This is a genomic window from Halomicrobium sp. HArcht3-1, assembly GCF_058933345.1.
Window position 1 is genome coordinate 443,227 of record NZ_JBZYDM010000001.1, and the last position, 54,728, is coordinate 497,954.

Consider the following 54,728-nt stretch of genomic DNA (forward strand, 5'->3'; position numbering starts at 1 on the left):
CAAGTGGAAACTGAGCCGAGTACGACAGAAACAGTAGTACAACCAACAACAACGACTTCATCTCCCAAATCGTTTCTTCCGGTGGAAGGCCAAGGATGGAAGCTGCTCAACACCTCCGAGTATGATTGGTGGCCACTTGGAGGTTCAGGAGGGATTATTGGCAAGTATGATGGTCCAGATGGGGAACTATACAAGTTCCTAATCATGCGCGATGAAAAAAATGCAGGAGGCTCAGCGAGACAGTTTGCTTGTGCCGGCTGGCAGATAGCGTTTTCATATCAAGGCTGGGCAATCGCAGCGTCAACAGGCACTATTCAAAAAACATGGACACCAGAGGCGCCGCCAACAATGGAATCTTCACCAGCACCTGATAAGGTTGATAGAGTATACGAATTACTTCTTCGCTCACCAAAGCTACCAGAAGATGTCGTTCCTAAAGAAACAGCCTGTCCATATGATTAAGTTGCTCCACGATATTAGACAGTTCATCTGGGACACCCGTGATATGTATATCCAATAGCCAGAGGAGGTAAATATCAATATTATTACTTGATCGTCTCAAGATATAAAATAATAACAGAGCGCTCATCCGTAGCACAGTTTTAGACGGGTGCTACTCCGGGACGACGGGCGGAACCGGGTTCTGCCGATCAGGAAGTTACTCTGATCGAACTGCCCAGGTACTTCGAGAGCACTTCACTGACCGAATCGGCGTTGAACGCCGCCAGATCGGCCGCGATAGCACTTTTCAGCGCGTCGAGGTACCTCTCGTCGGTCTGGAGTTCGCGAAACGTGATCTCGTCGACGGCGACGCCAAGGGCGTCCTCGGTCTCGCGGCGCATGTGTGCAGGATCGTTCAGTTCGCCCCGCCAGCAGTTGTCCCTGAAAAAGAGCCAGCCGTCTTCGCCGGGCGTGGCGGCCGTCTTGTACAGCACGGTCTCGAAGGTGTCTGGCTCCGCCCGCAGATCCGACGCGTCTGGTTCGAGGCGCACGGTCGCCCGGAACACGTACTCGGCCGTCCCCGCTCCGTCGACCGATTCCCCACCGCCGGCGTCGTCGCTCATCTCACTCGTAGATATCGTCGAAGCGCTCGGCCAGTTCGATGTCGTTTTCGGTGATCCCACCGGCGTCGTGGGTCGTCAGGCGCACTTCGACCTCGCGCCAGCCGATCGTCATCTCGGGGTGGTGAAACGCCTCCTGTGCCAGCCCGCCCGCTGCGGCGGCGAACCCACACCCATCGAGGTAGGCGTCGAACTCGTAGGTCCGGACGATCTCGTCGCCCTCGCGCTCCCACTCGTCGGGTAGCTGTGCCGCGATCTCGTCGTCGGAAAGCAGGTCTGCCATGCTCGACCAGTCGGCGGGAGCGGGCAAAACTGTTGGGCCGAGCGGTCGGGATCGCTGACGGATGACTCCGCAGTCAACACACCGAAAGCCCTCGTCACGCTCGGGCGGTCTGCGCGGGATATCCTCGCTTCGCTCGGATACTGGCCCGCGCAGACCGCCCGACCGAGACTCGCCCTTTCATCCACCAGGGTAGAGACTGCTCACCGATCTACGTGCCTGGCGGATGAAAGGGCGAGGCGCTCTCGCGTACTCCGTGGTCGTCTGAGCGCCCACTATCCGAACGGAGTGAGGATATGTCGCTCAGCGACCGCGAGAGCGCCGAGGGCTTTCGGTGTCTGCCACTCGGCGCGAGCGTTTGCTACTCAGAAAACGACTGCGAGAACTGCTAGTCGTCGCTCAGTTGATCGAGTACCGAGGCGGGAATCTCCTCGCGCATCCCTTCGGGGATGTCGTCGACGGACATGCCCTCGGCGAAGGCTGGCGGACCGCCGGCGGTCGCCTCCGGTCCGAAGTCGGGATCGAACAGCTGGAGGGCGGTGTTGATCGTCGACCAGTCGTCTTCCTGTGCGGCGTCGCGCAGACTCTGGGTCGGTGCCGCGAGCAGTTGCGAGACGATGGCGTCGGCCATCGACTCGACGACGGCCTGTTGCTCGTCGTCGAGGTCGAGTTTGGAGAAGGCAGTCTGGAGTTCGCTGGCCTTGATGTGGTCGGCGCTCTCGTACATCGCCGAGATGACCTGATCGGCGCGCTTTCGCTTGTACTGGTTCAGAAGACGGTCGAACTCGGCGTCGACCATCTCCTCGACGGCCTCGGCGGCCTCGCGCCGCTGGGCGCGGGTCTCGTCGGTCAGCGACTCCAGCGTGTCCATGTCACAGACGGTCACGTCCGGGAGCGTGTCGGCGCTGGGGGGCACGTCGCGTGGCTGTGCGATGTCGATGACGAACGTCTCGCCCGCCGTCGCGAGCGTGCCGGTGTCGAACACCTGCTCGGTGCTGCCCGTCGCCGTGACGACGACGCGGGCCTCGTCGACGATCGTATCGATGGCATCCAGCGAGACGGCGGTCGCCTCGACGGGCACTTCGTCGGCGACGTACTCGGCGTTGGGGATCGTCCGGTTGGCGATGACCAGCCGATCCACGGCGTCTGACAGCGATTTGGCTGCGAGCGTTCCCATGTCGCCCGCCCCGACGACGAGTCCGGTCTCGCCGTCGAGATCACACTCGTCGGTCGCGAGACCGACCGCGGCCGAGGCGATCGAGACCGAGCCTTCGTTGATCGCCGTCTCCGTGCGTGCGCGCTCGCCGACGTGGATCGCCTTGGTGATGCCGTCCTCGAAGACGGTGCCGATGCCGCCGACGGCACGGGCGTCCTCGTAGGCCCGGCGGACCTGCCCGAGAATCTGGTCTTCGCCGAGTACGATCGATTCCAGCCCCGCCGCGACGCGCAAGAGGTGGCGAAGACTCTCCTCGTGACCCATCTCGACGACGGCGTCGTCTGGAACGCCCTCGGTAAACAGCGAGAGTGCGTCCGTCTCGCCGTTCTCCGTGACGACGTACCCCTCGACCCGGTTACACGTCTGGAGAACGAAGGCTTCGTCGACGACCGGGTCCGTCAGCAGTGTCTCGACGGCGTACCGTTGGCTATCCGCCGCTGCGGCCTCTCGGTCCTCGACGCTCGCGTGTTCGTGTGCCACGCTGACGCCGGAGATGACGCCCGTCCCTGCTCTCACGATAGATCACCAGTATGCTCGTCGATCACGTCAGTCGCTACTTGGGATACCTTACTACTGGGACTATCTAAAGCCTTCCAAACACGGCTCGATCTGACGGCTGTTCTGACAGCAGAGCGACGTTTTTTCGGCGGCACACCCTCTTTTTTCAGGGTCCGGCGCAGTTCCGCAGTCACCTCGGCCAGTTCACCGACGCCGGCGTAGTCCTCCTCGAAGCGCTCGCGCAGGTACTTCGACAGCGCTGGACTCGTCCCACCGGTGGCGACGGCGAGGGTGACCGGGCCGTCCCGGACGGTCGCGGGGACCACGACACTGTCGGGGTCGCGCTCGCCTGCCATGTCCGTGCGGTTGATCAGCGCGCCGTGGTCACGGGCCGCTTCGGCGACGGCCGCGTTCAGGTCGGCGTCGTCGGTCGCCGCCACCACGAGCGCCGGGTTGGTCCGGTCGATCCACTCGCGTGCGCCCGCCTCGTCGGGCGCTTCACGGACCCGCTCGGCGTCCCCGAAATCGGTGTCGGCGAAGTCGGGACTGACGACGACGACCTCGGCTTCGCTGGCGAACCGGCGGGCTTTGCGCGCGCCCACCGGCCCGCCGCCGAAGACGAGGACGGTCGCACCGCTGAAGTCGTGCAACAGCGGGATCATTCAGTCGTTCGTCGCCTCCCCGGCGTCGATCACGTTCGCCTCCGCCCGCTCGTCCATCCGAATCCCGGTCTTCTTCAGGATCTCTGAGGAAAACAGCGTGTCCCAGTCGCCCTCGTCCACGTCCCAGTACTCGGCCATGCGCTCGCGGACCTGCTCGACCCGGCGGTCGCTCTCATCCTCGCTGCGACCGTGGGTCATCGCGAAGACGTTGTACTCCCAGACGCCGTCGTGGCGCGGGCGCTCGTAGCAGTGGGTGACGAAGTCGAAACTCGCCACAGCAGGCCCGACATCCTCGACCACGTCGTCCGGGACGTTCCAGACGGTCATGCCGTTCTCCGAGTAGCCAAGCGCGTAGTGGTTCGGGACGACCCCGACACGGCGGACCTTCCCCTCCGCGTCGAATCGCTTGATCGTCTCGACGACCCACGCTGTCGATTTCCCGATTGCCTCGGCCACATCGGCGTACGGCGTCTCACTGATCGGCAGGCCGCCCTGAATTTCCATCACTAGATCGAGTTCGTCGGGCGTCAGCCCCTCGCGGTCCGTCGGCGTCACGTCCGGCCCCAGATCCGAGAGGTCGATACTGCCGTCTTCGAGGGGGCCTTCGACGGGGAACTTCGCCTCGACGCGGAACTCCTGCTGTTTGGGGAGATTGTACGTCTCCTGTCCGGTCGCGTCCTCGATCTCACCGAGCACCTCGGGGATTCGATCCTCGTCGGCGACCGAGAGGACGAACCACATGTTCAGATGTGGGTGCTCGCGCCGGTAGTTGTGGGCCACCTCGCGGAAGTCGTTGACCTGCTCGGCGACCTCGTCGAACCGATCCTCGGGGGCGTGCATCGCGACCAGCGTCGCCATCCCGCCGATGGCTTCGGCGTTGATCAGCGCACCGAACCGGGAGAGCGTGCCGTCGTCGTCCATCCGCTCGATGCGCTCGACCAGTTCGGTCTCGCTCACGTCGATGCCGCGGTCGCGCAGCGCCTCGGCGGCCGGTCCGAAGGGCCGCTCGGTGACGGGAAACCCACCCTGATACGCGTTGGCGATCGCGCGGTCCACGGGTCCCAGATCCTCGCTCATTATCGATGCTCGGGTCCGGGCCGGTATAAGCCCCGCGGCAGAACTGCCCGTTGGCTACGGCTCTCGGCCAGCCACGATAACGTGACCCATGCCGGCCGCGGTCAGAAGGGTCCCGACCACAACGCCGACGAGGTTCATCCGCCCGACACACTGCCAGTACCGGTCCTGTGCAACGCCCGGTCCCGCGTAGATCCGGTTTCCCCACACCGCGAGCGCGTGACTCGCGTTCGATGGGACGCTGCCGGTCGCCTCGGCGAGGTGGTACGTGTGCTGGAGCGTATCGAACAGGAGTACGTACCTGTCGAGGTCGTCCGGGCCACCGCCCCGGCAGCCAAAGCCAACGGCGAACACGCCCCTGATGTAGAAGACAGCGAATCCAGCGGCGACGGGCGCCAGCCCGATTTGCGTGGCTCGTGACCCGCGCCAGCGCCCGAGCAGGAGCACGAGCGGGAGACCGAACAGAATGGCGTGCATGAGGTCACTCGTCCCGCCGACTGGCGTCGCAAACTGGACGACGACCAGCACCGCGTAGGAGAGGGCGACCGCCGGAACGGCGAGCACTGTGAGCGCACTGTGCGTTTTCCAGCCCATCCGTTGTTCGTCCAGACTGCCTCGAAGCGCGCATCGGTCCGTAAAGTGTCTGTTGTTTTCCAGCTGCTGACAGGTGTGGAGAGCGCGATAACCGCCACCCCGACAGCAGTCCGATCGAACGTGCTGTCTCACCGAACGGTCTTTTGCCATCGCCGCCGTAGTCGGAACGATGATCTCCACGGCCGAACTCGCCGTACGACTGCTCACCGTGCTGTTCGTCGTCGTCGGCGTCCCGCTGTGGTTCGTCCTCATGTTCCGGGCGCTCGACTACATCGCTCTGGACGGCCTGATCGAGGAGTACCGACAGGGCCAAACCAGTCCGCTACGCGACCGTGGGCAACTCGACGCGTACTTCGCCGCCAACGAGGACGCCGCCAAGACCTGCCCCCACTGTGGCGCAGCCAACGGCGAGAACTACACCTTCTGTCACACCTGCCAAACGAAGCTGGAGTCGTAGTGTCGGGAAACCGAGCGGCTGGTGAGAACTGCAAGACACCGAAAGCCCTCGGCGCGCTAGCCCGATCTGTGACAGATATTCTCCCTTCGGTCGAATAGTGCCGACACAGATCGGGCTACCACACCTCGCCCTTTCATCCGCCAGGGTGTAGTTTGCTGATCTATCCACGAGCCTGGCGGATGAAAGGGCGAGACCGTCTGGACGAACCCCGGCGAGGTAAGCACTGGAGCGAACGCAGTGAGCGAAGGGCGCAGCGAGCCGCGGGAGTCCAGACGGTCGAGGGCTTTCGATGTCGTCGTTACGACCGTCACGCGTTATCCAAACACGCGAGCTAGATCAGCACTGAAGATTTATTCCCCAGAATCACTTCCCCGTAGCCAATGCAGTGGGACAACGAGCCGAGTGATTGGACGGACGAGAACGGCCGGATCACGATGTCGGTGCCGGGCGAGACCGACGCGTGGCGACACACGAAACACGACTTCGTGCAGGACGACGTTCCCTTCTACCACCGCGAGGTGTCGGGCGATTTCACCGCGACGGTCCGCTTTGCCGGCGACTACGGCACGCTGTACGATCAGGCCGGACTGATGGTCCGAGAAGACGCCGAAACGTGGCTGAAGTGTGGCGTCGAACTGCTCGACGGGCAGCAACACGCCAGTGCAGTCGTCACGCGTGAGGTCTCCGATTGGTCGGTCGTTCCCCTCGACGATTCACCCGAGTGGCTCTGGATTCGGGTCGAGCGCACTGGTGCAACCGTCGAGGTGTCCTGCTCGACAGACGGCGAAGAGTGGACGGTGTTTCGACAGGCGACTCTCACAGAAAGCAATCCGCTACAGGTCGGCGTCATGGGTGCAGCACCGCAGGGCGACGGCTTCGAAGCACGGTTCGAACAGTTCAGCGTCGAGTAACTGGGCGACTGGAGTGAGGCGACCGGATTACTCCGAGCCGAGCACACCGGTCACGTCGTACCCGCGGTCGCGCAGTTCCGAGAGGATGCCCTCCTGATCGGCGCTGGCCTCGTAGTAGATCACGATATCGAAACTGCCGTCGCGGAGCAACTGCTGGCACTCCCAGACGAACTCCTCGTCGTCGATGGTCAGTCCCTGATGCTGATTCGAGGAGAAGTCGCTGTCGTCGTTGCCCGAGTAGACGTAGGTGTCTTTGGGGTCGTGGCCGGCGTACTCGGCGATGACGTTGCCGGCTTCCAGCGTCGTCTCCATCATCTCGATGTCGTCCTGACCGTCGAGGTCGGTGTGGATGATCGTTCCGTTCAGTTCGATGTCGCCGGGTTCGAGCAGTGCCTTCGTACGGCGGTAGAGGTCCTCGTCGAGCGAGTCGGCGTCCATACGACATACTCGTTAGCAGGGATTAATACGACTCACGGTTCGTCGGCCGACGGCCGGCGTTGCGACTGCTCGTCGGTGTTGCTGGCGGCGGTCGCAACCGCCGCTACTCGTACCGAATCGGAGACTGCGACGTTCTGCTTACAGTCGCGTCAGATTCTCGGCACGCGGACCCTTGTCCGCCTGCACGATATCGAACTCGACTTCCTGCCCCTCTTCGAGGTCAGGGCCGCCGACGTCTTCCATGTGGAAGAAGACGTCCTCGTCAGCGTCCTCCGTTTCGATGAAACCGTAACCGCCGGTGTCGTTGAAGAAGTCTACAGTACCTTTCGCCATTGTGATCACAGCCGGGTGAGGTTTTCTGCACGCGGACCCTTGTCCGCCTGCACGATATCGAACTCGACTTCCTGCCCCTCTTCGAGGTCAGGGCCGCCGATGTCTTCCATGTGGAAGAACACGTCTTCGTCAGCGTCGTCTGTATCGATGAAACCGTAACCGCCAGTGTCGTTGAAGAAGTCAACCGTACCGGTCGCCATTGCACCTTCCAAGAGGGGAGTATGGTATTAAAACCCACCGGTAATTGTGACCTCTCGGTGGCAACTGATACTGTAGTAAGCCCCGAACTCGGGGTACAAGGTGGCCTTACCGCGGGGTGAGCGGGAACCGGAACACAAAACTCATGTCGGGCCACTTTGATCAGTGAAACGATGCTACGGCGGGCACGAGCACTGGCACAGTCGGCTTACGAACGACTCCTTGAGCGCGAACTCTCCGACGCACCCAGTCACGTCGCCGTCATTCAGGACGGTAATCGCCGGTACGCCCGCAAACAGGGCGAAGCAAAAACTGAGGGGTACCGTGAAGGTGCAGAGACGACGGAAGCGCTCCTGCGCTGGTGTGAGACGCTCGCTGTCGAGGAGGTCACACTCTATGCTTTCTCGACCGAGAACTTCGACCGCCCGCCCGAAGAACGCGAACACATCTTCGACCTCGTCGAGCGAAAACTCAGAGCCTTCGCCGACGCCGACCGTGTTCACAACAACGAGGTCCAGATTCGCGCCATCGGCGAGACCGAGATGCTCCCGGAGCGCGTTCGCGACGCCATCGACTACGCCGAGGACAAGACTGCGACGTACGATCAGTTGCATCTCAACGTCGCACTGGCCTACGGCGGTCGTGCGGAGCTACTTGGTGCCACGCGGGACATCGCCCGCTCGGTCCAGTCGGGCGACCTCGACCCGGATTCGGTCGACGTCGAGACCATCGAAGATCGGCTGTACGAGGGACCGACCCGCGACGTGGACCTGATCGTCAGGACCGGCGGCGACGAGCGCACCTCGAACTTCCTGCCGTGGCACGCCAACGGCAACGAGGCCGCCGTCTACTTCTGTGCGCCCTACTGGCCCGAGTTCCGCAAGATCGACTTCCTGCGAGCGATCCGAACCTACCAGAACCGGGCCGAATCGTGGCGTCGGACCCGCGCCCGACGGGCGCTGACGCTCGTGCGTGCGCTCGGTCCCGAAACCCCGCAGGCCCGGCGCGTCCTCGGTCGGTTCAAGGACACGCTCACCCGACAGGAACGACAGGCCGTCGAAGAGGACGTTGAACCGCTCGCGGACTGAACGACCACCTTTTTCGGCGTCGGGTTCGAGTCGCGCCTTCAGCGCGTTCGAACCGCTCGCGCAAAAACGTCTTCAGAGATCTTTGATCTCTGATGGGCTCGCAAGAGCGACGCTCTTGCGAACGTGGGCGAAAAAGGCCGGAATCGCCGACGGCGATTCCGGTGTTGTGCGTGAGCCTGCGAACGCACCGCTCGTCAGAGCTTGCTCTGACGGTGAACCGGGCGACCTGCCGGGTCCTTCGGACCGCTCGGTCGCCCGGATACTGTTCAGTCGGTACAGCCGACGAATCTTGCTGATCGAAACACCGATATTCTACTTCACCCGCCCTCTTGGACTTCGAAGATCTCGTCTGCGGTGAGGCCATGGGCTTCTTCGTGAACCTTCTTTCCCGCTTCTTTATCTGGGCCTTCAAAGAGGCAGAAGACGGCACCCTCGTCGTCGTCCACCCAGTAATTCAGATATTTTACGCCATGTTTCTCCTGGGCTTCAATATCTTTCTTGTGAGCTTCTACGACGTCCTCAACGCTTGCGTCGACATCTCTATGAACGTCCATAAACAGTGGCATGATACAACTCAACGAAGGAGCGTCGTGGGGTTAGTTATTGAGGGGCATCTCTGAGTAGGACATAAAATATCGAGAGGCGATACGTCCGTCTCGACCGGTCGGAGACTGTGCTGTTGGTGCCGAGTGGACACGGTCTTCAGACTATCCAGCCGCTGGATAGGTGTGCCTTATTCAGAAGCATTCCCCGATCAGAATATCTGTCTGAGTGATTAGATACTGAGCAACACGCATCCCTACCGAGCGACTGGTTCAAGCCTCTCTGCTTGGAACAAACTCTCGCGTGGATCAGTCTCTGACAGACTCCGGCCGAACTACCGAGAAACTCACACGGCTCGTCTTTCGGTGTTTGGCCCCTTCGATTCGCTCACCGTCCGAACTACCTTCACTGCTCGCTCTGCTCGCAGTGACGTAATTCGGCCTATCGGCCGAATTTCCGAAACGCTCGCTCCACTCCCGTTTCGGCGTTTGGTCTACCGACCAAACCGCCGCTGGCGTTCCTGATAGTCCCGCAACGCCCGGAGATAGTCCCGTTTGGCGAAGTTCTGCCAGTTCACGTCCGTGAAGTACAGTTCGGAGTACACCGACTGCCAGATCATGAAATCGGAGAGCCGTTCGGCACCGGTCTTGATGACGAGGTCGGGAGCCGTCGGGAAGACGAGTTGCTCCTCGACGACGGACTCGTCGATATCGTCGGGATCGAGGTCGCCGTCGTCGACCGACTGAGCGATCGACTGGACGGCGATGGCGAACTCGTGTTTGCCGCCGAGACCGATCGAGATGCCGATCGGTGCGTCGGTCGGTTCGTCGTCGTCGGGGGCCCGAACGGCGACTTTGCGGGGTGCTCGGAGCGTCGTGAGTTCGGTTTCGATCGTCGGGACGACCCCCTCGTCGAGGACGCTGACGTAGACGACGATCCGCTCGGCCCCGAACTGGACGGCCAGATCGAGGAACCGTTCGAGCGTCTCGTAGGCACCTTCGACGAGCAGGTCCTGTTCCGTGATGACCAGCGCGACCGTTTCCGGGAGGGTGGCGTCGCTCAACTGGAGGCGGGCGGCGAGATAGCGGTCGTACACCGTCACGTCGGGTCGTACAGCGCCGATCGGCCTAATTCTGTCGTCTCGACGGCCTGCCCTCGTGGTCAGCAAGTTCGGAAAGGGTAAGTGCCTCTCCACGGAACGGGCGTGACGTGACATCACCTGTCCGGCGGGCTGTGGGGTTCGCGCTGGTCGGGACGCTGGCGCTCGTCGTGCCCGTCGCCGACGGTCTCCAGCCGCTCTGGCTCGCGACCGTCGCGGCCATCGCACCCTTCATCGCCGTGGCGACACTCGCATTGACGGTCGTCGACAGCGGGCCGCTGTTCGAGTTGTTCGCCAGACCGGGTGATCGCGACGAAAACACGCTGTACGGGCTTGCTGGGTTCGCACTCGCGATCGCGGGGCTGGCACTGCTTGCGGTCCAGTTCGGGTTACCGATCCCGGTGTTCGCCGCCAGCGTGTTTATCCTCGCGTACGGGAACCTCGGGGCACGCCTCGTCGAGCGCGTCAGCACCGACCGTGCGCTCGTGACCGCTGGCTTCGTGACCGGGGGCTTCCTCGGTGCGACGGCCGGGAGCGCTATCACCGCGATGGTCGTCGGGACGCCGATGACGGGCGATTTCGTCGCGCTCCTCGCGTTCTACGCCATCAGCGGTGCGTTGCTCGGGGCCTTGCTTCGGGCCGTGCTGTTCGAGCGCGACGATCCGCTGGTCCTGCTGTCGATCGGACTCGTGCTGTGGCTCTTCTCTGACCTGCCCCTGCAGGACGTGACGGCGACTCGCATCGCGCTCGCACTCGCGGTGACAGTCGTCCTGGGCTACGTCTCCTACGCTCTCGAAACGGCCTCGCTGCCGGGGATGCTCACCGGCGTCTTTCTCGGTCTCCTGACCATCGTGCTTGGTGATTTCCGGTGGTTCGCCATGCTGATCACCTTCTTCGGACTCGGCGGACTGTCGGCGAAGTTCCGGTACGAGGAGAAACAGGACCGCGGGATCGCGGAGGCAAACGACGGCGCACGCGGGAGCGGGAACGTCCTCGCGAACTCCATCGTCGCGCTGATCGCGGTTCTGGGCTGGGCCGCCATGCAGAACCAGTCCGTGATCGACCCGATGGTCTTGCTGTACGTCTTCGCCGGCGCCGTCGCCGCCGCGATGAGCGACACCTTCTCCAGTGAGTTCGGCGGTCTCTACGACAATCCGCGTCTGATCACGACGTTCGAGCGCGTCGAACCGGGGACCGACGGCGGCGTCACCTGGCAGGGCGCGGTCGCCGGGCTGGTCGGCTCGGGGCTGATCGCCGGCATCGCCGGAGGCCTGTTCCCTGCGGTCGACGTGGCCGGGACGCTGTTGATCCTCGGAGCGGGCTTCGCCGGGATGCTCGCCGACAGCGTCCTCGGGGCGACCATCGAGGGCGAGACCATCGGCAATCAGACGATCAATCTGCTCGCGACACTCGTCGCGGCGCTGGTCGGTGGCGGTCTCGCCGGTCTCGTCCTGCTATGATCCGCGAGGGCCGACCCGAGGACTGGCCCCGACTGCGCCGGATTCAGGCGGCGACACTGTCGGACCCGTGGCCCGAACTGCTGGAACTCTCGTTAGGTGAGCCGTCGCTCGTACTCGTCCTCGAAACCGACGAGCCGATCGGCTACGCGCTGGTCGTGCCGGATGGCTCGGTCGGCTACGTCGCGGAGTTCGCTGTCGCACCGGCACAGCAGGGGCAGGGTAAGGGGACGGCGCTGATGCAGGCGCTGCTCGAACGGCTCCGGGACGAGGGCATCGCGACCGTCAGACTCACTGCACGGGCCGACGACGAGCGCGTCCACGCCTTCTATCACAGCCTCGGCTTTTCGATCGTCGAGGAGATACCGGACCACTACGACGACGGCGACGGACTACTCTTCGAGCGGGAACTGTCCCCGGAGGAGTGATCGCTACAACTGATCGATCGTCCGCACGCGGACCGCCGTCGGCTGTTTGACGAACTCGCCTGTTTGCTCGGCGATCACCTCGCGCACGCCACGCTGGGCGGCCACGTCGAGGAGGCGCTGGGAGAGCGCCCCGTCGAGGACGAGCGCCACCGGGACGGGGTCGGCGTCGGACACGAGGTCAAACGCCGCGTCGCTTGGTCCCTCGGTCAGGATCGTCGCATCGGCGTCGAGCAAGCGAACGGTCCCGGTGTTGCCGGTGATGACGTCCTGTGCGTGGGCGGCGACGGTCGCGGGAGCGTCCGCGTCGTCGCTCGCGGTGGACGCGCCCGCGTCGTCGGCCGTTTCGGGATCGACAGTCGCGTCGGACTCGCCGGCCGTCTCGACCGATTCACCGGTGTCCGTGTCCGAGACTGTCGTTGTACTGGTGGTGTCGTCGTCCGGCGGTGTCGATGCCGCTGTCTCGACGGCCGTCCCGCCGGAGGCAAGCGCCCGCTGGGCCGGTTCGTCCGCCGGGCTCTCTCCCGTGCCCGGTCCGACTTCCTCGACTGCTTCGTAGGCCACCTTGTCACGGAGCGCAGCCAGCAGTTGCGAGCGTCCGAGGTCCTCGACGCTCGATCCGTCAGGCGCGAAGGCGACGTAGTCGACGGCACCGACCTGCGCGAGTTCTTTCAGAATGAGTTCGCCGCCGCGGTCGCCATCGAGGAAGGCCGTCACCGTCCGCTCCGTGCTCAGGTCCGCGACCGCGTCGGGTACGTCGGTCCCCTCGACGGCGACGGCGTTCTTGATACCATACTGGAGCAACTGGAGCACGTCGGCGCGCCCTTCGACGACGATGATGGCGTCGCTGTCGGCGACGCGCGGGCCGGCGGGCAGTCCCTCGTACTCGGTGATGTCCTCGACGCGCAGGCGCTGTCGCACCTCCTCGACGATGTCGTGGGAGGTGATCGCCTCGGCTTCGAAGTCGGCAAGCAGTTCGGTCGCCCGGTCGACGACCTCGCGGCGCTTGGCGCTGCGAACGTCTTCGAGTTCGGTAACGGTGACGCTGGCCCGGCAGGGACCGACCCGTTCGATCGTCTCCAGCGACGCTGCGAGGATGGCCGTTTCGACGCGGTCCAGGCCGCTGGCGATGGTAATCTCGCCGTAGGACTGTCCGCTTTCGGAAGTCACGTCGACGTCGATCCGTCCGACTTTCGACCCTTCCTGTAGCTCCCTGAGATCGAGTTCGTCGCCGAGCAATCCCTCGGTCTGGCCGAACACCGCGCCGACCACGTCGTTGCGCTCGACGACACCTCTGGCCGTAAAGTCCGCGTGGATGAGATACTTAGTAGAGTCCTGCATTCTGGGTCCCAGTGACGGGGGTTCGCCCCGTGTTCGTGTCAGAAACAGGTTGGGTTGGCCGACTCAAATACTTGCCGACCGGGGCGAGTGTTGGACCGGGCCCGCTCGTCCTGTCGGCTGTGTATCAGACCGTCCGGTCGAGCACCGCCCCACCGTGGGAGAGCGCTTCGATCGGGTCTGCGGGTTCGTCGTTCTCGTAGACCGCCCACTCGGCGTCGATGTCGTGGGCAGCCTCGGCGACCGCCGGGATGTCCAGATCACCGTCGCCAAGCGCGGGCACGTCGTCACTGTCGAGATGGACGTCCTTGAAGTGGACGTGCGAGATGCGGTCGGCGTACTCGGTGAGGAGTTCGACCGGGTCGACGCCGCCGTACAGCGCCCAGCCAGCGTCGACTTCGAACATGAGGTCGTCGCTGGCCCGCTCTGCGAGCACGTCGAAGGCGATGCCCGCGTCGGTCTCGACGAACTCCTGGTCGTGGTTGTGGTAGTGCAGTTGTAGCCCGTGTTCGGCGACTGCTTCGGCCAGTTCCGAGAGCCGGGATGCGGTCGCTTCGACTGCCGCGACGCTCTCGAAGTGTTCCGGGTCCAGCCACGGGACGACGATGTCGTCGTAGCCGAGCGTCTCCGCCGCCTCGATCACGCTGTCGAGGTCGTCTTCGAGTGCATCGATACCGACGTGGGCCGACGCGGCGACCAGTCCCGCCTCGTCGAGGGCTGCTCGTACGTCTGGCGCGGGTTCCTCGTTGACTCGATAGGCGAACTCGACGCCGTCGAACGGGGTCTCGCCGACTCGCTTGATGATCTCGGTGATCGACTCGTCGATCTCTCGGACCGAGTACAGCTGAATTGCCGTCTGCATGGCGCGGCCTTTGTGACCGTCGTTCAAATAGTTGCGCCCGCGTGTCGGCTCTTCTCGACGTATCTTTCGCTGACACTCTGCTGGGCCATTCACGCGTGTCTCCGGTCGTATGAACGGTATTTTTCTTCAGTCTGTGGTTTTGAAGCGGAGTCACACATATACTTCGGGAGTCGTAACACTGGACAACGATGACGACACGATCGAAACGACCCGGTCGCCTCGCAGGTGTCGGGTGGGCGGTCGCTGCCGCCGTGTTGGTGGCCGCGTCCATCCCGTGGTTCCTCTGGCGGGACAGTACCGTCGTCGCCGGCCTGCCGCTGTGGCTCTGGTGGCACATCGGCTGGCTCTGTCTGGCCTCGCTTTGCTTTCTGGCCTTTGCCCGCTACGGCTGGGGCGTCGGTATCGAGACCGGCGCAGTGATCGGCGACGTGCCCGCGGACGACCCGGCGGAGGGGCGGACGGATGACTGAAATCGCGATCCAGCTTGGTATCGTCGGCGGCTACATGATCGCCGCGGCGGCCATCGGGCTGGTCGCCTACCGCCTGACCGACCGCACCGCCGAGGACTACTACCTCGCCAGCCGAACCTTTGGGACAGTCGTTCTGCTGTTTACGACCTTCGCGACGCTGCTGTCGGCGTTTACCTTCTTCGGCGGCCCGAACCTCACCTACTCGGCCGGTCCCGAGTGGATTCTCGTCATGGGCGTGATGGACGGGATCATCTTCGCGGTGCTGTGGTACGTGCTGGGGTACAAGCAGTGGCTCGTCGGCCAGCACCACGGCTACGTCACGCTGGGTGAGATGCTCGGGGATCGCTTCGGATCACCCGTTCTGCGTGGTCTCGTCGCGGTGATCAGCCTCTTCTGGCTGTTTCCCTACGTGATGCTCCAGCAGAAGGGTGCGGGACAGGCCATCGTCGGGCTGACCGGCGGCGCGGTCCCGTTCTGGGTCGGGGCCGGCGGGATCACGCTGTTCATGATCGTCTACGTCGCGGTCTCGGGGATGCGCGGCGTCGCGTGGACCGACACCCTGCAGGGCTTGCTGATGCTCGGGCTGGTCTGGGCTGCCGTCGCGTGGGTACTCAGTGCGGTCGGCGGGCCGGCGGCCGCGACCGCGCGACTGGCCGAGACCAACCCCGAGTTCCTCGCGCTCGGGGGCGGACTGTACACCCACGAGTACGTCATCTCGACGGCCATCTCTATCGCCTTCGGCGTGACGATGTTCCCCCAGATCAATCAACGGTTCTTCGTCGCCCGCTCCGAGCGCGTCCTCAAGCGGACCCTCGCGCTCTGGCCCGTCCTCGTCGTCCTCCTCTTCGTTCCGGCGTTCATGCTGGGCGCGTGGGCCGCGGGGCTGGGCGTCACCGTCCCCGAGAACGGCAACGTCGTTCCCGCAATCCTGAACGAGTACACTGCCGGGTGGTTCACCGCCGCCGTCGTCGCCGGGGCGATGGCCGCGATGATGTCCTCCAGCGACTCGATGCTGCTCTCCGGGGCGTCCTATCTCACGCGGGACCTCTACCGACCCCTGACTGACCTTGCCGACGCCGACGACAGCGGCCAGCCACGGGGACCGCTGCTGGCACGCCTTCGCTCGCGGCTCCGCACCGTCGCGATCGCCCTCGGTCGTCTGCTCGCATCGAAACAGGACCGCGAGGCGCTGGTCGCACGCACCGGCGTCGTCGTCTTCGCGACGATATCGTTCGTCGCCAGCCTGTATGCCCCCGGTACGCTCGTCCAGATCGGCGACACCGCCTTCGGCGGGTTCGCACAGCTTGCGCTCCCGGTGCTGGTCGCACTCTACTGGGCGCGGACGACCCGTTGGGGGATGTACGCCGGCATCGGTGGCGCACAGCTGTTCTACCTCGCGAGCGTCTTCCTTCCGATGGTACCCGGCAGCTACCTCGGTGGCTGGTCCGCGAGCGTCGTCGGCATGCTGCTGGGACTGGTGCTGACGGTCGGTGTCTCGCTCGCGACCGACGCCGCGCCGGGCGAAGACGTGAGCCTGTACACGGTCTCGGCCATCGAGGGCGATTGATCGCCGCGAGCGTGGCACCTAAGAGCGTACGGTGCTTTCTTCCTGTATGGATCTGGAGAAAAACGTCGGCGGCCGTGACCGACTCGCGAGAGCAGCCCTCGCAGTCGTCCTCACGATCGCCGCGATTCGCTCGCTTCGCAACGGCAAACGACTCCGCGGTCTGCTTGCCGGAATCGGCGCTCTCGCCTTCGGGTTCAACGCGACCACGAAGTACTGTGGCGTCAACGACGCGCTCAGCATCGACACCACCGGCGACGAGGTGACCGTCGAGTTCGAGGACACCGACACTGAGACCCAGACGACGGACTCCGAGACCGGGACGACGACGGCAGACAGCGCACTGTCGACCGCCAGCCGGGGACGCGCACTCGTCTGTTCGGCCTGTGGCGAGCCGATCGTTCCGGGCCAGAGCCGCGGCCCGAACGAGCACGACGAGATCGTTCACGACGACTGCGCCTAGCGTTCCCGGCGTGACAACGCGGGAGGACGCCCGAAACTGGCCTTTTTTATCGACACCACTCCACCCTCTCTGTATGCAGACACACATCGTGCCGGTCGGGTTCGACTACGACCGGCTGATCGCGCCGCTCGTGCGCGAGCAACTGGACGTGGACCACGTCATTCTGCTCGAAGGTGCCGTGGGCAGCGAGGCAAACGTCGAGTACTCTCAGAATCTCGCCCAGAAACTGGAGAAAGACTACCAGAATCTGCTGGGCGCGACCACCGAACGGTTCGTCATCGAGGACGTGTACGACTACGACGCCGCCTTCGAGCAGGCCTTCGCACTCATCAACGCCGAACTCGACGAGGGCAACGAGGTGTGGGTCAACATCTCCGCGATGCCGCGCACCGTCTCCTTTGCCTTCGCGACGGCGTCCCATTCGATCATGGTCGAACGCGAAGGTGACCGGGATCGCATCCACACCTACTACACCGTTCCCGAGAAGTACCTCGAAACCGAACTCGCCGAGGAACTGCGCCAGCACAACGACCTGCTGGAGGACCTGCGCGAGGAAGTGACCGGCGAACTGGGCGAGCGCGTCGACCAGCACCTCGACTCGGCGCGGGACCTGCTGGCGGAGTTCGACGAGCGCGGGACCACCATCGGAGCCAAGGAGATCAACGGCAGCCACGTCGTCGAACTGCCCGTCGCCTCCTTCTCGAACGTCAAACCCTTCGAGGAAGTGATTCTCTTTACGCTGGGCGAGCACGGCGAGTTCGAATCGGTCTCGGAACTGGCCCAGGCGCTGGCCCGCGAACTCGGCGAGGAGTACACCGACAGCTTCCGGTCGAAAGTGATCTACAACGTCGACCGGCTCGGTCCCGGTGGGAAGGGCTACATCGAACAGGAGGAACACGGGAAGTCCTACCGGACGCGCCTGTCGCGGATCGGGCAACTGTGGGTCCGGGCGCACGCCGACCGCGAGCACGACCTGTCCTAGACTGCTTTGACGCGTCGACTCCAAGCCACGCACATGCCGACCGTCGAATACGCCGGTGAGACCATCGACTGTGCGACCGGTGCGATCCTTCGGGACGTGTTACTCGATGCGGGTCTGACACCACACAACGACGGCGCGACACGACTGAACTGCCGGGGTCACGGCACCTGTGGGACCTGTGCGGTCGCCGTCGATGGGCCGGTCAGTGACCCGACCCGGATCGAGCACTGGCGACTGGATTTTCCACCACACGACCGCGACGCGTCGCTTCGATTGGCCTGTCAGACGCGTGTCGAGGGTGACCTGACTGTTCGGAAGTATCCGGGGTTCTGGGGCCAGCACGTCGACCGGTCTCCCCGCTCGACCGACGAGTAAACCGAAGTCGGTAAGGCCCCCACTGGACTACGTCGGGATAGATGCTGCGTCGAGTATCCACCTCGCTCGTTCTCGTACCAGTAGTAGGGGCCTCTTTGCCCCACTAACACAACCCACTCGACGCTTGCACCGCTTTCCGACCATTGCAGACGCAGCCACACGCCGACAGAATCTATGAGTGACACACAGGACGCAACCGACGAATCGCCAGCAGACCAGCAGGGGATCGACGGCGAGTACGATCCCGACACCGTCGAACCACGGTGGCAAGACCACTGGGTCGAAGCAGAGACCTACGCCTACGACGCGCCGGCACCCGACGAGACCGTCGACCCGGACACCCGCTACAGCATCGACACGCCCCCGCCGACCGTCTCGGGCAATCTCCACATGGGCCATCTCTATCAGTTTACGCTCCAGGACTTCGTGGCCCGCTACCACCGAATGGCCGACGACACGGTGTACTTCCCCTTCGGCTACGACGACAACGGCATCGCCAGCGAGCGCCTGACCGAGCGCGAACTGGACATTCGCCATCAGGACTTCGAGCGCCGAGTCTTCCAGGAGAAATGCCGCGATGTCTGTCAGGACTACGAGGCCGAATTCACGGAGGACGTGCAGTCGCTGGCGATCTCCGTCGACTGGTCGAATACGTACAAGACGATCGAACCACGCGTCCAGCGCATCTCACAGCTCTCCTTTATCGACCTCTACGAGCAGGGCCGGGAGTATCGTCAGCGCGCGCCGACGATCTGGTGTCCCGACTGCGAGACCGCTATCTCACAGGTCGAGCAGGAAGACGAGGACAAACACACCAAATTCAACGACATCGCGTTCGATCTGGTGGAAGACGCCGACGGCCCGGTCGACGACGAGACGTTCACTATCTCGACGACCCGCCCCGAACTGCTGCCCGCCTGCGTCTCGGTGTTCGTCCATCCCGACGACGAGGACAACGAGCACCTCGTCGGCGGCACCGCGCGCGTTCCCCTCTTCGAGCAGGAAGTCCCGATCATCGCCGACGAGCGCGTCGACATGGAGACCGGCAGCGGGATCGTCATGTGCTGTACCTTCGGCGACCAGAACGACATCGAGTGGTACCAGGCCCACGACCTGCCGCTGCGTCTCGCAATCGACGAGTCCGCGACCATGACCGAGGTCGCCGGCGACTACGAGGGCATGAGTACGGTCGAGGCCCGCGAGGCCATCATCGAGGATCTGGCCGAGGAGGGGTCCCTGCTCGAATCGCGAGACCACGACCACACGGTGCAGGTCCACGAGCGCTGTGGCGTCGAGGTCGAGTATCTCGTCACCGAGCAGTGGTACGTGAAGATGCTCGACAAGACCGACGAGTATCTGCAGGCGGGCCGGGAGATGGACTGGTTCCCCGACAAGATGTACAGCCGCTACGAGCACTGGATCGAGGGCTTAGAGTGGGACTGGTGTATCTCCCGCCAGCGTGACTCGGGTATTCCGATCCCCGTCTGGTACTGTGAGGACTGTGGCGAACCGATCTTCGCGAACAAGGCAGACCTGCCGGTCGATCCCCTGTCGGACGACCCGCCGGTCGACGCCTGCCCCGAGTGCGGCCACGACGACCTGCGCCCCGAGCAGGACGTGTTCGACACGTGGGCGACCTCGTCGCTGACCCCACTCGTCAATGCAGGCTGGGATTACAACGCCGAAACCGAGGAGTTCGAGATGGACAACCCCGAACTCTACTCCTTCGACCTGCGCCCGCAGGGCCACGACATCATCTCCTTTTGGCTGTTCCACACCGTCGTCAAGTGCTACGAGCACACCGGCGAGGTCCCCTTCGACAACGTCATGATCAACGGCATGGTCCTGGACGAGAACCGCGAGGCGATGTCCAAGTCCAAGGGCAACGTCATCCCGCCCTCGGAGGTCCTCGAAGAGTTCCCCGTCGACGCCACCCGCTACTGGGCCGCCGGAACCTCCATCGGTGACGACTTCCCGTACAAGGAAGGCGACCTCGAAGCCGGCGAGCGCCTGCTCCAGAAGCTCTGGAACGCCTCTCGGCTGGTCGATCAGCTCACTCCCGACCCGGCCGCAGTCGACGAAGCCGCGGCCGACGACCTCGCGCCCATCGACGAGTGGTTCCTCGCGGAACTGGACGCGACCGTGGCCTCGATCACCGAGCGCTTCGAGGCCTACGAGTTCTCGAAGGCCCGGAACGAACTCCGGTCGTTCTTCTGGTCGACGTTCTGTGACGACTATCTGGAGATCGCGAAACAGCGACTGTCCGGCGGCGAGAACGCCTCGACGGAGTTCGCACTGACCTACGCCCACCGCACGTTCCTGAAGCTGTTCGCGCCGTTCCTCCCCCACATCACGGAGGAGCTGTGGGACACCATGTACGAAAGTGGATCGTCGATCCACACGACCGACTGGCCGACCGAAGGTGGCTTCGAGGCCGATCTGGAAGCCGGCGAGACGGCCATGGAGGTCATCTCGGCGCTACGAACGTACAAGACCGAGAACGGCCTGCCGCTGAACGCCGACCTCGACAGGGTCCAGGTGTACGGCCATGTCGAAGGGCTGGCCGACGCCGTCGCCGAAGCGATGCACGTCGCGGACCTCGAACTGCTCGCCGACGCGCCCGAGATCACGACCGAGATCAGCGACATCGATCTCGACTACTCGGTCGTCGGCCCGGAGTACGGCAATCAGGTCGGCGACATCGAGGCCGGTATCGCACAGGGCGACTACGAGATCGAGGACGGGAAGCTCCACGTCGCCGATCTTACGCTCGACGCGGAGATGTTCGAGGTCGAGGAAGCCCGAACCTACTCGGGTGACGGCGAGATGATCGAGACCGAGCACGCGGTCGTCATCGTCGGCTGACGGCCACCACGCTCGCGAGACTGTCGTTATCTCTCCTCGACACAAGGCTTATTCACCAGCTTGACCGAGAGAGAGTAGACACAGGCGTTGTGGTAGAGCGCCGAATGCCTCCGAATCGGAGTCGTCGACGGCCGACCCCTTTTGATTGTGGAGTGCCTGTCAGGGTGAACCGTGAGACAGCGAATCAGATACGTGGGTGTCGTGTTGGCAGCGGTCGGAGTAGTCGTGGGTCTGTCCCCGACCCTTGGATTCGCAACGCTCACGGCCGACCGTGGGCTTTCGGTCGCGACTGCCGACGACGGATCGGCGCTGATCGCACTCGAAACGACGGGCGCGACGGTCGACGACACCGATGGGACGGTCGTCGCGACGTTGCGGAACAACGTCGACGCACCGATGACGACGACGTACAGCCTCTCGGTCGATACCAGTACACTCACGGCCGAGACGAGCGGTGGGAGCGAGACCATCGCGGCCGGCGGCGGACGCGCGTTGTCGGTGTCCTGTACGTCGGCCAGTGGGGCGAGTGGCACCGCACAGTTGCAAGTGACGGTCTCGACGGCGACCAGTCAGAACGTGTCGGTCCAGAACGCCATCCTCGCGGTCGACGTGGCCTACGACTGTCCGACCGGCGGTCCACCCGGGAACGGGACGGCGTTCGACGACCGCGACGGTGACGGGCAGTACGACCTCGGCGAGACGGTCTACACCGCCACCCAGTTGGCGGACTTCGACAACGAGAGCGTCGACCTCGTCGTCACCGGTGGGGGCGTGATCGAGTTCCACACCACCGGCGCGTCGATCACGGCCAAGACGATCACGGTGCGGGACACGACGTTCGACGCCGACAATGACCTCACGCTCGAAGCCACCGGCGGCACCGTCACGCTCGACGGCGCAACCCTCGACTCACAGACCGGAGCGGTCACCGTCGAGGGCGAGTCGATCACCGCACAGTCCTCGACGATCGAATCCAACAACGCCATTTCGCTTGTGGCCGACTCGGGCACGGTCGAGATCAGCGGCTCGCTCCTCGACAGTCGCACCAACGAGATCACGGTCGAGGGTGATGCCATCGTCGCCGAAGACGCGTCGTTCACGTCGAACAACGAGATCACGCTCGAAGCCAGCACCGCAGCGGTTCGGGTCAGCCGAAGCACCTTCGACAGCGGGACCAACGAGATCACGCTCACCGGTGCCACGGTGGTCGCCGACGATGCGACGTTCACGTCGAACAACGCGATCACGATCGAGTCCGACTCCGGGCCGGCGAACCTCGAAGGGGCGACCGTAGACAGTGACAGCAACAGGATTTCAGTCACGGCACCGTCGATCCTCGCGGACGGCGCGACGTTCCGGGCGAACACCGAGATCGAACTGACCGCCGAATCGGGCGACATAGATGCAAGCGATGCACTCGTCGAGACCAGCGGCGACATCACGCTCACTGCCGATTCGGGAGCCGTCGACGTGAGCGCCACCAGTCTGACCGCACGCTACGGCGACATCGTCGTGACCGCCGGGACGACGATCGATGCGACCGCCACCAGTTTCGAGAACAACCCCGGCATCACGCTGGTCGCGGGCGGTGACGTGACGCTCACGAACGCCGACGTACAGATCACGACCGGCTGGGGGAGCGCCGAGGTGGACTTCGACACTGCGAGTGCGACGCTCGCGGTCGGCGGCCTGAGCGTCGTTGACGGCGACGATACGCTCGTCTACAGTCCGTCCGGCGTGACCGTCACCGGTACGCCCAGTAGCGGGAGTGTCGCGTCGAACTGAGACGGACGGTTGTAGCGATGTACCGGTGAGCGTCTCCCTCGTGGCGACGCTTACACTGGCGACTGTTGACGACAGTGACAGTTTGTACGCAGGATATGCGGTTTCAATAATGGAGAGATTCGGGTACATTTAATAATGTGGAGTGTCTCGTGCGACCTATCCACAAGGAGTTGTGGGGGATACACAAATGGACGAAGAATACGGGAAATCGACACGGAGAACAGTACTCAAATCATCTGTGGTCGCGGCAGCCACTGCGGTCGGCATGGGCAGTCTGACAGGGTCGGCAGCAGCGGCGGAAACCGGCGTCTACTCGCCGTATATCGGCACGTGGACCGACGGTGTGAGCAAGGCGCTCGAACGGGACGTGGAACACGTCGTGTTCGGTCCCGCGGGCGATGGCACTGACGACGGTGAGGTCAATCCTGGCTGGCTCGCTCAGTGTAACACCGGATCGTGCTCGCAGGACCCGCTGGACAAGTACCTCGACGACATCCAGCAACTGCAGGACAACGGGATCAGCGTGGGGCTGATGGTCGGTGGCTGGAAAGGGCGCGTCATCGCCCGCGATGCCGACAGCGTCGAGGAACTCAAGCAGGGCTACGAGACGGTTCTCGATACGCTCGGAATCTCACACATCGACATCGACGACGAGAACGCCGACGACGCCGGTCGACCGGACAACCTCAACATGATGCGGGCAAAGGCGCTCGCGCAGTTGCAGGACGAACGGCCGGACCTGACGGTCGGTTACACCGTCGCGGCGAACACGCAGGGGATGAACTCGAACCCCGGTTCGCACTCGCCGGGCGAGATGTGGATGGAAGAGATCGCACAGACCGATCTGGAGCTCGACTACGTCCAGCTGATGGTGATGCACCTGGGGTCGGACCCGACCAAGCAGACCTTCGAGTCGGCAGTCGACTCGACGGCGGACTTCCTGTCGGGCGTCTACTCCAACAAGTCGATGGACGAGATCTACGGCATGATCGGCGTGGTTCCGCGGTACGTGGAACTGTCCGAGTCGACGGCCAACGCATTGCTGGACATCGCCCAACAGAAAGGGCTGTACAGTATCGCGCCGTGGCGACTCGGTGAGGAGAACGGCCAGTTCACCGAGATCTTCAGTGCGTTCCACGGCAGTGGCGGCGACGACGGTACCGACACGCCGACCGACACCCCGAGCGATACGCCCACTGACACCCCGAGCGATACGCCGACGGACACGCCGGGCAGCGACTATCCGCAGTGGGACTCGTCGGTCGCATACTCCAGCGGTGACCGCGTGACCTTCGACGGCGCTGTCTGGGAAGCCAAGTGGTGGACCAAAGGCGACGAACCGGGCAGCGGCGGCGCGTACGGGCCGTGGGAGCAGGTCGAGGGCGACACGCCGACGGACACGCCGACCGACACGCCCACCGACACGCCCACCGACACGCCGACGGACACGCCGGGCAGCGACTATCCGCAGTGGGACTCGTCGGTCGCCTACACTGGCGGCGACCGCGTGACCTTCGACGGCGCGGTCTGGGAGGCTAACTGGTGGACCAAGGGTGACGAACCGGGCAGCGGCGGTGAGTACGGCCCCTGGGATCAGGTGAACTGACCGAGCGCCAGACAGGCACGACTGGATCGTCGTTCGATTAGCCAGCACAATTTTTCACCCGCCGATCGATTCGTAGCAGATTTGCCGCCGTTTGGGATTTCGAGCACCCGATCGAGGCGGTTCACGCAGACCGGAGATCCGACGGTTCGATCGGTGACGCGGACGCCCAGTAGTCTGTGAACGTCTCGTCGGCCCACTCGCGGACCGCGGCGTCGTCGGTGTCGACCGAGGCCTGCAAGATGCCGTTCTCGTCGCGCACGAGCAGGTGGACGGCGTCGTCCGCGACCGTCACCGCGAGTGGGATCTCGTCTTCGCAGAGTCTGATCTCGACGCCGTCGGTCGCGATCAGATCGAGCAGTCGCTCGCGCAGTGCCGAGTCGGCAGCCAGTGCTTCGATGGCACTCCGCGAGAAGACGCCGTGAAACGACTGTTCGCCCGCGGCAGTGCGCTCCTGGACGACGGTGAGGCTCTGTTCGTTGAACGCATGTGAGAAGACCCGGACATCGTCGGCACCGCCCAGCAGGTCGAGGACACGCTGGACGGGTGCGTTCGGACGCGTCTGGGACGGTGTGGTGATTCTCGCGTCGGCGAGACGTTGCAGGTCGAACGTCATCGCGTCGGTCGGGAGATACGCGACGATCGGTCGCAGATCGCGCTCGGTATCGAGGATCGACAACAGATCGGTAAAGCCGCCAGCGACCAGTTCGCCCGTCGCCGTCGCGACGTAGCCCCCGCGCTCTTTTCGGACCCACGCCCGTTCCTCGAAGTCCCCGAGGATGCGACCCAGCGTGGCCTGTGACGCGCCGGTCTCGTCGGCCAGATCACGGCGCGTGTATCGGCGGTGGGCGAGCAATCGGAGCACCTCGACGCGATTGGGTGAGAGCGCGAGAAACTCGATATCCGAAAGCGGCCCCTCCATGGGCACACTCGTGACGCTCGCGGCATAGGGCTTTCGCACCGTGAAAGTATTGCACAGTGTGCAACGCCGCCACGTCGTCCCCGTGGCTGCACGCCGCGTCACGTTTTCTGGACGACTTGATACGGGTCTGGACCCTTTCTTCGAGTATGACCCCGATTCCCGTTCCGACGGAACGCATCGACATCTCCGCACGCATCTACCGACTCATCAGGGTGATCGAGGAGTGAGAGGATCCCGACGGACGCTCGCACTGTTCGCCGTCGCCAGCCTCCTCTTCGGTGGCACCTTCGTCGCAGCGAAGGCGGGCCTTTCCTACTTCCCGCCGCTGCTGTTCGTCGCCCTGCGGTTCGACGTGGCAGCCGTGGTGCTGATCGGCTACGTCGTCGCGACGCGGTCCCGCGAGCAGTTGCTCCCTCGCACGCGTGCGGACGCAGTCGGCATCTTCGCCACCGGTGTCCTCGCGATCGGGCTGACCAACGCCCTGCTGTTCGTCGGTCAGCAACACGCCACCAGCGCCGTCGGTGCGATCGTCTTCAGCCTGAACCCGATCCTGACGCCGGTGTTCGCCGCCGTCCTGCTGGCCGACGAGCGCCTCTCCGCCCGCGGCGCTGCAGGGATGGTGCTTGGCCTGCTCGGCGTCGGTCTCGTCGTCAGTCCCGATCCGGCGAACCTGCTGGCCGGCGGCGTCGGCAAGGCGATCCTCTTTGCCGGCGCGGTCAGTGGCGCACTCGGGAGCGTCCTCATCCGCTGGGCCGACGGCGACCTCCACAGCAGCGTCCGTACGGCCTGGGGGCTGCCGTTCGGTGCTGCGCTCGCACACGCCCTGTCGTGGGCCAGCGGCGAGTCTGCCGCGGCGATCACCTGGCACGGCGAGGCACTGCTGGCGCTCGGGTACGTCGCCGTCGGTGCCGGTGCCGTCGCCTACATCGCCTACTTCGACCTGCTCGACACTGCGGGCGCGATCCGGGCGAACCTCGTGTTCTACGTCGTCCCGGTCGTGGCGACGCTGGGCGGATGGGCACTGCTCGCCGAGTCGATCGCACCGACCGCGATCGCCGGCTTCCTGACGATCTTCGCCGGCTTCGCAGTGCTCGGTAGCGAATCGGTCGACCTCCCCGCCGTCGTGGCGACGCTACGCGAGCGCGGGCCGGACGGTGACAGTCTCACCAGCCACGACGATGCGCCCGGATACGGCTCCGACTGATCCGTCGACGCTCTCCACTGTTTCTCACTGACGCTGTCGTTCGACGTAGCGACCGATCGGCGATTCCGAGAGAATCGCCGACAGCGACCGTCGGTCGTCGCCGTCATCAGCCAGTAGCGTCGCTAGATCGTCGGGTAATGCCGACCGGACTTCCGTCTCGGTCGCCGGCATGTCGGCGACGGTGTCGGCACCGATCTCGTCTGCAGACTCGTCGATCGACTCCCGGAGGTCGCTGTGAAACCGTCCGTCCATCATGTCGGAGGGTATCGAAGTCGTGTATTTAGGTCCGTCTGTTCGGGCGTTAGGATGCCCCTCGCTTGACCTTCTCGACGCGGGTCGCAAGCGCCAGAAAGACCGCGATGAAGGTCAGCACGACCGCCCAGCCAGCAGCCAGATCGTGGGCCGGGAGCGTGTGATCCAGCCCACCGGCGACGACCTCCGCCCGGAGCACGGTGTGGTGGGGACCGCCGAGTACCGAGACGAAGTAGTCGACCACGTCGTTGCCACCGTACCAGAACAGGGCGAGCGCGACCGCCGGGACCGAAAAGGACGAGTACCGGTGGATGAGGAACGCCTCGACGGCCATCGCCAGATGGCTCAGGATGAGGAACCAGTAGAGCCACGGCGCGATGCCGCCGGCCCCGTTGATCACGAGCTGGACGTAGGGCGTCCACAGGCCGAGCTTCAGGCAGCCGAAGAAGGCGAGCATGTGGAGCCAGTCGGCGTCGTAGTCGAGTCGCCACGCCACCAGCGACAGCCCGATGAACATGGTCGCGACCGGCGAGTCGGGGATCAGCGGATAGGCAAGCAGTGGCGCAGCCCCCAGTTGTCCCTCCACGAGCGGCGGTGCGAGTTCCAGCGGCCGGCCCGCGTAGTACCAGAACCCAAAGAGCGTCCCGACGAGGTTGACCAGTGCGATGGGCCACGCCAGCCGAAGCCCGAGGTCTTCGAGCCAGTCGGGCAGGGGGGCGACGTAGCGCGGGAGTCCGTCGGTCGGTGGGAGCGCGGTCTGGAGGTAGCGACCGACAAACTGTTCGAACCGTCGCCCGACACCGTCGTGACCAGCCATGTCTGTTGCCAGCGGCGGCCGAGAAATAACGGTAGCGGTTGGGCGGATTCACGCCGCCCGGCCCACAGTACGTCCTGTGACGGGCACCCGCCTGTCCCCGAAAGCGACCCGTTAAGTGAGTCCAATCCTAAGCTCGGCGTAATGTCCGAGACGGATCTCGAAGACCTCAAACGGGGGACCGAACTGGTCAAGCGCGGCTTCGCGAAGATGCAGAAGGGCGGCGTCATCATGGACGTCGTGAACCGCGAGCAGGCCCGGATCGCCGAGGACGTGGGCGCTGTCGCGGTGATGAACCTCGAAGCCGTCCCGGCCGACATCCGCAAGCGCGGCGGCGTCTCGCGGATGGCCGATCCCGCTTCCTTGCAGGAGATCATCGACGAGGTGTCGATCCCGGTGATGGGCAAGGCCCGCATCGGCCACACCAAGGAAGCCCAGATCCTCGAAGCAGCGGGGGCCGACATGGTCGACGAGAGCGAGGTACTGACGCCCGCCGACGACCGCTACCACATCGACAAGCGGGACTTCACTGCGCCGTTCGTCTGTGGCGCGCGCAACCTCGGCGAGGCGCTCCGCCGGATCGACGAGGGCGCGGCGATGATCCGCACCAAAGGCGAGGCCGGCACCGGTGACGTGAATCAGGCCGTCCACCACCAGCGCAACATCAAGGGTGCGATCCGACAGCTCGAAGGGATGAACTGGGAAGAGCGCGAGAAGTGGGCCCGCGAGCACGAAGCGCCCGCCAAGCTGGTCCACGAGACCGCCGAAATGGGCCGCTTGCCCGTTGTCAACTTCGCCGCTGGCGGTATCGCGACGCCCGCCGACGCCGCGCTCATGATGCACCACGAGTGTGACGGCATCTTCGTCGGCTCCGGCATCTTCGGCGCAGAGGACCCCGAAGCGATGGGCACGGCCGTCGTCGAAGCGGTCAACAACTGGGACGATCCCGAGCGACTGGTCGAGATCGCCTCCGACATCGGCGGCGGCATGAAAGGCGACGCCAACGTCGACCTGCCCGAAGAAGAAAAGATGCAGGGCCGCGGCGTCTGAGATGGGCGAGCCTTCGAGCGAAGCGAGCAATCTCGGGACGTTCGAACGGAGCGTGTAGCGACCCGTGAGCGCCGACGCTCCCGCGGGCGCGGGGTCCGACGATTCGCGCGACACCGGGAGCGACACCGACGGATCGGCGGTCGATCTCTCATCGATTCTCACCGACGACCATCCGATTTTGCTGTTCGATGGCGTCTGTAACCTCTGTAACGGTGCCGTCCGGTTTATCATCCGCTTCGACGCGGTCGGCCAGTTTCGCTTCGCACCGCTCCAGTCCGAGGTCGGACAGGCGCTGCTCTCTCACTACGACCTGCCGACCGACGAGTTCGACTCGTTCGTCCTGATCGACGACGGCGACGTGCACACGAAGTCGACGGCCGCCCTGCGAGTGGCGCGCCACCTCGACGGCCCGTGGCCGCTGCTGTACCCCGCAATCTTCGTTCCCGAGCGCGTTCGTGATCGCGTGTACGACCTCGTGGCGACGTATCGCTATCGCGTGTTCGGTCGCAAGGACGAGTGTCCGGTCCCGGAGCCGGAGATCCGCGACCGGTTCGCCGACCAGCGACTGGATTGAGACGGGGTATTGTCGGTCTTTATCGGATCGACCGCACGCCATCGTTCGGTCGCCCGGTTCACTCGACCGAACGGAGTGGGCGGTGTTCAGATAAGCAACCTCGGTCTCCGAGCGGCAGACGCCGAAAGCCCTCGCGCAGTTATGGTCCCGGGACCGCCGCTGCGCGCCGTGGGTGCTTGCGGGGTCCGGGTTCCCGTAACTGCGCTCGCTCTTTCACCCACCAGGGTTTAGACGGCTAAACAGCCGACTCCTGGTGGATGAAAGGGCGAGGCTCGGTAACCAGATCTGCGGCGGCACTATTCGACCAGAGGGAGAATATCCGCCACAGATCTGGCTAGCGAGTCGAGGGCTTTCGGTGCCTTGGACTGTCCGTACTTGATCTCTTATCTGAACACTACCACGGAGTGAGGTCGAGCCTTTTTCGCCACTGTCAGAGCAAGCTCTGACAAGCTCTGTTTCGCTTCGCTCAACAGAACCCTGTTTTTGCTCAAGCGGTTCGAGCGCGCTCGAAGAGCGCGACTCGAACCCGTCGAGCAAAAAGATGGTAGTGCAGAACCCTCAAGCCGCTGTGGGACAGTCGAACGAACATGCAGGGGACGGCGAACACGTCGGCGACGACAGCCACGAACACGTCCGCGGGGACGAACGCCTCGGCGGTGTTCGAACAGGGTCGGACGCTCATCGAGGAACTGACGACGACACAGGGCCGGGCGGCGATGACTGGCGTCCTCGTCGTCGTCGCGCTTCTCGCGGCGCTCGTCGTCACGCCGTTCCTCGTCCGACAGACCCGTCGCATCGTCGATTCGCGGCTGTTCGGCGGGCGTGTCGCCGATGGCATCGAACTGTTCGGCGAGTACATCCCGACGACGATATCGGAGATCGTCCTGCGTATGGTGCAACTGTCGGTCGTGATCGTCGCGGGACTGGCGCTGATGGTCGTCTGGGGACTGGTCGACGTGGCCGTCGCGACCGGACAGTTCCTCCTCGGCGCGATCCCGCACGTTCTCAAGGGCGCGCTCACGCTGGTGCTCCTCGTGCTGGCGTACGTCGGCTCCGATCAACTCCAGCACGCGATCAGCCGCTTCAGCAAGGGCGCCGACCGGGTCACCCAGCACCAGGAGGAAGTGATGCTCCGGGTCGGCCAGCTCGTCCTGTTCGTCGCCGTCGGCTCGGCGATCCTCACGCTGTGGAACTTCGACCTCAGCGGGCTGCTGGTCGGGGCCGGGTTCCTCGGGATCGTGGTCGGGCTGGCCGCACGCCAGACGCTCGGCTCGCTGATCGCTGGCTTCGTCCTGATGTTCTCCCGGCCCTTCACCGTCGGCGACTGGATCGCGGTCGGCGATCAAGAGGGGATCGTCACCGACATCACGATCCTGAACACGCGGTTGCAGAACTTCGACGGCGAGACCGTCGTCCTCCCCAACGACAAGGTCAGCGACCAGTCGCTTACGAATCGGAGTTCGAACGGCCGACTGCGCCTGCGGACCGACGTGGGCATCGACTACGAGGCCGACCCGGACCGTGCCGAACAGGTCGCCCTCGAAGCCATCGAAGCCGTCGACATCGTCGAGGACGCGCCGGCACCGAAGGTCATCCCGAAGGCCTTCGGAGACTCCTCGATCGTGCTGGAACTGCGCTACTGGATCGAACACCCCAGCCCGCCCCGGAAGTGGCGCGCGGTCTCCGGGGTCGTCAGCGGCGTCAAGTCGGCCTTCGACGAGGCGGACATCACGATTCCGTACCCACAGCGAGAACTCTCGGCGCGCGAGGGAACGGCTGTGACGAACGATCCGGAGGCGATTGCCGACGTGCCGGCCGATGGTGCTGGGCCGGGCGACGACAGGTGACCGTCGCGTCGTCAGGCGACGCCACCGAGTACCGTCCCGACGGTATAGGCGACGACTGCGGCCGCCATCCCGACGACGAACATCTCGCTCCCGTTGTGGTACCACCGTCGGGCCGTCACCAGACTGCGACTCGCGCCGACTGCGAAGAAGGCACAGCCGGTAAACACAGTCGAGAGTGGAAAGCGCGGGGCGAGATCGAAGATGTACGGGAGCAGCGGTGCCCAGCCGGCGACCACGAACGCGAGAAACGTCACGAACGCGGTCCGTCGGGGAGACTTCTCTGTCGTCGTCTCGGTGTCGGGCTGATCCCGGCGCGTGCGCTGGTAGTCCAGTTCCGACCGGCGGCTGAGGTAGTTGCTCATCCCCATCGAGAAGCCGTCGGCAAAGAGGTTGGCCGCGCCCAGCACGAGGACGATAGCTGGGTCGAGCGCCGCCCCTGCGACGCCGGAGACGACGGCGAAGGTCGTGACGATGCCGTCGTTGGCCCCGTAGATCACTTCCGCGAGGTACCGGCCGGACGAGTCCACGTCGTCACCGAGTAGCTGTTCAAGCATCCGTTCTCACACACGAGCGTCGTGACAGAGCGGCGTAGTACTGAGCCACAGCGTTCAGTCGAGCAGTTCCGAGAGGAGCAGTCCCGCGCCCGCGAGCCACGTCCCTGCAAGGAGACCGAGTACGGCGACGTGTGCCAGCCAACCGACGCCAGTAGGTGATCCGACCGGGCCACTCGTCGCGACGAATAGCTGATCGAGACCGATAGCGAGCGACGGCGCGGACAGGACGACCACGATGCTGGCCCCGACCGCCAGCGGAAGCGCCAGCGCCGTGAGGAACACGCCGGCCCGGACGGCGAGTCCGCTGACAGTGGCGACTCGTGGCTCGCCCGAGCCGACAGCGTGGTCGGACTGTCTGCGTGCCATGATTTGACATAACACGCCCGTGCTGTATAAAGACCCCTCAAAATAGCGGGATCTCCACGCGGCGCTACACCCACTCGCGCAGCGGCGGGACGAGTTCGAGGGTCGCAGCGGCGATGTAGCAGCCGACCACGACGAGTACGGCACCGATGGCGATGCTGGTGGTGGAATTGGAGAGCAGGCCACGGCCACCCGCGACGACGAGGACAGTCGCCACACCGAGCAACAGTACCGTCCCGATCACGTCGAGCAGTGCGTCCTTCGTCGCGGTTCTGACGACGCGATACAGTGCGTCGGGGTCGAAACCGAGTTCGTTCACCTCGTCAGCCTGTCGCCAGGACTGATCGTCGTCCGTCTCGGGGACCATGATCGGCCGTTTCCGTCGGGAGGGACAAAATTCGTCCGGTCAGAACACGGTCGCGCCGTCACCGATCCGGGTCTGGTACACCTGCGCGTCGACGCCGACGTCGGCGAAGGACTCGATCATCGCAGCGCCGATCGATCGCTGGTCGCGTTCGTGACAGGCCGCGATGACGGTCGGGCCGGCACCGCTGATCGTGACGCCGGTCGCACCCGCCTGCAGTGCGGCCTCGCGAACGGCTGCGTAGCCGTCGATCAGTTCGGCGCGGGCGGGCGTCACCACCGAATCGTACATCCCCTCGCCGACGAGTTCCGGGTCGTCGCGGTGCATGCCGGTCGTCAGGGTCGCGGCGTTGCCGACGGTCTCGACCAACTGTTCGACGCGGGCGTGTTCCGGGACGACCCGGCGCGCGTCGCGGGTCGAGACGACGATGTCGGGCAGGCACGCGACCAGCGGGATGTCCGCGTCGACCTGCGTGACGCCGTCGTCGGTGGCGATGGTAAAGCCGCCCATGATCGACGGCGCGACGTTGTCGTCGTGGGCATCGCCGGAGACGACGGCCTCGCCTTTGGCGGCGATGGGGACGAGTTCCTCGCGGGAGTGGCCCCGGTCGTAGAGGCGGTTGAGACCGACGGCCGCGGCGGCGGCACTGGCAGCGGAAGACCCCAGTCCCGAAGCGGGTCGGATTCCCTTGTCGATCTCGATGTGGGCCGGTGCGTCGAGTGCCTCGGCGACCGCCCCGACCGTGTTCTTCTCGGGATCTTCCGGGATGAACTGACTGCCGGCCCCGGTCACCTCGATGGTGGTCGTGTCGGCCTTCGAGACGCGAACGACGTCCGCCGGGCGTTCGAGCGCGACGCCGAACACGTCGAACCCACTCCCGAGATTGGCACTCGTCGCCGGTGCCCGGACGGTCAACATGCTACCGAGTATCCCCACTGCAGGCAAAAAGGTAGCGGACTGGCGTCCACGCGACACCGAGCGCGTCGACGAGTCCCGTTGTCCGATCCGAGTCACAAATATGAGAACATGCCGCAAACGATTAATGTCGGAACTGGTATTATCGGTACGAGACTGGGAATGGGTACGGCTATGTTGTGGGGCGTCGTGGCCGCCTGCCTCCTCGGGGGGCTGATCGGCACAGCCATGGCGTTGCTCGCGTGGCGTCACCGCGACCGACCAGCGATGTCTGCCTTCGGCTGGCTGATGCTCGTCAGTGCTGGCTGGGCGTTCCTGTCGGCGGCCCGTATGACGGCGACAGAGCCGTCGACGGTGTACGTACTGGAGGTGTTGATCCGTGGCGTTTCGAGCAGCACTGCCCCGCTGTTGGTCGTGTTCGTTCTTTCGTACACGGGCAACGAGGAGTATCTCTCTCGCTCGGTCGCGGGTGTGCTATTGCTCGTTCCTGCGGTCTACGTCGCACTCACCCTGACACCGTCGCTACACGGGCTGACGAGTGGCATGGACGCGATACGGTTCGTCTCACACCAGAACGTCACCATCGGCGTCCTCGATGGTGACGTGACCGCTGCTGTCGTCACCACTCACAGCTACTTCCTCTTGATCGTCGCCTACGCGCTGTTGTTTCGGTTCTTGCTACGATCCCGAGCGGTCTATCGGCGACAGGCAGCGATCATCGCGCTGGGTACACTCGTCCCGGTGTTCGTCGACATCGGGACGATGATCGCTGCGACGAACCATCCCGGTGTGGAGCTGACGCCGGCGTCGCTGAGCATCTCTGGACTGGTCCTCGGATGGGGGCTGTTTCGGTACGACTTCCTCGACGTGACGCCGCTGGCGAGCGATCTACTGGTGGCCGAACTCCCGGACCCGGTGTTCGTTCTCGACGAGGACGACCGTATCCTCGATCACAACCGCACCGCGGCTGTCGTCTTCGACGAACCGTCGTTGAGCGAGCGCACCGTCCAGGAGGTCGCGCCGGGACTGACCGACTGTTGCAACGGCAACTCCGTGTACAGTCGCGCGCTCCCGAACGAGGACGAGATCACGTACTTCGATCCCCGTGAGACGCCGATCGAGGACCAACACGGCATCGAACGGGGTCGGCTGATCGTCCTCCGGGACGTGACGGGCCAGCAGCGCCGACAGGACCGCCTCGAAGCATTGCAGGCCGCCACCCAGCAGTTCATCACGGCGGGGTCGGCCGACCGTATCGCCGACCTCTCGGTGACGTTCGCCGACCGCGTGCTCGATCAGGAAGCCGCCGCTGTCTATCTCTACGACGAGAGCACCGACGCACTCCACGCCAGTGCGGCCAGTGACTCCTTGCGAGCGGCGTGTTCCGAGGACGCGATGGTCGTCGAGGCCGAGGATCGGCCGATATACGAGTCCTACCGAACCGGGTCGCTCGTGATCGAGAACGTCGCCGAGGACTACCCCGAGGCCCCGTTCCCCCATCGCATGCTCGTGCCGATCGGCGACCACGGCGTGTTACTGATCGGCTCACGCGATCCGTCCCCGTTCGTCACTGAGGACGAGCAGTTCGCGACGATCCTCGCCCGGACGACGCAGGTCGCGCTCTCTCAGGTCGAGCGCGAGAGTGAACTCCGCCAGAGTCGCAGAGCGATCGAACGGCGCAACGAGCAGGTCGCCTTCTTCGACGGTGTACTCCGGCACACACTACGGAATGCGTTGCTGGTCATCGAAGGGCGGGCCGACCACCTCCGCGAACACGTCGACGACCCCCGGGAGCGCCACCTCGACCGAATCATCCAGTGGTGCGAAGACCTCTCGGAACTCAGCGAGGAGATCGAGGCGATCAACGACACCGTCCGGGCGACGGAAGCCAGACAACTCGATACGGTCGATCTCGGGCGCGTCATCCGAGACTGTACGGCGTCGGTCGCCGACAGCGATCCGAGCGTCTCGGTCGATCTGACGGCTGAAGACGACCTCAAGGTCCGTGCCAACGGTCTCGTCGAAAAGGTCGTCGACAGTGTCGTTTCGAACGCGATCATCCACAACGACGCCCCCGAACCCCGCGTCGAGATCAGCGCCCGCCGGATCGCAGACCGGGTACAGGTCCGCGTCGCAGACAACGGACCGGGGATGACCGACGAGATGAAAGAGACAGTCTTCGAGCGCAACGTCGGCACCAGCCAGACCAGTCACGGCTTCGGTCTCTACTTCGTCTCGGTGATGATGAACCTCTACGGTGGCACCGTCTGGATCGAGGACAACGGGACGGCCGACGACGGCGAGCAACGGGGCGCGGTCGCGGTACTGGAGTTCCAGCAGGCCGAGACGCAACACACATCCCAGTCGGCCGAAAACGAATTTACATGATCGGCGTCGTCGGCGGCGGTATCGCGGGCCTCGCGGCCGCGTATCGACTCCAGCAACACGGCCACGAGGTACAGGTGTTCGAAGCGAGCGACCAGGTCGGGGGTCTCGCTGCGGTGTACGAGACCGACGGCGACCCCATCGAGAAGTTCTATCACCACCTCTCGAAATCGGAACAGACCATCGTCGAACTGGCCGAGGAGCTGGGGCTAGGCGAGGATCTGGAGTGGCGCATCGGTGAGAACGCCTACTACGTCGACGGCATCGTCCACCCGATGGACAAGCCGTGGGAGATCCTTGCGTACCCACATCTGGGGCTGTACGACACCTTCCGGCTGGGGATGCTCACGCTCGATATCGACGTGCGCGGCGGCGTCCCGAAGTTCGACAGCTACGAGCGACTGGAGGACTTCGAGGACGTGCCGATCAAGGAGTTCGTCCTCGACCACACGACCGAGAACGTGTACGAGTCCTTTTTCGAACCGCTGCTGGAAGCGAAGTTCGGTGAGCGCGCCGAGGACATCAGTGCAGCGTGGCTGCTGGGCCGGATCAAGTTCCGTGGCGAGCGCGACATCCTCAAGGGCGAGATTCTGGGCTATCTCGACGGTGGCTTCGGTCAGTTGCTCGACGCGCTGGTCGAGGCGGTCGGCCGCGATAACATCACGACGGGCGCACCCGTGGAAGACCTGACGACCGCCGACGGCGCGGTCGACTCGCTGACCGTCCAGACGGCCGACGGAACGACGACCCACGATGTCGACGCCGCCATCGTCGCCGCGATGCCGACCGTCCTCGAAGCACTGACAGGCTACGAGTGTGCAATCGACTTCCAGGGGACGATCTGTTCGGTCATCGGCATGGACGAGCCACTGACCGACACCTACTGGCTCAACATCGCCGACGACGCCCCCTTCGGCGCGCTGATCGACCACACCAATTTCGTCCCCGCCGAGCGGTACGGCGGCGAACACCTGCTGTACGTCGCTAAATACGTCCAGAGCACGGACGACCCATACTGGCAACAGGACGACGAGGAGATCCGCGAGACGTGGCTTGCCGGCATCGAGGACCTCTTCCCGGACTTCGACCGCGACAGCGTCAACTGGGTCAAGACTGCCCGGAACCCCCGGACAGCACCGATCTACGAACGGGGCTACCTCGATATGGTCGTCCCGTACGATCTGGGCGAGGAAGTCGCCGACGGCGTCTACTACGCCGGGATGGCCTCCCGCGCCCAGTACCCCGAGCGCAGCCTCAACGGCGGGATCGTGGCCGGCTACGAGTGTGCCGACCTGATCCACGACGGTCGGTGAACCCGACGCTCTAACCCGCGTTTGAGTCTCCTGAAGACACTTTTGTACGTGTGCTGTAGCAGTCGTCATGCGACGACGTGCCCTCCTCGGATCGCTCGCAGCGACACTGACGGCGACTACTGGCTGTCTCGGCGACGGCCAGCCGGCAGACGGCAGACCGCGGACAGACTCGGACACGGGGACCGACACGCGGTCGGCGACGGACACACCGACCGACTCGGCGACGCCCGGCGAGACCGAATCACCCGGTGGTACGGTGACCGAGACGCCGACACCACCGACGGCGACCGACCAGTTCGCCGACTTCGAGTGCCCATCCTTCGAAGACACGGACCGAACGGTCTGCTACCACGAGGCCGATTCGGACGCGCCGCTCGTGTTGACCGCCGAACCAGAAGTGTTCGATCCAGATACGAGCGACGACACCGTCGAGGCGCTGGAGTTCGTCCTCTACAATCGCTCGGATGCGAGCGTCGGTTTCAATCCCTACGACTGGGGCGTCGAGCACCACGAGGACGGCGAGTGGACCCACGTCGCCCCCGAGATCATCCCCGAGCCGTGGACGACGGTGGCGTCCGGCGAGACGTTTACGTGGGCGCTTCCGACCACCACGCATCCGTCGCCCGGGGACGATGACCGCCAGCTTGTCGACGTGGCACTCGATCCCGGTGTCTACGCGTTCCACGTGTCCGTCATGACCGGGTCCGACAGCCGAACTGAACTGATCGCGCTGTTCGAAGTCGAGACGGCGATCGGTTCGCAGGGTGACGAGACGACAACCGAGACCGGAACCTAGTCGTCGACGCCCGGTGCCTCGCTCGGATCGACATCCTCCGGCTCTTCCTGCCCGCCGACGACGAGTTCACCGTCGGGCGTCTCGACGTAGGCGTCGTCGGCGAAGCCACCGACGGCGTGGGGGTGCTCGGGATCGTCCAGTTTCTCGGGCGTCGAGGGGGCCTCTGCGATCCCGTCGACCGGCCGGAAGTCGCCCAGCGGATCGTCGATGGTGATGCCGTAGGACTCGAAGAACTGCTCGTAGCGATCGTAGTGGGCCTCCAGTTCGTCGCTGGGGAACTCCATCATCTCCGTCCAGCCGTGGTTGTAGAAGTCGAAGTTCGCCTGGACGTGTGTGATCTCTCGGGCCTCGGCCTCCGGGAAGCCGGCCTCTAGCGCGGCGACGTAGGTGTCCATCGTCGCGTCGAAGAAGTCGTCGAGGTGGGCACGTCGTTCGTCCGCGCGGGCCTCGTCGGCCTTGCCCGCGAAGACGTTCGTGTGCAGGTCCACCAGCCGGTCGTTCACCTTCTCGCCGATGACGGGGAGTGTGAGCGCTTGCTTGGCTGCGAAGTGCTTGACGTTCTGGCGGAGCTTCATCGATTCTCTGTTGGGCGGGACGGCCTTCAACCCCGCGATTCCCCCCACTCTCGCCGGTCCGTCAATATTTGCCAACGGACGCGGAGATAGCAATCCACATTAAGCCCGATATCCAACTTCCCGTTTATGAGCACGTCGCACGTGATTATTGGTGACGGTATCGCGGGGTCCTCAGCCGCCGAGTCGATCCGCGAGGCCGATCCCGACGCGGAGATCACCGTCATCACGGACGAGGGGGAAGCACTGTACAACCGTATCCTGATAAAGGAGTTCGCCAAGGGGAAACTCCCCGAGGCCCCCATCTCGATTCACGAACCCGAATGGTACGACGAACGTGACATCGACCTCCAATTGAACACACACGTCACCGAGGTCGACCCAGACGCCCACGAGGTCCACACCCACGAGGGCGACACCTACGAGTACGACAAGCTGCTGGTCGCCACCGGCGGGACGCCGGCACAGCTGCCGGTCGACAACGCCGACGCCGAGGGCATCCACCACTTCTGGACGTTCCAGGACGCACGCAACATCAAGGAACACGCCGAACAGACCGACGAGGGGCTCATCGTCGGCGCGGGTCTGCTCGGGATCGACCTCGCCGCGATCTGTGGCGCACAGGGCATCGACGGGAAGTTCCTCATGCGTGGCAACCGCTGGTGGCGCTACGCACTCAGCCTCGACGGTGCCGAGATCATCCACGACGCGATGCGCGACGTTGGCGTCGAACCGGTGCTCGAATCCGGTGTCGACCACTTCGAAGTCGACGACGACGGCCACGTCGAGGCCGCCGTCGACCCCGACGGCAACCGCTATGAAGGTGACTTTGCCGGCGTCGCCATCGGTCTGGACTTCAACACGGAGTTCCTCGACGGCTCCGGCCTCGAAATCGACGACGGCATCGTCGTCGACGAGTACATGCAGACCAACGTCGAGGACATCTACGCTGCGGGCGACATCACGCAGTTCTACGACACCATCCTCGACGAACGAGCCCAGAACGGTGCCTGGGGCTCGGCCAAGGAACAGGGTTCGATCGCCGGGCAGAACATGGTCGCAGACGACGAAAAGGAGGCCTTCCGCTGGGTGTCGACGTACTCGATCACGCACTTTGACTTCCCGTTCCTCTCCTTTGGTCACCCGACGCTGGGTGACGACGAGTGTGAACGCAAGTACTCCGACACCGAGTGGCGCCGCCTCACGTTCAAAGACGGCAAGCTGATCGGTGGCGTGCTCATCGGTGACCTGTCCCAGCAGTCGACGTTCAAGAAGCTGATCCGCGAGGAGCGCGAGGTCGCAGACAAGAAAGACCTGTTGCTAGAGGAAGACGTCGACCTCGAAAAGCTCGAAGAACTCGCACCCGCACAGGCCGAGTAACGTCGCTGCTCGCCGCCGGGCTTTTGTGTCACTGGATCGAAACCCCGAGCGTATGCTCCGCAGACTCGTCCGCTGGCTGGCCGGTATCCCCGAGCGAGACGGCGACGACGAGGACGACGGCGGCCACGCAGGCTCACTCCTCGATGCCTCCGTGAACTTCGCTCACGGGGACAAGGGCGGTCGAGACGCGGTCCGAGCGATGCAGGAAGTCGACGACCGAGCATCGCGATTGGAAGACGTGGACGACCGCAAGCGGTAACGGGCTGGTGAACCGACGGCCTTTTTTCCACTGACAGCGGACTTTCGGGCATGGTTGGCGGCAGCGGCGATATGACACTCGCGATCGAACTCGCGGCGCTCAAGGAACTCGCGCAGCCAGACGCCGTCTTCAACGACGCGCGCCAGTGGGCCGAGTACGTCGGCGTCATCTCCGAGAAACCCACCTACGTCGTCACGAACTTCTGTCGGAAACATCGGATCAGACAGGACTTCTTCTCCGGCCCGCGCGGGCGCGAGGAGAGTCTCGGGAACGTCAAGGCGCAGTTCGACACCGACCGCCACGTCTTCGTTGGCACCACCGATGAGGACGAGCAACTGGCCGAGGACGTGGGCTGGGAGTATCTTACGGTCGAACAGGCCGCCGAGGCGGCCGACTGGGAACTGGGCGACCCCGAATCTCCCGACGCCGTCGAAGCCGAAGAACAGCGCGACGACTGGCCCTGAGACGACATCGCTCGTTTTAACCACACGACCCCGCTAGTGTGGACAATGACAGAATCCGGCGTCCCCGGCGGCCGCACGGAGGTGCTCGAACTCCCCTGTGGACAGCAGCGCAGCGTCCACGAACTCGACATGGGCCTGCGAGAGTTCGAGTGTCAGTGTGGCGCGACCCACGCCGTCGTGATGGACATGCACCCGCTCTCTCGGTTCGTCCCCGAGTTCCTCGTCGATATTCTCGAAGAGACCGTCGAACCCGCAGAGGAGGACTACGAACGGTTCACGACGGCCCACGTCATGGGGATCGTGATGGAAGAGGTGCCCGACGACATCGCCGTCGCCGACACGTCCGAGGACGGCAACGTCGGCTACGCGCTGGTGTGGGTCACGGACTTCGACTCGCGGGAACTCCACGAGATCGTCGTCGAACTGATCGTCGAACTGATGGACCACGCCGTCAGTCACGCCGAGGACGACGCCGTCGCCGAGCAGTTCGAACAGGAGATGCTGGAGTTCGACGTGGGCGAGTTCGTCGAGCAGTATCGCGCCCAGCGAGAGTTCGAGACCGAACACGACTCACCGATCTGACCGTACTGGCGACCGTTTCTATATAGATCTGCCTGCAAAAATGTATGCGCTCTGACGGTCGCGTATGACAGTCTGTCACGTCCACGACACGGCTTCCGTCCAGTGGTTTTCCTGAAATCGCCGTCTGACGGCTGTCTGACGGTGTTTAATGGTGTGTCACGGCGTGTGTATGCACATGCGCATACGGCACGGCGAGTTCGAGCGAATCCGAACCGTGCTCGAAGACGCCGAACCAGACGAGCCGTTGACGGCGCGTGAGATTTTGCGGGTCCTCGAAGAGCACGGCGAAGAGTTCGATAGCGCCCACCGGGTCGCGACGGTACTCGGCCGGCGCGCCCAGACCGGCGAGGTCGAGGTCATCCACGACCAGCCCTACCGCTATCGGTTCGCCGAACACAACAACTGATCACGTCTCTCTTTGCGCGGCCGCCGTATTCCGGTAGGTCTGCGAGCGCAGGCGCGCACGCGAGCGTGGACATATCGGTACCCTTAGGCGGGTCCAGTCTGTGTCGTCATACAACTCGCGGTGGCAGGTGTCCTGCGAGCCGCTCCCATGCGACACCACCACATTACGACATTCGAAATTCGCTTTCGATCTTCGTACCTTATCGCCGGGCTTATTACGATGTGCGGACTCTCCTCGCACAATGACAGCAAACGAGGACCGTACGATTCTGCTCATCGGGAGCGGCCCGATTCAGATCGGACAGGCAGCCGAGTTCGACTACTCCGGCGCACAGGCGTGCCGTGCCCTGCAGGAAGAAGGCGCACGGGTCGTTCTGGTGAACTCGAACCCGGCGACGATCATGACCGATCCGGAGATGGCCGACAAGGTGTACCTCGAACCGATCAACACCGAGGCGATTTCCGAGATCATCCGCAAGGAGAACCCCGACGGCGTCATCGCCGGGCTGGGCGGCCAGACCGGCCTGAACGTCACCGCAGAGCTCGCAGAGGAGGGCGTCCTCGAAGAGCACGACGTGGAGATCATGGGGACGCCCCTGGACACCATCTACGCCACCGAGGACCGCGACCTGTTCAAACAGCGCATGGAGGACATCGGCGAGCCGGTGCCGTCTTCGACGACGATCACGCTCGACGAGGGCGAGACCGTCACCGAACTGACTGAAGAGAGCCTCCGCGAGCGCGTCGAGGACGCCGTCGACGAGGTCGGCGGCCTCCCGGTCATCGCGCGCACGACGTACACGCTGGGTGGCTCCGGCTCCGGCGTCGTCAACGAGATGAGCGAACTCATCGAGCGCGTCCGCAAGGGGCTGCGCCTCTCGCGCAACAGCGAGGTCCTCATCACCGAATCTATCTCTGGCTGGGTAGAACTGGAGTACGAGGTGATGCGTGACGCCGACGACTCGTGTATCATCATCTGCAACATGGAGAATATCGACCCGATGGGCATCCACACGGGCGAGTCGACGGTCGTCACGCCCTCGCAGGTCATCCCCGACGAGGGCCACCAGGCGATGCGCGACTCCGCGCTGAAGGTGATCCGCGAACTCGGGATCGAGGGCGGCTGTAACATCCAACACGCCTGGCGCGACGACGGCACCCCCGGCGGCGAGTACCGCGTCGTCGAGGTCAACCCCCGCGTCTCACGTTCCTCTGCACTCGCCTCGAAAGCGACTGGCTACCCGATCGCCCGCGTGACCGCGAAGGTCGCGATGGGCAAGCGCCTCCACGAGATCGAAAACGAGATCACCGGCGAGACGACCGCCGCGTTCGAGCCAGCGATCGACTACGTCGTGACGAAGGTCCCGCGCTGGCCGATCGACAAGTTCCGTGACGTGGAGTTCGAACTGTCGACGGCGATGAAATCGACCGGCGAGGCGATGGCGATCGGCCGGACCTTCCCCGAGTCGATGCTGAAAGCGCTCCGTTCGAGCGAGTACAACCCCGCCGTCGATTGGGGCGAGGTCGACGACGACGAACTCGAAGCAGAGTACCTCGTTCGCCCGACACCCGACCGCCCCTATGCCATCTTCGAGGCGTTCGCACGCGGCTACACGGTCGACGAGATCGTCGAACTGACCGACATCGAGCGCTGGTACGTCGAGCGCTTCCAGCAGATCGAGGAGGCCGCGGAAGCGGCACAGAACGGCGACTTCCCGACGGCCGCCGAAGCCGGTTTCACCGACCAGGAGATCACCGCGATGGCCGGGGGCGAGTTCAACGACACGCACGCCTCCTGGGTGCCCGAAGGGGACCTCGCCGAGAAGGACAAGGAGATCGAAGCGGCCACGGACGGTGCCGGTGTGACAGTCGACGACGTGGAATCGGAGACCGTCCACCGCGACTTCAAGCTCGTCGACACCTGTGCCGGCGAGTTCGAGGCGACGACGCCGTACTACTACTCGACGCGTGACCCCATCTCGGGGATCGACCGCAACGAACTCCAGATCGACCCCGATGTCGAGAGCGTCGTCGTGGTCGGCGGTGGCCCGATCCGTATCGGGCAGGGTGTGGAGTTCGACTACTGTTCGGTCCACGCCGTCCGAGCGCTACGCGAGCAGGGGATCGACGCCCACGTCGTCAACAATAACCCCGAGACCGTCTCGACGGACTACGACACCTCGGACGGCCTGTTCTTCGAACCGGTCACGGCCGAGGAGGTCGCAGACGTGATCGAAGCCACGAACGCCGACGGCGTGATGGTCCAGTTCGGCGGCCAGACCTCCGTCGACATCGGCCACCCGCTCGAACAGGAACTGGAGCGCCGCGACCTCGACTGTGAGATCATGGGCACCTCCGTCGACGCGATGGACCTCGCCGAGGACCGCGACCGCTTCAACAAGCTGATGGACGATCTGGGGATCGCACAGGCCGAAGGTGGCTCTGCGACCAGCGAGGAAGAGGCGCTGGAACTGGCCCACGACATCGGCTACCCCGTCCTCGTGCGCCCGAGCTACGTGCTCGGTGGCCGTGCGATGGACGTGGTCTACAACGACGACGACCTCGAAACCTACATCGAGGAAGCGGTTCGTGTCTCCCCGGACAAGCCGATCCTCGTGGACGAGTTCCTCGCCGACGCCGTCGAACTGGACGTGGACGCCGTCGCCGACGGTGACGACGTGCTCATCGGCGGCGTGATGGAACACGTCGAGACCGCCGGTGTCCACTCCGGTGACTCCGCGTGTATGATCCCGCCACGGTCCCCGGAGATCAAGGACGTGATGCCCCGCATCCGTGAGGTCGTCGAGGACATCGCGGCCGCCCTCGAAACCGAGGGGCTGCTCAACGTCCAGCTTGCGGTGCGTGACGGCGAGGTGTACGTCCTCGAAGCAAATCCCCGTTCCTCGCGGACCGTGCCGTTCATCGCGAAGACGACGGGCGTCCCGCTGGCGAAGATCGCGGCGAAGGTCATGGCCGGCGCGACGCTCGACGAACTCGACTACGAAGAGCAGATCCCGGATCAGGTCTCGGTCAAGGAAGTCGTGCTGCCGTTCGACCGCCTGCCGGGTTCGGACCCGCGCCTCGGCCCGGAGATGAAGTCCACGGGCGAGGTCATGGGTACCGCTGGCTCTTTCGGCAAGGCCTACCAGAAAGCCCAGATGTGTGTCGACAAGCCGATTCCGCTCGACGGGACGGCGCTGGTCGACATGCCGATCATCGGCTTCGAGGAGCACTTCGACGTGCTCGACTTCGACGACTTCGAGGACACCGACGCCATCATCGAGGCGATTCAGGCCGGCGAGATCGATATGGTGCTCTCGCGTGACCGCGACGTGCTCGAAGCCTGCGTCGAGGAGACTGTCACCTACTTCTCGACGCTCGAATCCGGCGAGGCCGCACTCGAAGCGATCAACGCCGCCGACCAGCCACTCAACGTACAGGACATCGCCTCTCGCCCGAAGACCCAGCGCGAGTGGGGCGACCAGTAGGCGAGCGGCGACGGTCCGCTCTCGGTTCGGTTTCTCGTTCGTCGTGTGACGCTGTTTTCGACGTTGTTACAGCCGCGTCGCTGCTGGGACGATTTTCCCGGCAGTGATCCGCGCTCGGTTCACAGTCTGTTCGAAGCCGACCGCCGGCGGCCGGGCCGTCACCGCTCACGTCGTTATTTGCCGGCCGTGAGGGCCTGTGGAATCGGACCAGCCGGGCGGGCGACGGCTTGCTGTGCTGCGTTGTCGCGGACGAACAGCGTCGTCGTCTCTGCGCCGGTTCGGAAGTCGTAGGGCGTCCCGGTGTATCCGTCCAGCCGGGATTCGAGGTACGTCGCGTTCTCGCCGCGAGCGACGATCACGGTCGGCTTGGTCTGATCGAGGTTGCCGAGTTCCCCGCGGTCGGCGGCACACGTCGCTTCGAGGTCGTGCTTGGCGATGTACCACTGGAGTGGCAACAGTTGTCCGAGATCACCACAGGCCGGCTCCTGTGGACTCTCGACGCCCGTGTTGACCAGCGGGCTGCCGTAGATCAGCACGTCGGGCCTGTCGTCCGTGTCGGCCTCGGCAGCGACCTCCATGACAGGACGGTAGTCGTCGGTCGGCTGGGCGTACTGGACGAGGTTGTTGTCCTCGGCCGCGGGCGATCCGTAGACGAGACCGCCGGCGGTCAGCACCGTGCTGACGACGATCAGCAGGCCGATCAGTCCCGCGGCGTAGCTCGCGACCGCGTCGCCGTCCTCGTAGGCGTCCCGTCCGGATCGGTAGACGTACGCGAGACCGACCGCCGCAGGGATCGCCAGCGGGACGAGCGCGTTGACGGTGATCCACGCGCCGTAGATGTCGGTCCCGAGTGGGTAGCCAAGCACCGAGACCAGTCCCCAGTAGCTCGCAAAGAGGACGACCGGGCGACGGCTGACGCTGCCCCAGCGTTCGAGGAGGAAGCCACCGACGGCGAGCATGGACAGCGGTGCGGCGGCGATCCACAGCGTTTCGAGGAATCGCCCGAGGAAGCAGGCGTAGCTGTCGATGATGTTGTCTTTGTGACAGCCCGGCTCCGACGTGCCGCCGAACCAGTACTCGAAGCCTGCCGAGAGGTCGGCGATTGCCGCGTCGACGACGGTCGGGACGGCCGTCGGATGGCCCAGCGCGTACCAGAAGCCGACGCCGTCGGCGGGGTTGCGCGGTGCGAAAAAGAAGAACGTAATCAGTGCAAAGCAAAGCACCGCACCGACCGCGTGGCCGGCGTAGCGGCCGATCCCGACGGCACCGAGGCGTCGGCCGGTCTCGACCAGCCACGACCAGTAGCGCCCGAGCACGCTCGAACCTGACTCGTCGCCCCGCTCGGCAAAGAGGATCTGATCGAGGACCAGTCCGCCCGCACCGACCCAGACGACGGCGTAGACGACGGCGTTTTCCTTGGCCGCCAGCGCGAGGGCGAACATCGCGGTGACGCCGTAGACGTACCGCACGTCCCGCGTGTCGTAGGCTCGGACGGCAAGCCCGAAGCCGACGAAGACGAAGCCGGCGACCAGCAGCGTACTCCGCAGGAATCGCGAGTAGTAGAGCAAGACTGGGTTGAGCGCCAGCACGAGCGCCAGCGCGACGACCTCGCTGTCGCGAAGGTGTTCTCGGAAGAGCAGCGCCGCCAGCGGCAACAGTCCCCCGAACAGTGCCAGTGGCAGGCGCATCACGGCGTCACCCGTTCCCAAAAAGTGGAACAGGACGGCGTCGACGTACTGGACCAGCGGTCCGTGGACGATGTACCGATAGTGGATCGACCCGGTCTCTACGTACTCCAGTGCGTAGTAGGCGACCCGCCCCTCGTCGAAGTGTGCGATGCGACCACCCAGACCGATGAGTCGAGCCAGCAGTGCGACAACTGACACGACGACCACCCCCGTCAGTACGGGATCGTCGCGTGCGCGACCCCGCCAGTCGATGTCAAACAGCGACATTACGAGACGAGAGCAATCCCATCATTAAAGGTGTCACTATCTCTCATACGCAGTTTGTACCGATAGTGAACAGTCCACCGTGGTCGAGTGGGAGCGTGACGCGTGGCGTTGGTGGGCCGGGCAAGAATCGTCGGCGATCCGCGGCGCTACTCCTCGACGAGCGCGAGCACGTCGTCGAAGAAGTCGAGCGAGTCGTTCGGGCCGGGGTTCGCTTCGGGGTGGTACTGGCGTGTGATGATGTCCAGTTCGTCGTTCTCCAGTCCTTCGGGCGTGTCGTCGTTGACGTTGACCTGTGTCACGTCGAGTTTCTCGCCGGGGTCGGCGACGGTGTAGCCGTGGTTCTGGGTGGTCATGACGACCTGCCCGGAGCGGAGGTCACGAACCGGCTGATTGACCCCGCGGTGGCCGAACTCCATCTTCTCGGTCTCGCCGCCGAGTGCGTTGGCGACGACCTGCTGGCCCAGACAGATGCCCGCGAGTGGCACGTCGCCGACCTTCTGGGCGACGAGTTCGCCGGCTTCCTCGAAGTTGACGGGGTCGCCGGGACCGTTCGAGATAAAGAGGATATCGGGGTCGAGGTCGTCGACTTCGTCCTGGGTCACGTCGTGGGGCAGGACGTGGACGACGGCGTCACGCTCGACGAGCGAGGAGATGATCGATCCCTTTGCACCACAGTCGACGAGCGCGACCGCGGGGCCGTCGCCGTCGGCGTTGTGGGTCTCGCGCTCGGCGACGCTGACCTGCTCGCCGATCTCGGTGTGATCCGACATGTGCTTGCACTGGGCGAGCTGTTCGAGGGCTTCCGCCTCGCTTGCGTCCGGGCCGGCCGAGATACCGCACTTCATCGCCCCTTCGTCACGAATCTCCGTGACGATGTCGCGGGTGTCGAGGTGGTCGACGGCCGGCACGCCCTCGGATTCGAGCCACTCGGCCACGTCGTCGGTCATCTCGCGGGCGACGGCGGCGCGAGGGTGGACCCGGTCGGACTCGAAGCGTTCCTCGCGGACGCCGTAGTTGCCGATCAGCGGGTAGGAGAACGTCAGCACCTGTTCCTCGTAGGATGGATCGGTCAGACTCTCTTCGTAGCCCGTATATGCAGTCGTGAATACCAGTTCGCCACGAGCGGTTCCTGGGGCGCGTGTGCGTGCCTCCACGACACGCTCACCTTCCAGCGCGACGTATGCGTCAGCCATTACGAGATACGTACATAGCTCGGGCTGATAAGGGTTGCTTTCGAAGTCGAGTTACGATTTTCGTAATCCTCAAGTACAGCGGTAGCGAATCTTCGCATCTCAATGGACGACCTCGACCGCGAGATCATGGGCATCCTCCGGCGGGACTCTCGGACTCCCTACACGGAGATCGCCGATCAGGTCGGCACCTCCGAGGGGACGGTGCGAAACCGCGTCGAGCGCCTGATCGACGACGGCATCATCGAACGCTTTACTATCGCTACACAGACGGGGAACGTCAAAGCGATGATCGAGGTCGGCGTCGACGTCAACGTCGACACCCACGCCGTCACCGACCACATGGCCGAGTGGCCGGAGGTCGATTTCGTCTGGCAGGTCTCCGGTGAGGACGACATCGTGCTCGTGGTCGACTGTGCCGACACCGGGGGCGTCAACGAACTCATCACGCAGGCACGGGAGCTAGACGAGGTCGTGAGCACGAAGACGAGATTGATTCTCGACGAGCGCCTCGGATAGCGAGGCCGACCGACGGGAGGCCTCGAACAATGCGAACGGGGAGCAGAGCGACCCGTGAGCGACAGCGAAGCGAGGCGCTGATTGGAGAATCAATCGAGCAGAGGCTGATTCTCGACGAGCGCCTCGGATAGCGAGGCCGACCGACGGGAGGCCTCGAACAATGCGAACGGGGAGCAGAGCGACCCGTGAGCGACAGCGAAGCGAGGCGCTGATTGGAGAATCCGTCGAACAGAGGCTAATCTTGGACGAACGGCTTGGGTAGAGTGGCCGGATCTGGACACGGTCACGTTCGTTCTTGAGAGACGACTGGGGCCAGACCGGTAACAAATCGTCTCGGCATCGGCCGTCTACACGACGGCATGCTCAGCCAGCAGCAATACCTCACGAGACTACTGGCGCGATACGCCGAGGTCGCTCAGCAAGTGATCGAACTGGTCGTCGTGGCCGTGACGCTGTACGCGCTTGGCTGGCTATTGCTGCGGACGGTCGGCAAGCGACTCCTCGGGCGCTCACAACTCGATCCGACGGTGATGAGTGCCGTATCGAGTGGCTTCCATTTGCTCGTCATCGCGGTCGCGCTGCTCGTCGGTCTCGACGTCGCGGGCTTTGGCGGGCAACTCTCGGGATCGACGGTGCTGGTCGCCGGGATCACGCTGGCGATCGGACTGGCCGCACAGGACGCGCTGTCGAACTTCGTCTCCGGCGCGTTCATCGTGCAGGACCCGGATCTGAACGTCGGCGACACGATCCAGTGGAACGGCACGGAGGGGCTGATCCGCGACATCGACCTCCGGGTGACGCGCGTCCAGACGACCGAGAACGAGACGGTCCTCGTTCCGAACAACGAACTCACCAACAGCGTCGTCACCAACGTCACCGGCGACGATCCGCAGGCGGTCGCCTGTGTGTTCACCATCGACTACGACGCCGACCTTCGGGGGGCCGTCGAGACGATCGAAGCCGTCGCCTCGGGGATCGAACGAGTCCGGTCGGTCCCATCCCCGTCCGTCAGGGTGACTGACCTCGGCGACACCGGAGTCGTCCTGACGGCCCACCTCTGGCTGGATCGGCGCGATCGGAGCCAGCGCGCCGACATAACGTCTACGTTCCTCGAACGCGTCCACGCACGCTGTGAGACGGCCGGGATCGACCTCAGCGGGACCTCCCAGCACGACATCTCCGGCTCCATCCAGTTCGACGGGCTGGCCGACGAGACGCTCCGCTCCTGATCGGACCAGCCAATCGAAGAACCAAAGAGTGCCTGCTGAGAGCGACTGGTATGAGCGATGCAGTCGAAGGGGGTAAGGCGGACTCTCCCGATGAATCAGGCATGGACGATGTGGACCACGAGAACGCCCTTCAGGACGTGATCGCCGTCGACGAGAACGACGAACCGCAGGACACGGTCAATCGACTCGACGCCCACACCGGCGACGGCATTCGCCACCGGGCCTTTACCGCCCTGCTGTTCGACGAGGACGGCAACGTCCTGCTGGCCCAGCGTGCCCACAACAAGCGCCTCTGGGACACCCACTGGGACGGCACCGTCGCGTCCCACCCCGTCGAGGGCCAGACACAAGAGGCGGCGACACGCGAGCGCCTCGAAGAGGAACTGGGCATCACCCCCGACCAGTACGACGACCTCGAGGTGACCGACCGCTTCGAGTACAAGCGTTACTACGAGAACGCCGGCGTCGAGTGGGAGGTCTGTGCGGTCCTGCAGGCGACGCTGACCGACACCTCACTTGATCGGGACCCCGAGGAGGTCGGCGGCCTGATGTGGGTGCCCTACGAGGATCTACAGGAGAACCCGAAGTTCTATCGCCAACTGCGCCTGTGTCCGTGGTTCGAGATCGCGATGCGGCGAGACAGCGAGACGCGCGACGAGTGAAACGAGGAGCGAGTCTCGTTATTGCGAGCGGGGAGGCACGACCCGCGAGCGGCGAGGGGCGTTGCGAGCGACGCGAGTAACGGTCTCCTCGGAAAACGCAACCGAGAGCGATAACGCCGCCGTACGCTCACACGTCTCTGTGAACGAAAACTACGCCTCGTAGCTGTGGCCGTCGCTCTGTGGCGGCGCGCCCATCCCGAGCAGGCGACACTCCTCGTCGGCGTCGTCGGCGACGTGTGCGCGATGTGGGCTGCCCGGTTCGGCGACGAAGAACTGGCCGGGGTCGACGGTGTACGTTCGCTCGGGCGTCTCGACGCTCAGTTGTCCTTCGCGGACGTAGAACACTTCTTCCTGTTCGTCGTGGTAGTGCAAGCCCGACAGCGGGATCGACTCGCCGGGTTCGACGCGGTAGGTCCGCAGGCCGAGGTGATCGAGGTCGGCGGCCTCGCTGACGTACCGCATCTCCGACGGACGATCGGGTTCCGGGTCGAGGTCGGCGGGATCGACGACGTGGTATCCCATGGGTTCACGACATCGAGGGTGAACAAAACTCTGCTGACTCGCCGTCAGTCGGTCAGGTGGGGTGTCGCGTCGCCGAGGCTCGCCGACCCGTCGACCCGCGGCAATCGCACGGTGACGGTCGTCCCGTCCTCGACGGAAAAGTCGATCGTCCCGCCGTAGCTGCGGACGATCCACGCGACGAGCCAGAGACCGACGCCGGAGCCGTGACGCAGATCGGTCTCCTCGCCGCTGGTGACGGCGTCGATCTCCTGTGTGCCGATCCCGGGGCCGTCGTCGATCACGTCGATCCTGACCCGTCGGTCGGCGGCGTCGTCAGTGACCCGGACCGTGACCGACGGCGCGTCCCCGCCGTGCTCGACTGCGTTGGTCACCAGTTCCTCGAGGGCGTCCCACAGCGACGGCCCCGCCTCGACGCGGACACCCTCGGGACAGTCGACGGTGATCTCGGCCGCCGGGGCACGGGCCTGCGCGTCGCTGACCACCGCCGCCAGTTCCTCGCGAAGGTCGATCTCGGCCCGGCGGTCGTCCTCCAGTGTGTCGGTGACCCGCCCGATCTTGTCGCTGGTCGCGACCAGATCGTCGACGGTCTCGGTGATCCGGTCGATCCGGTGGCGTTGGTCGTCGGGGACGGACGGGCCGAGTAGCTCCGCGTTTCCACGGACGAGGTTCAGGTCGTTGCGGAGGTTGTGCCGGAGCAGCCGATTGAGCACGTCCAGTCGTTGCTCGCGCTGGCGACGCTCGGTCACCTCGTGGCAACTCACGAGCAGGCCGGAGACGACACCGTAGGCGCGATACAGCGGCGAGACGCGAACGTCGTAGTATCGGACCTCGCCGTCGTGTTCCAGCGGCAGGTCGAACCGGTCCTGCTGTGGTTTCTCGGGCAGCGCGGCCGCGAGTTCGGGACGCAGATCGGTGAGCGACTCGCCGGGCAGGTCCTCGTGGGGCAGGTCGAACAGCGTCGCCGCCGCACGGTTGGCGTCGACGATCCGGCGCTCGTCGTCGAGGATCAACACGCGGTCGTCCAGTTCGGCGAGGACGGCCTCACGACCCAGTTCCCGCGTCACCGGCGACACGTCGAGCAGATCCCGCTGGAGGATGCCCGCCGAGAGGACCACACCGGCGGCGACGTACCCCAGACTCGTCGGATCGAACCCGGAGGGAAGCAGACCGAACACGAAAAGCGAGTGGACGATCATCGGGACGGCGATGGCCCCAAGCAGCGCGGTGCTCTGCCAGCGATGCACTCGATTCGAGCGCACGAGCACGCGTACCAGTAACGCGCCACCGGCGGCGACCACGGTGAGCGAGTAGGCCAGATGGCCCCAGAAGGCGACCCCGTAGGTCGGCGCGAACACGCTCGTCATCCCCAGCGTCGCCGTCCCCGTCGCCTGCCAGACGAGCGGGTGACCGTCGGCCGTCACGACGAGGACGGTAAAGACCAGTGGCTCCACTAGCAGCGCCGCCAGCCGTCGTCGCGTCAGCCAGGACTCCCTGCCAGTGTACTCTAGGACGGTGACGAGCCACGCCAGCGGGATCACTGTCGACAACACCAGTTCTGCCTGTGCGAGCGTTCGGATCGGGCCGATGCCCGCGGCAGCCAGTTCCAGTCCCTCGACCATCGACCAGAGACTCGCCGTGATGACGAACACCGCGAGCGGTGGCGCGCCCGGCCTGTCACGGTGGAGCCAGACGAGAAAGGCGACGATCATGCCGACGACGGCCGCGGCCAGCACGAGCGAGAGGAAGATCGGCTCCGAACTGGTAACGAGCGGTGTCGACTGCTCCCCGTCCACGAAGACAAGCGGTCGAGGATGCAGTCGCTCCATTCGACCTACCGATAGACCGCTTTCGATGATAAGCATTGGCGTGTCGTTACCGCCGGCTCCGCCCGCGCTCACGACGTGTCTGCGCGTGCTCTGATCGCCGACCAGACGGCGACGGTACCGAGCAGGAAGGCGGGGACGAGCGGCAGGACGAGATAGGCGTCCCGGAGCGTGAGACCGAGCGACTCGACGAGCGACTGGGCCGCTGGCAGTCCCAGCAACGCGAGAGGGACGACGAGGAAGGCAAAGACGATGGTCGCGACGAGTGTCCACCCCCGCCAGTCGAACTCGCGCTCGCCGTCGTCGGCACTCGGTGGTTCGCCGCTCGGTCGGTGGACGTAGCCCGTCTCGTCGCTGTCGTTGGTGTCACTCATAGATACCAGCCTCGTACTCGCTGTCGGGAACGACGACGACTTTGCCAAAGCCCTCGCGGGTCTCCAGTAGTTCGTGGCCGCGTGCCGACTCGCTCATCGGCAGCGTGTCCCGCAGCAGGACTTCGAAGGTGCCGTCCCAGACGCGAGCGAGCACGTCGTCGAACTCGCCCGGCCCGGCCATCGTCGAACCGATCACCGAGAGCTGATTGCCGAAGATTCGGTTGACGTTCGTCTCGGGTGTCGCCCCGCTCGTCGCGCCACAGGTGAGCAGTCGCCCGCCGTGGGCGAGACTTCGGAGCGACTGCTCCCACGTCGCCGCGCCGACGTGGTCGACGACCACGTCCACGCCGCGCTGGCCCGTGTCGGCTCGGACGGCGTCGGCGAAGTCCGTCCGCTCGTAGTCGATCACGTGGTCGGCACCCAGACGGCGCGCGGTCTCGCGTTTTGCCTCGGTGCTCGCAGTCGCCAGCACCCGACAGCCCGCGTGGGCTGCGATCTGGACGGCTGCGTGGCCGACGCCACCGCTCGCACCCAGCACGAGGACCGTCTCGCCGGGACTGATCTCGCCGCGCGTGACGAGCATGCGCCACGCGGTGCCAAAGACCAGCGGTGCCGCGGCGGCTGTCGGCCAGTCGACACCGTCGGGAACCGCGACCAGCGACTCGGCCGGCACCGCGGCGCGTTCGCCGTGGACGCCCTGCCGGTGCTCGCCCAGCACTTCGTAGTCGACACACAGCGTCGGCTCGCCGTCGCGACAGAACTCACAGGTGCCACAGCTGACGCCCGCCGTGACGGCCACGCGGTCGCCGACGGCGAACCGTTCGACATCGTCACCGATCGCCGTGACGACGCCAGCGGCGTCGCTTCCGGGGACGTGGGGCAGTTCGAGATCGATGCCCGGAATCCCGCGACGGCTCCACACGTCGAGGTGGTTCAGCGCGCCGGCTTTGATATCGACGAGAACCTCGCTGTCGCCGACCGTCGGGTCGGGATACGAGCCGTAGCTGATGACCCCTCGGCCGCCGTGGTCGACAAACTGTACTGCGTCCATACCTGATGGTCAGGTTGCCTGCTGTAAATCTGTGCTGGATTCTCGACCGCAGTCTGACCCCCGAACTGCGGACACCCGGTATCGATCCTACGGCTTCGGCGCGCAACAGCCAACGTCGAGCATGCTCGTCCGATGACCGGTCTCTTCGGCGTGTGACTCTCGTGCCGACACCGCTGCTTGTCGACTCTCGTAGATCCCTTCCTCGGGGCATTCGTGACAGACGACGTGAAACGCCTCTCCCATACGTTCAACTCTCTAT

General features: G+C 64.7%; 57 protein-coding genes and 2 pseudogenes (1 of these 59 running past the window's edge). 31 read left to right on the forward strand and 28 right to left on the reverse strand.

The features are described 5' to 3' along the window. Positions 1 to 462, forward strand: partial view of a hypothetical protein gene (locus AC5FRW_RS02350; protein WP_493566813.1) — the 3' portion only. It extends 102 nt beyond the left edge of the window; 462 of the gene's 564 nt are visible here — the last part of the coding sequence; the start codon falls outside the window, past its left edge; its stop codon occupies positions 460 to 462. Between the two features lie 188 nt (positions 463 to 650). On the opposite strand, the gene lwrS is transcribed toward AC5FRW_RS02350, so the two are convergent. From lwrS to AC5FRW_RS02380, 6 genes are all read right to left on the reverse strand, one after another. Then, the gene (gene lwrS / locus AC5FRW_RS02355; protein ID WP_493566814.1) at positions 651 to 1,064 is read right to left on the reverse strand and encodes an LWR-salt protein; all 414 of its coding nucleotides are present in this window, start codon (positions 1,062 to 1,064) and stop codon (positions 651 to 653) included. A gap of 1 nt (position 1,065) precedes the next feature. Further along, a complete protein-coding gene (locus tag AC5FRW_RS02360) occupies positions 1,066 to 1,344 on the reverse strand; it encodes a 4a-hydroxytetrahydrobiopterin dehydratase (RefSeq protein WP_493566815.1) in 279 nt (92 codons plus the stop codon). 385 nt (positions 1,345 to 1,729) lie between these two features. Further along, a complete protein-coding gene (gene hemA, locus AC5FRW_RS02365) occupies positions 1,730 to 3,073 on the reverse strand; it encodes a glutamyl-tRNA reductase (RefSeq protein WP_493566816.1) in 1,344 nt (447 codons plus the stop codon). Continuing rightward, positions 3,070 to 3,717, reverse strand: a complete 648-nt coding sequence (locus AC5FRW_RS02370) for a precorrin-2 dehydrogenase/sirohydrochlorin ferrochelatase family protein (RefSeq protein ID WP_493566817.1) — start codon at positions 3,715 to 3,717, stop codon at positions 3,070 to 3,072. Before AC5FRW_RS02370 ends, hemA begins: the two co-directional genes overlap by 4 nt. Then, positions 3,718 to 4,794, reverse strand: coding sequence for a siroheme decarboxylase subunit beta (gene ahbB / locus AC5FRW_RS02375; RefSeq protein ID WP_493566818.1), 1,077 nt, complete (start codon positions 4,792 to 4,794; stop codon positions 3,718 to 3,720). A gap of 54 nt (positions 4,795 to 4,848) precedes the next feature. Next, positions 4,849 to 5,385 (reverse strand): hypothetical protein, encoded by a 537-nt coding sequence (locus tag AC5FRW_RS02380; protein ID WP_493566819.1) that lies wholly within the window; start codon positions 5,383 to 5,385, stop codon positions 4,849 to 4,851. 169 nt (positions 5,386 to 5,554) lie between these two features. On the opposite strand from AC5FRW_RS02380, the gene AC5FRW_RS02385 reads away from it, so the two are divergent. Then, on the forward strand, positions 5,555 to 5,842 hold the full coding sequence (locus tag AC5FRW_RS02385) for a DUF7577 domain-containing protein (RefSeq protein ID WP_493566820.1): 288 nt from the start codon (positions 5,555 to 5,557) through the stop codon (positions 5,840 to 5,842). 380 nt (positions 5,843 to 6,222) lie between these two features. Beyond that, positions 6,223 to 6,753, forward strand: coding sequence for a DUF1349 domain-containing protein (locus tag AC5FRW_RS02390; protein WP_493566821.1), 531 nt, complete (start codon positions 6,223 to 6,225; stop codon positions 6,751 to 6,753). Positions 6,754 to 6,780: 27 nt separating this feature from the next. Here the strand turns inward: AC5FRW_RS02390 and AC5FRW_RS02395 are convergent, their stop codons facing one another. The 3 genes from AC5FRW_RS02395 to AC5FRW_RS02405 all read right to left on the reverse strand — a co-directional run bounded on the left by AC5FRW_RS02395 (position 6,781) and on the right by AC5FRW_RS02405 (position 7,724). Then, positions 6,781 to 7,191: a DUF5778 family protein gene (locus AC5FRW_RS02395; RefSeq protein ID WP_493566822.1), complete on the reverse strand. Its 411-nt coding sequence runs from the start codon at positions 7,189 to 7,191 to the stop codon at positions 6,781 to 6,783. A 138-nt stretch (positions 7,192 to 7,329) separates the two neighbouring features. Next, entirely contained in the window at positions 7,330 to 7,524 is a 195-nt protein-coding gene (locus AC5FRW_RS02400; RefSeq protein ID WP_493566823.1) for a cold-shock protein, read from the reverse strand. A gap of 5 nt (positions 7,525 to 7,529) precedes the next feature. Beyond that, positions 7,530 to 7,724, reverse strand: coding sequence for a cold-shock protein (locus tag AC5FRW_RS02405; RefSeq protein WP_493566824.1), 195 nt, complete (start codon positions 7,722 to 7,724; stop codon positions 7,530 to 7,532). Positions 7,725 to 7,895: 171 nt separating this feature from the next. Between AC5FRW_RS02405 and uppS the strand changes: the two genes are divergently transcribed. Next, positions 7,896 to 8,810, forward strand: coding sequence for a polyprenyl diphosphate synthase (gene uppS / locus AC5FRW_RS02410; protein WP_493566825.1), 915 nt, complete (start codon positions 7,896 to 7,898; stop codon positions 8,808 to 8,810). Between the two features lie 317 nt (positions 8,811 to 9,127). Here the strand turns inward: uppS and AC5FRW_RS02415 are convergent, their stop codons facing one another. Then, positions 9,128 to 9,376: a DUF4242 domain-containing protein gene (locus AC5FRW_RS02415; RefSeq protein ID WP_493566826.1), complete on the reverse strand. Its 249-nt coding sequence runs from the start codon at positions 9,374 to 9,376 to the stop codon at positions 9,128 to 9,130. 470 nt (positions 9,377 to 9,846) lie between these two features. Next, positions 9,847 to 10,455 (reverse strand): undecaprenyl diphosphate synthase family protein, encoded by a 609-nt coding sequence (locus tag AC5FRW_RS02420; protein ID WP_493566827.1) that lies wholly within the window; start codon positions 10,453 to 10,455, stop codon positions 9,847 to 9,849. Positions 10,456 to 10,562: 107 nt separating this feature from the next. Here AC5FRW_RS02420 and AC5FRW_RS02425 point away from each other — a divergent pair, with 107 nt between their 5' ends. Then, positions 10,563 to 11,912, forward strand: a complete 1,350-nt coding sequence (locus tag AC5FRW_RS02425; RefSeq protein WP_493566828.1) for a DUF92 domain-containing protein — start codon at positions 10,563 to 10,565, stop codon at positions 11,910 to 11,912. After that, positions 11,909 to 12,337 (forward strand): GNAT family N-acetyltransferase, encoded by a 429-nt coding sequence (locus tag AC5FRW_RS02430; RefSeq protein WP_493566829.1) that lies wholly within the window; start codon positions 11,909 to 11,911, stop codon positions 12,335 to 12,337. Before AC5FRW_RS02425 ends, AC5FRW_RS02430 begins: the two co-directional genes overlap by 4 nt. A 3-nt stretch (positions 12,338 to 12,340) precedes the next feature. Here the strand turns inward: AC5FRW_RS02430 and dnaG are convergent, their stop codons facing one another. Then, a complete protein-coding gene (gene dnaG / locus AC5FRW_RS02435) occupies positions 12,341 to 13,675 on the reverse strand; it encodes a DNA primase DnaG (protein ID WP_493566830.1) in 1,335 nt (444 codons plus the stop codon). 124 nt (positions 13,676 to 13,799) lie between these two features. Then, the gene (locus tag AC5FRW_RS02440) at positions 13,800 to 14,534 is read right to left on the reverse strand and encodes a sugar phosphate isomerase/epimerase family protein (RefSeq protein ID WP_493566831.1); all 735 of its coding nucleotides are present in this window, start codon (positions 14,532 to 14,534) and stop codon (positions 13,800 to 13,802) included. Between the two features lie 188 nt (positions 14,535 to 14,722). Between AC5FRW_RS02440 and AC5FRW_RS02445 the strand changes: the two genes are divergently transcribed. From AC5FRW_RS02445 to AC5FRW_RS02485, 9 genes and pseudogenes are all read left to right on the forward strand, one after another. Further along, the gene (locus AC5FRW_RS02445; RefSeq protein ID WP_493566832.1) at positions 14,723 to 15,004 is read left to right on the forward strand and encodes a DUF3311 domain-containing protein; all 282 of its coding nucleotides are present in this window, start codon (positions 14,723 to 14,725) and stop codon (positions 15,002 to 15,004) included. Next, positions 14,997 to 16,571 (forward strand): sodium:solute symporter family protein, encoded by a 1,575-nt coding sequence (locus AC5FRW_RS02450; protein ID WP_493566833.1) that lies wholly within the window; start codon positions 14,997 to 14,999, stop codon positions 16,569 to 16,571. Before AC5FRW_RS02445 ends, AC5FRW_RS02450 begins: the two co-directional genes overlap by 8 nt. 46 nt (positions 16,572 to 16,617) lie before the next feature. Further along, the gene (locus AC5FRW_RS02455) at positions 16,618 to 17,031 is read left to right on the forward strand and encodes a YgaP family membrane protein (RefSeq protein ID WP_493566834.1); all 414 of its coding nucleotides are present in this window, start codon (positions 16,618 to 16,620) and stop codon (positions 17,029 to 17,031) included. 73 nt (positions 17,032 to 17,104) lie between these two features. After that, positions 17,105 to 18,013 carry an HFX_2341 family transcriptional regulator gene (locus tag AC5FRW_RS02460; protein WP_493566835.1) on the forward strand — a complete coding sequence of 303 codons (909 nt, stop codon included), beginning with the start codon at positions 17,105 to 17,107 and terminating at the stop codon, positions 18,011 to 18,013. A 33-nt stretch (positions 18,014 to 18,046) separates the two neighbouring features. After that, positions 18,047 to 18,388, forward strand: coding sequence for a 2Fe-2S iron-sulfur cluster-binding protein (locus tag AC5FRW_RS02465; RefSeq protein WP_493566836.1), 342 nt, complete (start codon positions 18,047 to 18,049; stop codon positions 18,386 to 18,388). A 174-nt stretch (positions 18,389 to 18,562) separates the two neighbouring features. After that, positions 18,563 to 21,253, forward strand: coding sequence for a valine--tRNA ligase (locus AC5FRW_RS02470; protein ID WP_493566837.1), 2,691 nt, complete (start codon positions 18,563 to 18,565; stop codon positions 21,251 to 21,253). Positions 21,254 to 21,478: 225 nt separating this feature from the next. After that, complete coding sequence (locus AC5FRW_RS02475) at positions 21,479 to 23,038, forward strand: hypothetical protein (protein WP_493566838.1); 1,560 nt, start codon at positions 21,479 to 21,481, stop codon at positions 23,036 to 23,038. Positions 23,039 to 24,023: 985 nt separating this feature from the next. Continuing rightward, positions 24,024 to 24,350, forward strand: a pseudogene (locus AC5FRW_RS02480) (hypothetical protein); the annotation flags it as partial. Positions 24,351 to 24,518: 168 nt separating this feature from the next. After that, positions 24,519 to 24,638: pseudogene (locus AC5FRW_RS02485) on the forward strand (carbohydrate-binding protein); the annotation flags it as partial. A 127-nt stretch (positions 24,639 to 24,765) separates the two neighbouring features. On the opposite strand, the gene AC5FRW_RS02490 reads toward AC5FRW_RS02485, so the two are convergent. Then, positions 24,766 to 25,563 carry a helix-turn-helix transcriptional regulator gene (locus AC5FRW_RS02490; RefSeq protein ID WP_493566839.1) on the reverse strand — a complete coding sequence of 266 codons (798 nt, stop codon included), beginning with the start codon at positions 25,561 to 25,563 and terminating at the stop codon, positions 24,766 to 24,768. 223 nt (positions 25,564 to 25,786) lie between these two features. Between AC5FRW_RS02490 and AC5FRW_RS02495 the strand changes: the two genes are divergently transcribed. Next, the gene (locus tag AC5FRW_RS02495; protein ID WP_493566840.1) at positions 25,787 to 26,767 is read left to right on the forward strand and encodes a DMT family transporter; all 981 of its coding nucleotides are present in this window, start codon (positions 25,787 to 25,789) and stop codon (positions 26,765 to 26,767) included. A 24-nt stretch (positions 26,768 to 26,791) separates the two neighbouring features. On the opposite strand, the gene AC5FRW_RS02500 is transcribed toward AC5FRW_RS02495, so the two are convergent. Together AC5FRW_RS02500 and AC5FRW_RS02505 are read right to left on the reverse strand one after the other, a co-directional pair. Continuing rightward, positions 26,792 to 27,019 (reverse strand): hypothetical protein, encoded by a 228-nt coding sequence (locus AC5FRW_RS02500; RefSeq protein WP_493566841.1) that lies wholly within the window; start codon positions 27,017 to 27,019, stop codon positions 26,792 to 26,794. A 49-nt stretch (positions 27,020 to 27,068) separates the two neighbouring features. After that, positions 27,069 to 27,836 carry a DUF1405 domain-containing protein gene (locus AC5FRW_RS02505; protein WP_493566842.1) on the reverse strand — a complete coding sequence of 256 codons (768 nt, stop codon included), beginning with the start codon at positions 27,834 to 27,836 and terminating at the stop codon, positions 27,069 to 27,071. Positions 27,837 to 27,977: 141 nt separating this feature from the next. Here AC5FRW_RS02505 and pdxS point away from each other — a divergent pair, with 141 nt between their 5' ends. From pdxS to AC5FRW_RS02520, 3 genes are all read left to right on the forward strand, one after another. Then, a complete protein-coding gene (gene pdxS, locus AC5FRW_RS02510) occupies positions 27,978 to 28,883 on the forward strand; it encodes a pyridoxal 5'-phosphate synthase lyase subunit PdxS (protein WP_493566843.1) in 906 nt (301 codons plus the stop codon). Between the two features lie 154 nt (positions 28,884 to 29,037). Beyond that, positions 29,038 to 29,457, forward strand: coding sequence for a thiol-disulfide oxidoreductase DCC family protein (locus tag AC5FRW_RS02515; protein WP_493566949.1), 420 nt, complete (start codon positions 29,038 to 29,040; stop codon positions 29,455 to 29,457). 587 nt (positions 29,458 to 30,044) lie between these two features. Then, positions 30,045 to 31,304: a mechanosensitive ion channel family protein gene (locus AC5FRW_RS02520; protein WP_493566844.1), complete on the forward strand. Its 1,260-nt coding sequence runs from the start codon at positions 30,045 to 30,047 to the stop codon at positions 31,302 to 31,304. An 11-nt stretch (positions 31,305 to 31,315) separates the two neighbouring features. Here AC5FRW_RS02520 and AC5FRW_RS02525 read toward each other — a convergent pair whose 3' ends face one another. The 4 genes from AC5FRW_RS02525 to AC5FRW_RS02540 form a co-directional block, all read right to left on the reverse strand. Beyond that, positions 31,316 to 31,858 (reverse strand): VIT1/CCC1 transporter family protein, encoded by a 543-nt coding sequence (locus tag AC5FRW_RS02525; protein ID WP_493566845.1) that lies wholly within the window; start codon positions 31,856 to 31,858, stop codon positions 31,316 to 31,318. Between the two features lie 54 nt (positions 31,859 to 31,912). Next, the gene (locus AC5FRW_RS02530) at positions 31,913 to 32,224 is read right to left on the reverse strand and encodes a hypothetical protein (RefSeq protein ID WP_493566846.1); all 312 of its coding nucleotides are present in this window, start codon (positions 32,222 to 32,224) and stop codon (positions 31,913 to 31,915) included. 64 nt (positions 32,225 to 32,288) lie between these two features. Further along, the gene (locus AC5FRW_RS02535; RefSeq protein ID WP_493566847.1) at positions 32,289 to 32,588 is read right to left on the reverse strand and encodes a hypothetical protein; all 300 of its coding nucleotides are present in this window, start codon (positions 32,586 to 32,588) and stop codon (positions 32,289 to 32,291) included. A 39-nt stretch (positions 32,589 to 32,627) separates the two neighbouring features. Further along, entirely contained in the window at positions 32,628 to 33,503 is an 876-nt protein-coding gene (locus tag AC5FRW_RS02540) for a homoserine kinase (RefSeq protein WP_493566848.1), read from the reverse strand. A gap of 159 nt (positions 33,504 to 33,662) precedes the next feature. Here AC5FRW_RS02540 and AC5FRW_RS02545 point away from each other — a divergent pair, with 159 nt between their 5' ends. The 3 genes from AC5FRW_RS02545 to AC5FRW_RS02555 all read left to right on the forward strand — a co-directional run bounded on the left by AC5FRW_RS02545 (position 33,663) and on the right by AC5FRW_RS02555 (position 37,994). Beyond that, on the forward strand, positions 33,663 to 35,888 hold the full coding sequence (locus AC5FRW_RS02545; protein ID WP_493566849.1) for a histidine kinase N-terminal 7TM domain-containing protein: 2,226 nt from the start codon (positions 33,663 to 33,665) through the stop codon (positions 35,886 to 35,888). Next, positions 35,885 to 37,198 (forward strand): NAD(P)/FAD-dependent oxidoreductase, encoded by a 1,314-nt coding sequence (locus AC5FRW_RS02550; RefSeq protein ID WP_493566850.1) that lies wholly within the window; start codon positions 35,885 to 35,887, stop codon positions 37,196 to 37,198. Before AC5FRW_RS02545 ends, AC5FRW_RS02550 begins: the two co-directional genes overlap by 4 nt. A 67-nt stretch (positions 37,199 to 37,265) precedes the next feature. Next, on the forward strand, positions 37,266 to 37,994 hold the full coding sequence (locus AC5FRW_RS02555) for a hypothetical protein (RefSeq protein ID WP_493566851.1): 729 nt from the start codon (positions 37,266 to 37,268) through the stop codon (positions 37,992 to 37,994). Here AC5FRW_RS02555 and AC5FRW_RS02560 read toward each other — a convergent pair. Next, complete coding sequence (locus AC5FRW_RS02560; RefSeq protein ID WP_493566852.1) at positions 37,991 to 38,569, reverse strand: DUF6149 family protein; 579 nt, start codon at positions 38,567 to 38,569, stop codon at positions 37,991 to 37,993. The genes AC5FRW_RS02555 and AC5FRW_RS02560 overlap by 4 nt on opposite strands. 126 nt (positions 38,570 to 38,695) lie before the next feature. Here AC5FRW_RS02560 and AC5FRW_RS02565 point away from each other — a divergent pair, with 126 nt between their 5' ends. The 6 genes from AC5FRW_RS02565 to carB all read left to right on the forward strand — a co-directional run bounded on the left by AC5FRW_RS02565 (position 38,696) and on the right by carB (position 45,144). Next, positions 38,696 to 39,946, forward strand: coding sequence for an NAD(P)/FAD-dependent oxidoreductase (locus AC5FRW_RS02565; RefSeq protein WP_493566853.1), 1,251 nt, complete (start codon positions 38,696 to 38,698; stop codon positions 39,944 to 39,946). Positions 39,947 to 39,998: 52 nt separating this feature from the next. Further along, positions 39,999 to 40,205, forward strand: a complete 207-nt coding sequence (locus AC5FRW_RS02570; protein ID WP_493566854.1) for a hypothetical protein — start codon at positions 39,999 to 40,001, stop codon at positions 40,203 to 40,205. Positions 40,206 to 40,255: 50 nt separating this feature from the next. Further along, complete coding sequence (locus tag AC5FRW_RS02575) at positions 40,256 to 40,669, forward strand: DUF7124 domain-containing protein (protein WP_493566855.1); 414 nt, start codon at positions 40,256 to 40,258, stop codon at positions 40,667 to 40,669. A 45-nt stretch (positions 40,670 to 40,714) separates the two neighbouring features. Next, positions 40,715 to 41,251 carry a DUF5815 family protein gene (locus tag AC5FRW_RS02580; RefSeq protein ID WP_493566856.1) on the forward strand — a complete coding sequence of 179 codons (537 nt, stop codon included), beginning with the start codon at positions 40,715 to 40,717 and terminating at the stop codon, positions 41,249 to 41,251. Positions 41,252 to 41,426: 175 nt separating this feature from the next. Continuing rightward, positions 41,427 to 41,657: a hypothetical protein gene (locus AC5FRW_RS02585; protein WP_493566857.1), complete on the forward strand. Its 231-nt coding sequence runs from the start codon at positions 41,427 to 41,429 to the stop codon at positions 41,655 to 41,657. A gap of 241 nt (positions 41,658 to 41,898) precedes the next feature. Continuing rightward, positions 41,899 to 45,144, forward strand: a complete 3,246-nt coding sequence (gene carB, locus AC5FRW_RS02590; protein WP_493566858.1) for a carbamoyl-phosphate synthase large subunit — start codon at positions 41,899 to 41,901, stop codon at positions 45,142 to 45,144. A gap of 173 nt (positions 45,145 to 45,317) precedes the next feature. Here the strand turns inward: carB and AC5FRW_RS02595 are convergent, their stop codons facing one another. Together AC5FRW_RS02595 and carA are read right to left on the reverse strand one after the other, a co-directional pair. Further along, entirely contained in the window at positions 45,318 to 47,099 is a 1,782-nt protein-coding gene (locus AC5FRW_RS02595; RefSeq protein WP_493566859.1) for a flippase activity-associated protein Agl23, read from the reverse strand. Positions 47,100 to 47,245: 146 nt separating this feature from the next. Beyond that, a complete protein-coding gene (gene carA, locus AC5FRW_RS02600) occupies positions 47,246 to 48,292 on the reverse strand; it encodes a glutamine-hydrolyzing carbamoyl-phosphate synthase small subunit (protein ID WP_493566860.1) in 1,047 nt (348 codons plus the stop codon). A 102-nt stretch (positions 48,293 to 48,394) separates the two neighbouring features. Here carA and AC5FRW_RS02605 point away from each other — a divergent pair, with 102 nt between their 5' ends. The 3 genes from AC5FRW_RS02605 to AC5FRW_RS02615 all read left to right on the forward strand — a co-directional run bounded on the left by AC5FRW_RS02605 (position 48,395) and on the right by AC5FRW_RS02615 (position 50,699). After that, entirely contained in the window at positions 48,395 to 48,808 is a 414-nt protein-coding gene (locus AC5FRW_RS02605) for an Lrp/AsnC family transcriptional regulator (protein WP_493566861.1), read from the forward strand. Between the two features lie 359 nt (positions 48,809 to 49,167). After that, on the forward strand, positions 49,168 to 50,037 hold the full coding sequence (locus tag AC5FRW_RS02610; RefSeq protein ID WP_493566862.1) for a mechanosensitive ion channel family protein: 870 nt from the start codon (positions 49,168 to 49,170) through the stop codon (positions 50,035 to 50,037). Positions 50,038 to 50,087: 50 nt separating this feature from the next. After that, a complete protein-coding gene (locus AC5FRW_RS02615; protein ID WP_493566863.1) occupies positions 50,088 to 50,699 on the forward strand; it encodes an isopentenyl-diphosphate Delta-isomerase in 612 nt (203 codons plus the stop codon). A gap of 150 nt (positions 50,700 to 50,849) precedes the next feature. On the opposite strand, the gene AC5FRW_RS02620 is transcribed toward AC5FRW_RS02615, so the two are convergent. From AC5FRW_RS02620 to AC5FRW_RS02640, 5 genes are all read right to left on the reverse strand, one after another. Continuing rightward, positions 50,850 to 51,221 (reverse strand): cupin domain-containing protein, encoded by a 372-nt coding sequence (locus tag AC5FRW_RS02620; RefSeq protein WP_493566864.1) that lies wholly within the window; start codon positions 51,219 to 51,221, stop codon positions 50,850 to 50,852. A gap of 44 nt (positions 51,222 to 51,265) precedes the next feature. After that, on the reverse strand, positions 51,266 to 53,047 hold the full coding sequence (locus AC5FRW_RS02625; protein ID WP_493566865.1) for a histidine kinase N-terminal 7TM domain-containing protein: 1,782 nt from the start codon (positions 53,045 to 53,047) through the stop codon (positions 51,266 to 51,268). A 68-nt stretch (positions 53,048 to 53,115) separates the two neighbouring features. Next, positions 53,116 to 53,418, reverse strand: a complete 303-nt coding sequence (locus AC5FRW_RS02630; protein ID WP_493566866.1) for a DUF7977 family protein — start codon at positions 53,416 to 53,418, stop codon at positions 53,116 to 53,118. Beyond that, positions 53,411 to 54,469 carry a zinc-binding dehydrogenase gene (locus AC5FRW_RS02635; RefSeq protein ID WP_493566867.1) on the reverse strand — a complete coding sequence of 353 codons (1,059 nt, stop codon included), beginning with the start codon at positions 54,467 to 54,469 and terminating at the stop codon, positions 53,411 to 53,413. Before AC5FRW_RS02635 ends, AC5FRW_RS02630 begins: the two co-directional genes overlap by 8 nt. Positions 54,470 to 54,556: 87 nt before the next feature. Beyond that, on the reverse strand, positions 54,557 to 54,712 hold the full coding sequence (locus AC5FRW_RS02640; protein WP_493566868.1) for a hypothetical protein: 156 nt from the start codon (positions 54,710 to 54,712) through the stop codon (positions 54,557 to 54,559). Positions 54,713 to 54,728 lie beyond the last annotated feature (16 nt).

Bases quoted from the DNA above. Each gene is read 5' to 3' on its own strand.
- lwrS (WP_493566814.1), bottom strand. From the start codon at position 1,064: ATGAGCGACGACGCCGGCGGTGGGGAATCGGTCGACGGAGCGGGGACG.
- AC5FRW_RS02360 (WP_493566815.1), bottom strand. From the start codon at position 1,344: ATGGCAGACCTGCTTTCCGACGACGAGATCGCGGCACAGCTACCCGAC.
- AC5FRW_RS02370 (WP_493566817.1), bottom strand. From the start codon at position 3,717: ATGATCCCGCTGTTGCACGACTTCAGCGGTGCGACCGTCCTCGTCTTC.
- ahbB (WP_493566818.1), bottom strand. From the start codon at position 4,794: ATGAGCGAGGATCTGGGACCCGTGGACCGCGCGATCGCCAACGCGTAT.
- AC5FRW_RS02380 (WP_493566819.1), bottom strand. From the start codon at position 5,385: ATGGGCTGGAAAACGCACAGTGCGCTCACAGTGCTCGCCGTTCCGGCG.
- AC5FRW_RS02385 (WP_493566820.1), top strand. From the start codon at position 5,555: ATGATCTCCACGGCCGAACTCGCCGTACGACTGCTCACCGTGCTGTTC.
- AC5FRW_RS02390 (WP_493566821.1), top strand. From the start codon at position 6,223: ATGCAGTGGGACAACGAGCCGAGTGATTGGACGGACGAGAACGGCCGG.
- AC5FRW_RS02395 (WP_493566822.1), bottom strand. From the start codon at position 7,191: ATGGACGCCGACTCGCTCGACGAGGACCTCTACCGCCGTACGAAGGCA.
- AC5FRW_RS02400 (WP_493566823.1), bottom strand. From the start codon at position 7,524: ATGGCGAAAGGTACTGTAGACTTCTTCAACGACACCGGCGGTTACGGT.
- AC5FRW_RS02405 (WP_493566824.1), bottom strand. From the start codon at position 7,724: ATGGCGACCGGTACGGTTGACTTCTTCAACGACACTGGCGGTTACGGT.
- uppS (WP_493566825.1), top strand. From the start codon at position 7,896: ATGCTACGGCGGGCACGAGCACTGGCACAGTCGGCTTACGAACGACTC.
- AC5FRW_RS02415 (WP_493566826.1), bottom strand. From the start codon at position 9,376: ATGCCACTGTTTATGGACGTTCATAGAGATGTCGACGCAAGCGTTGAG.
- AC5FRW_RS02430 (WP_493566829.1), top strand. From the start codon at position 11,909: ATGATCCGCGAGGGCCGACCCGAGGACTGGCCCCGACTGCGCCGGATT.
- dnaG (WP_493566830.1), bottom strand. From the start codon at position 13,675: ATGCAGGACTCTACTAAGTATCTCATCCACGCGGACTTTACGGCCAGA.
- AC5FRW_RS02440 (WP_493566831.1), bottom strand. From the start codon at position 14,534: ATGCAGACGGCAATTCAGCTGTACTCGGTCCGAGAGATCGACGAGTCG.
- AC5FRW_RS02445 (WP_493566832.1), top strand. From the start codon at position 14,723: ATGACGACACGATCGAAACGACCCGGTCGCCTCGCAGGTGTCGGGTGG.
- AC5FRW_RS02450 (WP_493566833.1), top strand. From the start codon at position 14,997: ATGACTGAAATCGCGATCCAGCTTGGTATCGTCGGCGGCTACATGATC.
- AC5FRW_RS02455 (WP_493566834.1), top strand. From the start codon at position 16,618: ATGGATCTGGAGAAAAACGTCGGCGGCCGTGACCGACTCGCGAGAGCA.
- AC5FRW_RS02460 (WP_493566835.1), top strand. From the start codon at position 17,105: ATGCAGACACACATCGTGCCGGTCGGGTTCGACTACGACCGGCTGATC.
- AC5FRW_RS02465 (WP_493566836.1), top strand. From the start codon at position 18,047: ATGCCGACCGTCGAATACGCCGGTGAGACCATCGACTGTGCGACCGGT.
- AC5FRW_RS02470 (WP_493566837.1), top strand. From the start codon at position 18,563: ATGAGTGACACACAGGACGCAACCGACGAATCGCCAGCAGACCAGCAG.
- AC5FRW_RS02490 (WP_493566839.1), bottom strand. From the start codon at position 25,563: ATGGAGGGGCCGCTTTCGGATATCGAGTTTCTCGCGCTCTCACCCAAT.
- AC5FRW_RS02500 (WP_493566841.1), bottom strand. From the start codon at position 27,019: ATGGACGGACGGTTTCACAGCGACCTCCGGGAGTCGATCGACGAGTCT.
- AC5FRW_RS02505 (WP_493566842.1), bottom strand. From the start codon at position 27,836: ATGGCTGGTCACGACGGTGTCGGGCGACGGTTCGAACAGTTTGTCGGT.
- pdxS (WP_493566843.1), top strand. From the start codon at position 27,978: ATGTCCGAGACGGATCTCGAAGACCTCAAACGGGGGACCGAACTGGTC.
- AC5FRW_RS02520 (WP_493566844.1), top strand. From the start codon at position 30,045: ATGCAGGGGACGGCGAACACGTCGGCGACGACAGCCACGAACACGTCC.
- AC5FRW_RS02525 (WP_493566845.1), bottom strand. From the start codon at position 31,858: ATGCTTGAACAGCTACTCGGTGACGACGTGGACTCGTCCGGCCGGTAC.
- AC5FRW_RS02530 (WP_493566846.1), bottom strand. From the start codon at position 32,224: ATGGCACGCAGACAGTCCGACCACGCTGTCGGCTCGGGCGAGCCACGA.
- AC5FRW_RS02535 (WP_493566847.1), bottom strand. From the start codon at position 32,588: ATGGTCCCCGAGACGGACGACGATCAGTCCTGGCGACAGGCTGACGAG.
- AC5FRW_RS02540 (WP_493566848.1), bottom strand. From the start codon at position 33,503: ATGTTGACCGTCCGGGCACCGGCGACGAGTGCCAATCTCGGGAGTGGG.
- AC5FRW_RS02545 (WP_493566849.1), top strand. From the start codon at position 33,663: ATGGGTACGGCTATGTTGTGGGGCGTCGTGGCCGCCTGCCTCCTCGGG.
- AC5FRW_RS02550 (WP_493566850.1), top strand. From the start codon at position 35,885: ATGATCGGCGTCGTCGGCGGCGGTATCGCGGGCCTCGCGGCCGCGTAT.
- AC5FRW_RS02555 (WP_493566851.1), top strand. From the start codon at position 37,266: ATGCGACGACGTGCCCTCCTCGGATCGCTCGCAGCGACACTGACGGCG.
- AC5FRW_RS02560 (WP_493566852.1), bottom strand. From the start codon at position 38,569: ATGAAGCTCCGCCAGAACGTCAAGCACTTCGCAGCCAAGCAAGCGCTC.
- AC5FRW_RS02565 (WP_493566853.1), top strand. From the start codon at position 38,696: ATGAGCACGTCGCACGTGATTATTGGTGACGGTATCGCGGGGTCCTCA.
- AC5FRW_RS02570 (WP_493566854.1), top strand. From the start codon at position 39,999: ATGCTCCGCAGACTCGTCCGCTGGCTGGCCGGTATCCCCGAGCGAGAC.
- AC5FRW_RS02575 (WP_493566855.1), top strand. From the start codon at position 40,256: ATGGTTGGCGGCAGCGGCGATATGACACTCGCGATCGAACTCGCGGCG.
- AC5FRW_RS02580 (WP_493566856.1), top strand. From the start codon at position 40,715: ATGACAGAATCCGGCGTCCCCGGCGGCCGCACGGAGGTGCTCGAACTC.
- AC5FRW_RS02585 (WP_493566857.1), top strand. From the start codon at position 41,427: ATGCGCATACGGCACGGCGAGTTCGAGCGAATCCGAACCGTGCTCGAA.
- carB (WP_493566858.1), top strand. From the start codon at position 41,899: ATGACAGCAAACGAGGACCGTACGATTCTGCTCATCGGGAGCGGCCCG.
- AC5FRW_RS02595 (WP_493566859.1), bottom strand. From the start codon at position 47,099: ATGTCGCTGTTTGACATCGACTGGCGGGGTCGCGCACGCGACGATCCC.
- carA (WP_493566860.1), bottom strand. From the start codon at position 48,292: ATGGCTGACGCATACGTCGCGCTGGAAGGTGAGCGTGTCGTGGAGGCA.
- AC5FRW_RS02605 (WP_493566861.1), top strand. From the start codon at position 48,395: ATGGACGACCTCGACCGCGAGATCATGGGCATCCTCCGGCGGGACTCT.
- AC5FRW_RS02610 (WP_493566862.1), top strand. From the start codon at position 49,168: ATGCTCAGCCAGCAGCAATACCTCACGAGACTACTGGCGCGATACGCC.
- AC5FRW_RS02615 (WP_493566863.1), top strand. From the start codon at position 50,088: ATGAGCGATGCAGTCGAAGGGGGTAAGGCGGACTCTCCCGATGAATCA.
- AC5FRW_RS02620 (WP_493566864.1), bottom strand. From the start codon at position 51,221: ATGGGATACCACGTCGTCGATCCCGCCGACCTCGACCCGGAACCCGAT.
- AC5FRW_RS02625 (WP_493566865.1), bottom strand. From the start codon at position 53,047: ATGGAGCGACTGCATCCTCGACCGCTTGTCTTCGTGGACGGGGAGCAG.
- AC5FRW_RS02630 (WP_493566866.1), bottom strand. From the start codon at position 53,418: ATGAGTGACACCAACGACAGCGACGAGACGGGCTACGTCCACCGACCG.
- AC5FRW_RS02635 (WP_493566867.1), bottom strand. From the start codon at position 54,469: ATGGACGCAGTACAGTTTGTCGACCACGGCGGCCGAGGGGTCATCAGC.
- AC5FRW_RS02640 (WP_493566868.1), bottom strand. From the start codon at position 54,712: ATGGGAGAGGCGTTTCACGTCGTCTGTCACGAATGCCCCGAGGAAGGG.